45 protein-coding genes and 4 pseudogenes (1 of these 49 running past the window's edge) are annotated in these 57,671 nt (G+C 70.1%); 28 read left to right on the forward strand and 21 right to left on the reverse strand.

What is annotated here, in order from left to right:
• The first annotated feature begins 306 nt into the window (after positions 1–306).
• The 5 genes from ACGFNK_RS13930 to ACGFNK_RS13950 all read left to right on the forward strand — a co-directional run bounded on the left by ACGFNK_RS13930 (position 307) and on the right by ACGFNK_RS13950 (position 6,707).
• Positions 307–1,149: a nitrilase-related carbon-nitrogen hydrolase gene (locus ACGFNK_RS13930; protein ID WP_393415586.1), complete on the forward strand. Its 843-nt coding sequence runs from the start codon at positions 307–309 to the stop codon at positions 1,147–1,149.
• The gene (locus ACGFNK_RS13935) at positions 1,146–2,429 is read left to right on the forward strand and encodes an aspartate aminotransferase family protein (protein WP_393415588.1); all 1,284 of its coding nucleotides are present in this window, start codon (positions 1,146–1,148) and stop codon (positions 2,427–2,429) included. The genes ACGFNK_RS13930 and ACGFNK_RS13935 overlap by 4 nt, the downstream gene beginning before the upstream one ends.
• A 102-nt stretch (positions 2,430–2,531) precedes the next feature.
• Positions 2,532–3,935: a dihydropyrimidinase gene (hydA, locus tag ACGFNK_RS13940; RefSeq protein ID WP_386345034.1), complete on the forward strand. Its 1,404-nt coding sequence runs from the start codon at positions 2,532–2,534 to the stop codon at positions 3,933–3,935.
• 11 nt (positions 3,936–3,946) lie between these two features.
• Positions 3,947–4,969, forward strand: coding sequence for a TIGR03842 family LLM class F420-dependent oxidoreductase (locus ACGFNK_RS13945; RefSeq protein ID WP_386345036.1), 1,023 nt, complete (start codon positions 3,947–3,949; stop codon positions 4,967–4,969).
• A gap of 172 nt (positions 4,970–5,141) precedes the next feature.
• Positions 5,142–6,707: an NCS1 family nucleobase:cation symporter-1 gene (locus ACGFNK_RS13950; protein ID WP_393415591.1), complete on the forward strand. Its 1,566-nt coding sequence runs from the start codon at positions 5,142–5,144 to the stop codon at positions 6,705–6,707.
• A gap of 33 nt (positions 6,708–6,740) precedes the next feature.
• On the opposite strand, the gene ACGFNK_RS13955 is transcribed toward ACGFNK_RS13950, so the two are convergent.
• Both ACGFNK_RS13955 and ACGFNK_RS13960 read right to left on the reverse strand, forming a co-directional pair.
• Positions 6,741–7,409 (reverse strand): hypothetical protein, encoded by a 669-nt coding sequence (locus tag ACGFNK_RS13955; protein ID WP_393415593.1) that lies wholly within the window; start codon positions 7,407–7,409, stop codon positions 6,741–6,743.
• A gap of 135 nt (positions 7,410–7,544) precedes the next feature.
• Positions 7,545–8,555 (reverse strand): carboxymuconolactone decarboxylase family protein, encoded by a 1,011-nt coding sequence (locus ACGFNK_RS13960; RefSeq protein ID WP_393415595.1) that lies wholly within the window; start codon positions 8,553–8,555, stop codon positions 7,545–7,547.
• Positions 8,556–8,721: 166 nt separating this feature from the next.
• Between ACGFNK_RS13960 and ACGFNK_RS13965 the strand changes: the two genes are divergently transcribed.
• The 11 genes from ACGFNK_RS13965 to ACGFNK_RS14015 all read left to right on the forward strand — a co-directional run bounded on the left by ACGFNK_RS13965 (position 8,722) and on the right by ACGFNK_RS14015 (position 23,242).
• Positions 8,722–9,822 (forward strand): sensor histidine kinase, encoded by a 1,101-nt coding sequence (locus tag ACGFNK_RS13965; protein ID WP_393415597.1) that lies wholly within the window; start codon positions 8,722–8,724, stop codon positions 9,820–9,822.
• The gene (locus ACGFNK_RS13970) at positions 9,819–10,487 is read left to right on the forward strand and encodes a response regulator transcription factor (RefSeq protein ID WP_344395760.1); all 669 of its coding nucleotides are present in this window, start codon (positions 9,819–9,821) and stop codon (positions 10,485–10,487) included. The genes ACGFNK_RS13965 and ACGFNK_RS13970 overlap by 4 nt, the downstream gene beginning before the upstream one ends.
• Positions 10,488–10,522: 35 nt before the next feature.
• The gene (locus tag ACGFNK_RS13975) at positions 10,523–11,149 is read left to right on the forward strand and encodes a DUF4232 domain-containing protein (RefSeq protein WP_393415599.1); all 627 of its coding nucleotides are present in this window, start codon (positions 10,523–10,525) and stop codon (positions 11,147–11,149) included.
• A 68-nt stretch (positions 11,150–11,217) separates the two neighbouring features.
• Entirely contained in the window at positions 11,218–13,056 is a 1,839-nt protein-coding gene (locus tag ACGFNK_RS13980) for a gamma-glutamyltransferase family protein (RefSeq protein WP_393415601.1), read from the forward strand.
• A 104-nt stretch (positions 13,057–13,160) separates the two neighbouring features.
• Positions 13,161–14,006, forward strand: a complete 846-nt coding sequence (locus ACGFNK_RS13985; protein ID WP_393415603.1) for an inositol monophosphatase family protein — start codon at positions 13,161–13,163, stop codon at positions 14,004–14,006.
• 144 nt (positions 14,007–14,150) lie between these two features.
• Entirely contained in the window at positions 14,151–15,560 is a 1,410-nt protein-coding gene (locus tag ACGFNK_RS13990) for a phytoene desaturase family protein (RefSeq protein WP_393416247.1), read from the forward strand.
• 5 nt (positions 15,561–15,565) lie between these two features.
• The gene (locus tag ACGFNK_RS13995) at positions 15,566–16,075 is read left to right on the forward strand and encodes an O-acetyl-ADP-ribose deacetylase (protein ID WP_393416249.1); all 510 of its coding nucleotides are present in this window, start codon (positions 15,566–15,568) and stop codon (positions 16,073–16,075) included.
• Between the two features lie 228 nt (positions 16,076–16,303).
• Positions 16,304–19,204 carry a SpoIIE family protein phosphatase gene (locus tag ACGFNK_RS14000; RefSeq protein ID WP_393415605.1) on the forward strand — a complete coding sequence of 967 codons (2,901 nt, stop codon included), beginning with the start codon at positions 16,304–16,306 and terminating at the stop codon, positions 19,202–19,204.
• A 144-nt stretch (positions 19,205–19,348) separates the two neighbouring features.
• On the forward strand, positions 19,349–20,896 hold the full coding sequence (locus ACGFNK_RS14005; RefSeq protein WP_393415607.1) for a sugar ABC transporter ATP-binding protein: 1,548 nt from the start codon (positions 19,349–19,351) through the stop codon (positions 20,894–20,896).
• Complete coding sequence (locus ACGFNK_RS14010) at positions 20,893–22,011, forward strand: ABC transporter permease (protein ID WP_393415609.1); 1,119 nt, start codon at positions 20,893–20,895, stop codon at positions 22,009–22,011. Before ACGFNK_RS14005 ends, ACGFNK_RS14010 begins: the two co-directional genes overlap by 4 nt.
• A gap of 67 nt (positions 22,012–22,078) precedes the next feature.
• Positions 22,079–23,242, forward strand: coding sequence for a substrate-binding domain-containing protein (locus ACGFNK_RS14015; RefSeq protein ID WP_393415611.1), 1,164 nt, complete (start codon positions 22,079–22,081; stop codon positions 23,240–23,242).
• Between the two features lie 24 nt (positions 23,243–23,266).
• On the opposite strand, the gene ACGFNK_RS14020 is transcribed toward ACGFNK_RS14015, so the two are convergent.
• Positions 23,267–25,837: a SpoIIE family protein phosphatase gene (locus tag ACGFNK_RS14020; protein WP_393415613.1), complete on the reverse strand. Its 2,571-nt coding sequence runs from the start codon at positions 25,835–25,837 to the stop codon at positions 23,267–23,269.
• A 215-nt stretch (positions 25,838–26,052) separates the two neighbouring features.
• Between ACGFNK_RS14020 and ACGFNK_RS14025 the strand changes: the two genes are divergently transcribed.
• The gene (locus ACGFNK_RS14025; RefSeq protein ID WP_393415615.1) at positions 26,053–26,463 is read left to right on the forward strand and encodes a hypothetical protein; all 411 of its coding nucleotides are present in this window, start codon (positions 26,053–26,055) and stop codon (positions 26,461–26,463) included.
• Positions 26,464–26,621: 158 nt separating this feature from the next.
• On the forward strand, positions 26,622–27,296 hold the full coding sequence (locus ACGFNK_RS14030) for a DUF6766 family protein (RefSeq protein WP_393415617.1): 675 nt from the start codon (positions 26,622–26,624) through the stop codon (positions 27,294–27,296).
• Positions 27,297–27,318: 22 nt separating this feature from the next.
• On the opposite strand, the gene ACGFNK_RS14035 is transcribed toward ACGFNK_RS14030, so the two are convergent.
• Positions 27,319–28,416 (reverse strand): glycosyltransferase family 4 protein, encoded by a 1,098-nt coding sequence (locus ACGFNK_RS14035; RefSeq protein ID WP_393415619.1) that lies wholly within the window; start codon positions 28,414–28,416, stop codon positions 27,319–27,321.
• A gap of 317 nt (positions 28,417–28,733) precedes the next feature.
• Between ACGFNK_RS14035 and ACGFNK_RS14040 the strand changes: the two genes are divergently transcribed.
• The gene (locus tag ACGFNK_RS14040) at positions 28,734–29,135 is read left to right on the forward strand and encodes a ChaB family protein (protein WP_393415621.1); all 402 of its coding nucleotides are present in this window, start codon (positions 28,734–28,736) and stop codon (positions 29,133–29,135) included.
• A 65-nt stretch (positions 29,136–29,200) separates the two neighbouring features.
• On the opposite strand, the gene ACGFNK_RS14045 is transcribed toward ACGFNK_RS14040, so the two are convergent.
• The 3 genes from ACGFNK_RS14045 to ACGFNK_RS14055 all read right to left on the reverse strand — a co-directional run bounded on the left by ACGFNK_RS14045 (position 29,201) and on the right by ACGFNK_RS14055 (position 31,767).
• A complete protein-coding gene (locus tag ACGFNK_RS14045) occupies positions 29,201–29,362 on the reverse strand; it encodes a hypothetical protein (RefSeq protein ID WP_393415623.1) in 162 nt (53 codons plus the stop codon).
• 434 nt (positions 29,363–29,796) lie between these two features.
• Positions 29,797–30,411: a hemerythrin domain-containing protein gene (locus ACGFNK_RS14050; protein ID WP_393415625.1), complete on the reverse strand. Its 615-nt coding sequence runs from the start codon at positions 30,409–30,411 to the stop codon at positions 29,797–29,799.
• A 321-nt stretch (positions 30,412–30,732) separates the two neighbouring features.
• Positions 30,733–31,767 carry a medium chain dehydrogenase/reductase family protein gene (locus ACGFNK_RS14055; protein WP_393415627.1) on the reverse strand — a complete coding sequence of 345 codons (1,035 nt, stop codon included), beginning with the start codon at positions 31,765–31,767 and terminating at the stop codon, positions 30,733–30,735.
• Between the two features lie 197 nt (positions 31,768–31,964).
• On the opposite strand from ACGFNK_RS14055, the gene ACGFNK_RS14060 reads away from it, so the two are divergent.
• Positions 31,965–32,630 carry a TetR/AcrR family transcriptional regulator gene (locus tag ACGFNK_RS14060; protein WP_393415629.1) on the forward strand — a complete coding sequence of 222 codons (666 nt, stop codon included), beginning with the start codon at positions 31,965–31,967 and terminating at the stop codon, positions 32,628–32,630.
• A 116-nt stretch (positions 32,631–32,746) separates the two neighbouring features.
• Here ACGFNK_RS14060 and ACGFNK_RS14065 read toward each other — a convergent pair whose 3' ends face one another.
• Positions 32,747–33,577 carry an SDR family NAD(P)-dependent oxidoreductase gene (locus ACGFNK_RS14065; protein WP_393416251.1) on the reverse strand — a complete coding sequence of 277 codons (831 nt, stop codon included), beginning with the start codon at positions 33,575–33,577 and terminating at the stop codon, positions 32,747–32,749.
• A gap of 226 nt (positions 33,578–33,803) precedes the next feature.
• Between ACGFNK_RS14065 and ACGFNK_RS14070 the strand changes: the two genes are divergently transcribed.
• Entirely contained in the window at positions 33,804–35,189 is a 1,386-nt protein-coding gene (locus ACGFNK_RS14070; RefSeq protein WP_393415631.1) for a glycosyltransferase, read from the forward strand.
• A 50-nt stretch (positions 35,190–35,239) separates the two neighbouring features.
• On the opposite strand, the gene ACGFNK_RS14075 is transcribed toward ACGFNK_RS14070, so the two are convergent.
• The 5 genes from ACGFNK_RS14075 to ACGFNK_RS14095 form a co-directional block, all read right to left on the reverse strand.
• Positions 35,240–36,178, reverse strand: a complete 939-nt coding sequence (locus ACGFNK_RS14075; RefSeq protein ID WP_393415633.1) for a DMT family transporter — start codon at positions 36,176–36,178, stop codon at positions 35,240–35,242.
• 30 nt (positions 36,179–36,208) lie between these two features.
• Entirely contained in the window at positions 36,209–37,705 is a 1,497-nt protein-coding gene (gene hpnR, locus ACGFNK_RS14080) for a hopanoid C-3 methylase HpnR (RefSeq protein ID WP_393415635.1), read from the reverse strand.
• Between the two features lie 307 nt (positions 37,706–38,012).
• Positions 38,013–38,690 carry a response regulator gene (locus tag ACGFNK_RS14085; RefSeq protein ID WP_393415637.1) on the reverse strand — a complete coding sequence of 226 codons (678 nt, stop codon included), beginning with the start codon at positions 38,688–38,690 and terminating at the stop codon, positions 38,013–38,015.
• A complete protein-coding gene (locus ACGFNK_RS14090) occupies positions 38,687–39,946 on the reverse strand; it encodes a sensor histidine kinase (RefSeq protein ID WP_393415639.1) in 1,260 nt (419 codons plus the stop codon). The genes ACGFNK_RS14085 and ACGFNK_RS14090 overlap by 4 nt, the downstream gene beginning before the upstream one ends.
• A gap of 111 nt (positions 39,947–40,057) precedes the next feature.
• Positions 40,058–42,274, reverse strand: a complete 2,217-nt coding sequence (locus ACGFNK_RS14095; protein WP_393415641.1) for an MMPL family transporter — start codon at positions 42,272–42,274, stop codon at positions 40,058–40,060.
• Positions 42,275–42,574: 300 nt separating this feature from the next.
• On the opposite strand from ACGFNK_RS14095, the gene ACGFNK_RS14100 reads away from it, so the two are divergent.
• Positions 42,575–44,050 (forward strand): AlkA N-terminal domain-containing protein, encoded by a 1,476-nt coding sequence (locus ACGFNK_RS14100; RefSeq protein WP_393416253.1) that lies wholly within the window; start codon positions 42,575–42,577, stop codon positions 44,048–44,050.
• A 58-nt stretch (positions 44,051–44,108) separates the two neighbouring features.
• Entirely contained in the window at positions 44,109–44,591 is a 483-nt protein-coding gene (locus ACGFNK_RS14105) for a methylated-DNA--[protein]-cysteine S-methyltransferase (RefSeq protein ID WP_393415642.1), read from the forward strand.
• A 57-nt stretch (positions 44,592–44,648) separates the two neighbouring features.
• On the opposite strand, the gene ACGFNK_RS14110 is transcribed toward ACGFNK_RS14105, so the two are convergent.
• The 4 genes and pseudogenes from ACGFNK_RS14110 to ACGFNK_RS14125 form a co-directional block, all read right to left on the reverse strand.
• A complete protein-coding gene (locus tag ACGFNK_RS14110) occupies positions 44,649–45,374 on the reverse strand; it encodes an NAD-dependent deacetylase (RefSeq protein WP_393415644.1) in 726 nt (241 codons plus the stop codon).
• A 57-nt stretch (positions 45,375–45,431) separates the two neighbouring features.
• The gene (locus ACGFNK_RS14115; RefSeq protein ID WP_393415646.1) at positions 45,432–47,711 is read right to left on the reverse strand and encodes a protein kinase; all 2,280 of its coding nucleotides are present in this window, start codon (positions 47,709–47,711) and stop codon (positions 45,432–45,434) included.
• 167 nt (positions 47,712–47,878) lie between these two features.
• Positions 47,879–48,373, reverse strand: a complete 495-nt coding sequence (locus ACGFNK_RS14120; protein WP_393415648.1) for an NUDIX domain-containing protein — start codon at positions 48,371–48,373, stop codon at positions 47,879–47,881.
• 21 nt (positions 48,374–48,394) lie between these two features.
• Positions 48,395–48,898 (reverse strand): annotated as a pseudogene (locus tag ACGFNK_RS14125) (ADP-ribosylglycohydrolase family protein); the annotation flags it as partial.
• A gap of 113 nt (positions 48,899–49,011) precedes the next feature.
• On the opposite strand from ACGFNK_RS14125, the pseudogene ACGFNK_RS14130 reads away from it, so the two are divergent.
• From ACGFNK_RS14130 to ACGFNK_RS14145, 4 genes and pseudogenes are all read left to right on the forward strand, one after another.
• Positions 49,012–49,347, forward strand: a pseudogene (locus tag ACGFNK_RS14130) (transposase); the annotation flags it as partial.
• Between the two features lie 156 nt (positions 49,348–49,503).
• Positions 49,504–51,179: pseudogene (locus tag ACGFNK_RS14135) on the forward strand (IS4 family transposase).
• Positions 51,180–51,200: 21 nt separating this feature from the next.
• Positions 51,201–51,662: pseudogene (locus ACGFNK_RS14140) on the forward strand (IS5 family transposase); the annotation flags it as partial.
• Positions 51,663–51,735: 73 nt separating this feature from the next.
• The gene (locus tag ACGFNK_RS14145) at positions 51,736–52,656 is read left to right on the forward strand and encodes a DUF4238 domain-containing protein (protein WP_393415650.1); all 921 of its coding nucleotides are present in this window, start codon (positions 51,736–51,738) and stop codon (positions 52,654–52,656) included.
• Positions 52,657–53,039: 383 nt separating this feature from the next.
• On the opposite strand, the gene ACGFNK_RS14150 is transcribed toward ACGFNK_RS14145, so the two are convergent.
• Together ACGFNK_RS14150 and ACGFNK_RS14155 are read right to left on the reverse strand one after the other, a co-directional pair.
• Positions 53,040–53,534 carry a transposase gene (locus ACGFNK_RS14150; protein ID WP_393415651.1) on the reverse strand — a complete coding sequence of 165 codons (495 nt, stop codon included), beginning with the start codon at positions 53,532–53,534 and terminating at the stop codon, positions 53,040–53,042.
• On the reverse strand, positions 53,441–53,896 hold the full coding sequence (locus ACGFNK_RS14155) for a winged helix-turn-helix domain-containing protein (RefSeq protein ID WP_393415652.1): 456 nt from the start codon (positions 53,894–53,896) through the stop codon (positions 53,441–53,443). Before ACGFNK_RS14155 ends, ACGFNK_RS14150 begins: the two co-directional genes overlap by 94 nt.
• Between ACGFNK_RS14155 and ACGFNK_RS14160 the strand changes: the two genes are divergently transcribed.
• Positions 53,787–56,978 (forward strand): Tn3 family transposase, encoded by a 3,192-nt coding sequence (locus ACGFNK_RS14160; RefSeq protein ID WP_393415654.1) that lies wholly within the window; start codon positions 53,787–53,789, stop codon positions 56,976–56,978. The genes ACGFNK_RS14155 and ACGFNK_RS14160 overlap by 110 nt on opposite strands.
• Before the next feature lie 408 nt (positions 56,979–57,386).
• On the opposite strand, the gene ACGFNK_RS14165 is transcribed toward ACGFNK_RS14160, so the two are convergent.
• The gene (locus ACGFNK_RS14165; protein WP_229878594.1) at positions 57,387–57,554 is read right to left on the reverse strand and encodes a ferredoxin; all 168 of its coding nucleotides are present in this window, start codon (positions 57,552–57,554) and stop codon (positions 57,387–57,389) included.
• Positions 57,555–57,658: 104 nt separating this feature from the next.
• On the reverse strand, positions 57,659–57,671 hold the final stretch of the coding sequence (locus tag ACGFNK_RS14170; RefSeq protein WP_266841022.1) for a TetR/AcrR family transcriptional regulator. It continues 635 nt past the right edge of the window; only the last 13 of its 648 coding nucleotides appear in the window; its start codon lies off the right edge, out of view; the stop codon is at positions 57,659–57,661.

A 57,671-nucleotide genomic window follows, 5' to 3' on the forward strand; every position in this document is an offset into this window, starting at 1 on the left:
GAGCCGGAGGGCCGTATGCCCACCCTGCGACGGGCTGACGCACCGGCCCACGGCCCCGACCCACCACCCACCCAGGGGCGCGGGGAACTGCGCGAGCAACCACCCACCAACCCGCACCCGACAACGAACCCAACCGCCCACCCGCCCAACCGCCGGAGGCAACCCCACCGGAGTAAGAAACATGATCGAATCCTCCGGTTAACGACGATGGTCTTGCCCAGCGCAGCGGCTCGGCTTACTTTCGGGGCTCCAGCGTCTACGGGCGTAGAGACGTAGACGCTGACGCCCGGTCGAAGGAGCAAGCTCATGGCCAACGTCGTACGTGCCGCCCTGGTCCAGGCCACCTGGACCGGCGACTCCGCATCCATGGTCGCCAAGCACGAGGAACACGCCCGCGAAGCGGCCCGCCAGGGCGCGAAGGTCATCGGATTCCAGGAAGTCTTCAACGCCCCGTACTTCTGCCAGGTCCAGGAGCCGGAACACTACAAGTGGGCCGAGCCCGTACCGGACGGCCCGACCGTGACGCGTATGCAGGAGCTCGCGCGCGAAACCGGCATGGTCATCGTCGTCCCGGTCTTCGAGGTCGAACAGTCCGGCTTCTACTTCAACACCGCCGCCGTGATCGACGCCGACGGCACCTACCTCGGCAAGTACCGCAAGCACCACATCCCCCAGGTCAAGGGTTTCTGGGAGAAGTACTACTTCAAACCGGGCAACCTGGGCTGGCCCGTCTTCGACACGGCCGTGGGCAAGGTTGGCGTCTACATCTGCTACGACCGCCACTTCCCGGAAGGCTGGCGGCAACTCGGCCTCAACGGAGCCCAGTTGGTCTACAACCCCTCCGCCACCTCCCGTGGGCTCTCCGGCTACCTCTGGCAGCTGGAGCAGCCCGCCGCCGCCGTCGCCAACGAGTACTTCATCGCCGCGATCAACCGCGTCGGCCAGGAGGAGTACGGCGACAACGACTTCTACGGGACGAGTTACTTCGTCGACCCCCGTGGGCAGTTCGTCGGCGAGACCGCGAGCGACAAGTCCGAGGAACTCGTCGTACGCGACCTCGACTTCGACGTGATCGAAGAGGTGCGGCAGCAATGGGCCTTCTATCGGGACCGCCGCCCCGACGCCTACGAGGGACTGGTGCAGCCATGAGTGACCTGTACGCCCGCCACAAAGCAGTCCTCCCCGACTGGCTCGCCCTCTACTACGCCGACCCCCTCGAGATCACCCACGGCGAGGGCCGCCACGTCTGGGACGCCGCCGGGAAGAAGTACCTCGACTTCTTCGGCGGGATTCTGACCACCATGACCGCGCACGCGCTCCCCGAGGTGACGAAGGCCGTCAGCGAGCAGGCCGGGCGGATCATCCACACCTCGACCCTCTACCTCGACCGGCCGATGGTCGAACTCGCCGAGCGCGTCGCCCAGTTGTCCGGCATTCCGGACGCCCGCGTCTTCTTCACGACGTCCGGCACGGAGGCCAACGACACCGCGCTGCTGCTGGCGACCGCGTACCGGCAGAGCAACCAGATCCTGGCGATGCGCAACAGCTACCACGGCCGTTCGTTCAGCGCGGTCGGCATCACCGGCAACAAAGGCTGGTCACCGACCAGCCTCTCGCCCCTCCAGACGCTGTACGTCCACGGCGGCGTCCGCACCCGCGGCCCGTACGCAGACCTCGACGACGCCGGCTTCATCGCGGCCTGCGTCGCCGACCTGGAGGACCTGCTGGGCCATGTCCGCGCGCCCGCGGCCCTGATCGCCGAGCCGATTCAGGGCGTCGGCGGCTTCACCGCACCGCCGGACGGACTGTACGCGGCCTTCCGTGAGGTGCTCCAGAAGCGCGGCATCCTGTGGATCGCCGACGAGGTGCAGACCGGCTGGGGCCGGACCGGCGACCACTTCTGGGGCTGGCAGGCCCACGGCGCCTCAGGACCGCCGGACATGCTGACCTTCGCCAAGGGCATCGGCAACGGCATGTCGATCGGCGGGGTCGTCGCCCGGGCCGACGTCATGAACTGCCTTGACTCCAACTCCATTTCGACCTTCGGCGGCTCTCCGGTCACGATGGCCGCCGGGAACGCCAACCTCACGTACCTCCTCGAACACGACCTCCAGGGCAACGCCCGCCGCGTCGGCGGCATGCTCATCGAGCGGCTGCGGGCCATCGCCGCACAGCATCCGGGCGTACGCGAGATCCGTGGCCGCGGACTGATGATCGGCGTCGAGCTGGTGAAACCCGGCACCGACGAGGCCGACCCGGACGCGGCCGCCGCCGTACTCGAAGCGGCCCGCGAGGAAGGCCTGCTGATCGGCAAGGGCGGCGGTCACAACACCAGCGTCCTGCGCATCGCCCCACCGCTCTCGCTCACCGTCGCGGAGGCCGAAGAGGGCGCCGCGATCCTCGAGCGGGCGCTGAGGAGCGCCCCGTAGTACACCAGTGACCGTCGTCCCGGCGTCGTCCACCGATCCGGACGACGCCGGGCGCATCCGTACGTCAGCAGCGCCCACCACCGCAGGACCAGGAGAGGGACCATGAGCAGTCGTACCGTCATCCGCGGTGGCCTCGTCATCACCGCGTCCGACGAGATCCACGCCGACGTCCTGATCGAGGACGGCCGCATCGCCGCCCTCGCCGCCTCCGGCACCCCGGCCGCCGAGGCCTGGACCGCCGAGCGCACCATCGACGCCACCGGGAAGTACGTGATTCCGGGCGGCGTCGACGCCCATACGCACATGGAGCTGCCGTTCGGCGGCACCTTCGCCTCCGACACCTTCGAGACCGGCACCCGGGCCGCGGCCTGGGGCGGCACCACGACGATCGTCGACTTCGCCGTGCAGACCGTGGGCCGCTCGCTGCGCGAGGGCCTGGACGCCTGGAACGCCAAGGCCGACGGCAAGTGCGCCATCGACTACGGATTCCACATGATCGTCTCCGACGTCAACCAGGAGACGCTCAAGGAGATGGACCTGCTCGTGGAGGAGGGGGTCACCTCCTTCAAGCAGTTCATGGCGTACCCCGGCGTCTTCTACAGCGACGACGGCCAGATCCTGCGCGCCATGCAGCGCTCCGCCGAGAACGGCGGACTGATCATGATGCACGCCGAGAACGGCATAGCGATCGATGTCCTGGTCGAGCAGGCGCTGGCTCGCGGTGAGACCGACCCCAGGTATCACGGAGAGGTGCGGAAGGCGCTCCTTGAGGCCGAGGCCACCCACCGCGCCATCAAGCTCGCACAGGTCGCGGGCGCCCCGCTGTATGTCGTGCACGTCTCGGCGATGGAGGCAGTCGCCGAGCTGGCAAGGGCGCGTGACGAAGGTCTGAACGTCTTCGGCGAGACCTGCCCGCAGTATCTGTTCCTGTCCACGGACAACCTCGCGGAGCCGGACTTCGAGGGGTCCAAGTATGTGTGCTCCACGCCGCTGCGCCCCAAGGAGCACCAGAAGTACCTGTGGCGGGGCCTCAGGACGAACGACCTCCAGGTCGTCTCCACCGACCACTGCCCCTTCTGCTTCGTCGGCCAGAAGGAGCTCGGCCGCGGTGACTTCTCCAAGATCCCCAACGGTCTGCCGGGCGTCGAGAACCGTATGGACCTCCTCCACCAGGCCGTCGTCGACGGGCACATCACCCGCCGCCGCTGGATCGAGATCGCCTGCGCCACTCCGGCCCGGATGTTCGGCCTGTACCCGAAGAAGGGCACCATCGCTCCGGGCGCCGACGCCGACGTCGTCATCTACGACCCGGGGGCCGAGCAGGTCATGTCCGCCGACACGCACCACATGAACGTCGACTACTCGGCGTACGAGGGCAAGAGCGTCACCGGCCGCGTCGAGACGGTCCTCTCGCGGGGCGAACTCGTCATCACCGAGCGGGAGTTCACCGGACGTGCCGGGCACGGCGTCTACACCCCCCGCTCCACCTGTCAGTACCTCAACTAGGAGCGGCGCACATGGACTTCGGACTCGTCCTGCAGACCGACCCCCCAGCCTCCCGCGTCATCAGCCTGATGAAGCGGGCCGAGCGCAACGGCTTCACGTACGGCTGGACCTTCGACTCCGCCGTGCTGTGGCAGGAGCCGTTCGTGATCTACAGCCAGATCCTGTCGAACACGTCGAAGCTGAAGGTCGGCCCGATGGTCACCAACCCGGGCACCCGCACCTGGGAGGTCACCGCCTCGACCTTCGCCACGCTCAACGACATGTTCGGCAACCGCACGATCTGCGGCATCGGCCGCGGTGACTCCGCGATGCGGGTCGCGGGCCGCAAGCCCAACACCCTGGCCCGTATCAGCGAGGCCATGAAGGTGATCCGGGCACTGGGCAGCGGCGAGGAGGCGGACCTCGGCGGCGGCACCGTCATCCGGTTCCCGTGGATCAAGCCCGGAGCCGAACTCCCGGTCTGGATGGCCGCGTACGGTCCGAAGGCCCTGAAGATGACCGGCGAGGAGGCCGACGGCTTCATCCTCCAGCTGTCCGACCTGTACTTGACCGAGTACATGGTGAAGGCGGTCAAGGACGCGGCGGTCGCCGCCGGTCGTGACCCGTCCGACGTCAAGATCTGTGTGGCCGCCCCGGCGTACGTCACCGAGGACGACTCGCCCGAGGCGCTCGCTCACGCGCGTGAGCAGTGCCGCTGGTTCGGCGGGATGGTCGGCAACCATGTCGCGGACCTGGTGTCCAAGTACGGTTCCGACGGCGCCGTGGTCCCGCAGACGCTCACCGACTACATCAAGGCCCGCGAGGGATACGACTACTCGCACCACGGGCGCAGCGGCAACCCGGACACCCAGTTCGTGCCCGACGAGATCGTCGACCGGTTCTGCGTCATCGGCCCGGTCGAGAAGCACATCGAGAAGCTGAACATGCTGCGTGAGCTGGGCGTCGACCAGTTCGCCGTGTACGACATGCATGACGCGCAGGAGGCCGTGATCGACGCGTACGGCAAGAAGGTCATCCCCGCCCTGAACTCCTGATCCATCCGTACCCACCGCTCCTCGCTGCCCCCACACCTTGTCCCCCCTCCCTGCCGTCCCGGGGAGGGGTGGGCGACGCCGGGAATGGGCAGGCACGTCCCACGCCGCCCTGCCCCGGCGCCGCCCTGGCCCCGCACGGCCTTTCCGTCCCGCCTCCTTGATTGGCCTGCCCATGACCGAAACCGTCCCCACGGGTCCGCCGCCGATTCAGACCACTGACGACGCCGGCCGGATCGAACTCGCCCCCGGCGCCTTCCCCTCCGACAGTCCCTTCGCCAACGAGGACCTGCGTCCCGTTCCGGTCTCCGAGCGCAAGTGGACGACGTACAACTTCGCGGCCCTGTGGATATCCATGGCCCACTGCATCCCCAGCTGGACCCTGGCCTCCGGCCTGGTCGCCCTCGGCATGGACTGGAAGCAGGCCGTCTTCACCATCGCCCTGGCCAACGTCATCGTGCTGCTGCCGATGCTGGCCACCGGTCATGCCGGACCCAAGTACGGCATCCCGTTCCCGGTGCTCGCCCGCGCCTCGTTCGGGCTGCGCGGAGCCAACATCCCGGCGCTGATCCGCGCGGCCGTGGCCTGCGGCTGGTTCGGCATCCAGACCTGGATCGGCGGCAGCGGCATCTTCGCGCTGGGCTCCAAGCTCACCGGAGGTGAGTGGGAGAACGCGAGCAAGATCGCGGGCAATCCATGGCCGCTGTGGCTCTGCTTCCTCCTCTTCTGGGCGGTGCAGATCGCGATCATCTACCGCGGCATGGACTTCCTGCGGCACTTCGAGAACTGGGCTGCGCCTTTCGTGATCGTCGGCGCCTTCGTGCTGCTGATCTGGATCGCCGTCAAGGCGGACGGCTTCGGGCAGCTGCTGTCACAGCCCTCGCAGCTCGGCTGGGGTGCCGACTTCTGGCCGGTCTTCTTCCCGTCCCTGATGGGCATGATCGGCTTCTGGGCCACCCTGTCCCTCAACATCCCCGACTTCACCCGCTTCGGCGCCAGCCAGAAGGCGCAGACCTGGGGCCAGTCGCTCGGCCTGCCCACGACGATGACGCTGTTCGCGATCCTCGCCGTGCTGGTCACCGCCGGCTCCGAGGTCGTCTACGGCGAGGCGATCTGGGACCCGGTGGAACTCGCCGCCAAGGCGGACAACACCTTCGGCCTGCTCTTCGCCCTGATCACCGTGCTGGTCGCGACGATCTCCGTGAACATCGCGGCGAACGTGGTCTCCCCGGCGTACGACCTGGCCAACCTGGCCCCGAAGTTCATCAACTTCCGTACGGGCGCGCTGATCACGGGTGTCATCGGCATCCTGATCTTCCCGTGGAAGCTGATCTCCACGCCCGAGTTCTACATCTTCACCTGGCTCGGGGTGGTCGGCGGTCTGCTCGGCACGGTCGCGGGCATCCTGATCGCCGACTACTGGATCATCCGCCGTACGGTCCTGCATCTCGCGGACCTGTACACGCCCGGCGGGCGCTACTGGTACTCGGCCGGCTGGAACTGGAAGGCCGTGGCGGCCTTCGTGGTCGGCGGCGTGCTTGCCGTCGGCGGCTCGTACTCGACGGTGAACGCCGAGGGCCAGAAGAACGGGCCGTTCCCGGTCGACGGACTGATCCCGTTCCTGAAGCCGCTGGCCGACTACGGCTGGGCGGTGGGCCTGGCCACGTCGCTGCTGCTGTACGTGGTGCTGATGGGCGGCAGGGAGCGCGATTCCCAGTCTCAAGACGCCGCCCGACCCTGACGCGCTGGTGCGGGCCGCGCCGGAGAAATGGCTCTACTGAGCCTTCTCCAGCGCGGCCACCGCCTCCTTGGCCGCCTTGATGGCGCCCTTGTTGATCTCGTCCGTACCGGGCGCCTTCTTCGACTCGAAGTCACTGCCGTTGTACGTCACGACCACCATCGCGTTGGACACGCGGACGATCACCATGCCTTCGCGCGTCTGCTGCTTGTCCTCGGTGGTGAGGTTCACCACCGAGTACGCCTCGTCGCCGAGACCGGGGACCGCCCCTCCGCCGCTGTGCTTCGCGACGCGCTCCTTGTAGGCGGCCGTGGCGGTCTGGTCGGTCTTCTTGATCTCGTACGAGATGTCGAGCCAGCGGTAGTCGAACCCCTTGAGCGCGTTCCAGGAGCAGGTGCGGCGCACCGACTCGTCGGTCGACGGAATCTCCTTGCCGACCGCCTTGGCGCCCGGCACCAGTGAGGTCACCGTCTTCACCCCGATCCCTTGGCAGGGCTTGGGCGAGACGCGGTACGTCTGGCTCGCCGCCGCCGTGGACGGCGCGGACGGCGACGCGCTGGGCCTGTCCGAGGACGCCTTGTTGTCCGCGTCCCCGGCCGGAGACGCGGCGAACGGCCCGGACGCCAGCGCCCAGCCGGCTGAGGCGAGCACGGCGACCGGCAGTAGACGCGCGGTAAGGGCGAGCGGCAGAGGAAGAGAACGCACGGCGCACTTCTCGTGGGGGATGGGTGCGGAGGGGGCCACACTGCGGACGGGACGCCAGTGTCACATGCCTCCCTGTGAGGCGGTAGTGCGAACTCGCTCCGTGGCCGTGCGGTCACAGCGGCTAGGCGGTCCTGGTCACGCGGTCTCCTCGTGGATGCGCAGGGGCAGCGCCCGCTCGATGCGGTCGACGGCGGCGAACGCGCCGTACGCGATCAGATGGACCAGGCAGTGGTCCGTGAACGGCGGCTTCTTCCAGGCCGCCACGTCCTCGTCGGTGATGCGGTACGGCGCCAGCGCGGCCAGCAGCGCCAGACGTGCGCCCGGCCTGTCCTCGCGGTCCGGCAGGGTCGGCCAGGCGAGCGGGGGGTGCGTGCCGTCCCACGCCTCGACGGCCTCCCGTACGAGCGTCTGGTCGGCCTCGGTGAGGAGGCCGGCGCCCGCTGTGGCGGCCGTCCGGAGCGCCGCGTACGCCGGGCCGACCGTTGTCCCGGCCGTCCAGGAGGGGGCGGGACTCGTTTCGTCTTCGTCGAGGAGCGCGAGACTCGCACCCGGAACGAAGCGTCGGCGCACGGTCTTGGCCAGCGAACGGCCTCCCAGGCTGCGCACCACCCGGAAGCGCTGGACGTTGCCCGGGAGAAGGTTCTCGGTCACCAGGGACGAGACGATCCGGTTGATGAAGTGGAAGGAGAGGGCGGTACCCACGTACCCGGGAGTGTGTTCGGCAGGGAAGGGGAGCGTCGAGACGTCCGGGCTGCCAGGGGTGCGGGTCGCCTCGCCCCAGGCGAGCACGCGCGCGTGCTGCTCGTCTTCCGGCGGCTTCCCGTGCGCCAGGCGCTCGGCGAGGGCGTGGTCGCCGGTGGCGTGCAGCAGCATGGTGTGCGCGTCCACGCAGAACGGGCACTTGTTGGCGCGCGACACTCCCACGGCGGCCAACTCCTTGCCGGTGCGGCTGCCTTTGCCCGCAATCAGGGACTCACGCATCAAGGCCCAGGTGGGAGCGAGGAGTTCGGGCGCCGAGGAGAGGGCGACGAAGGGAGAGGCGTCCTCGATGCCGAAATCCGCGGCGAGCTGCTCGTAGACGGCGGCGGTGCGGCCGGTGGCGGCCTTGGGCGGGATGGGTTCGGTGTACCGGAAGGGTGAAGTCATGAGGAGAACCCTGGCTCCGGCGGGTGCCTTCGGGCGTCGTACGGGCGAAGGCAGTTGAGGCTGCGTCGACGAGGTCGCCCGGTCGGCGGACTACTGCGCCGGGAGTAGTCGCGGGGTTGTCCACAGGGCGGACGCCGTTGTCGGTGCGGCGGTTTACTGTGCGGACATGAACGGGGACCAGGTGTTACGCGCGCACGTCGTCGACGCGGTACTCGCTGTCGTGATCGGCGCGATCGTCGTGGCCGCGGCGGCCTTCGACGCGGACACGACCCCGCTCGACCATGCGTTGATCGTGACCGGTTCGCTGGTGCTGGCAGCGTACCGGCGGGCGCCGTGCGTGGTGCTCGCTGTGACCACGGTCGCGCTGACCGGCTATGTGCTGCACGCTCACCCAGGACCCGTGTCCGCCCTCCCGGTGGTGGCCGCCGTCCATGCGGCGGCTCAGGCGGGGCATCGAGGCGTGGGTGCGATCGCGAGCGCCGTGTTCCTCGGGGGGTATCTCGCAACTGACCCCACGTCCCAGGCCGCCGTCGAGCGGACCGCGCTGCTCGCGGGCTGGTTCCTGTGCGCCGTCGTCACCGGTCTCGCAGGGCGCAACTGGCAGGCGTATCTGCGCCAGACCGAACAGCGCGCGCTGGAGGCCGAACGCACCCGAGAGGAGGCCGCCCTGCGCCGGGCCGGAGAGGAACGCCTGCGTATAGCCAGGGAGTTGCACGACTCCCTCACGCACAGCATCTCGATCGTCAAGCTCCAGGCGGGCGTCGCCGTGCACCTCGCCCGTAAGCGTGGCGAGGAGGTGCCGCCCGCGCTGCTCGCCATCCAGGAGGCCGGCGGCGAGGCGATGCGCGAACTGCGCGCCACACTCGACGTGTTGCGCACCGACGAGCCCACCGGTACCCCGGCCCTGCTCGTGGAGCGCGCCCGCGCGGCAGGCCTGGCCGTCGACCTGACCGTGAGCGGCGCTGAGCGTCCGCTGACGGCGACCGTGGACCGCGCGGCGTACCGCATCGTCCAGGAGGCCCTCACCAACGCCGCCCGGCACGCGGGACCCGCCAAAGTCATGGTCCAACTGGACTACCGAGAGGGCGAATTGGAGATACGGATCGACGACGACGGCTCCGCAGACCCGGCCCGGCCGCCCACCGAGGGCATCGGCCTCACCGGCATGCGCGAACGCATCACGGCGCTGGGCGGCGCGCTGCACGCCGGCCCGCGCGCGGAGGGCGGTTTCTCCGTGCGGGCCCGACTGCCGCTGGACGCCTCGTGATCCGGGTCGCACTCATCGACGACCAGGCGCTGATGCGGGCCGGGTTCCGGGCACTCCTGGACGCCGAGGACGGCATCGAGGTGGTCGGCGAGGCCGCCGACGGGGAGCAGGGGCTGGAGCTGGTGCGCACCCATGTCCCCGACGTCGCCCTCGTCGACGTTCAGATGCCGGTGATGTCGGGCATCGAGGCCACCCGCCGCATCGCCGCCGATCCCGAACTGTCCGGTGTACGCGTGGTCATCCTCACCAACTACGGCCTGGACGAGTATGTCTTCGAGGCGCTGCGCGCCGGGGCCAGCGGGTTCCTGCTCAAGGACACCGAGCCCGCCGATCTGCTCCAGGCCATCGAGGTCGTGGCGCGCGGCGAAGCGCTGCTGTCGCCGTCGGTCACGCGCACGCTGATCGGCGAGTTCGTGTCCCGGCCACCGGACCGGGCCACCGCTCCCGGTCTGGAGTGCCTGACCCGCCGCGAGCGCGAGGTCACCGCACTCGCCGCCCGCGGGCTCACCAACGAGGAGATCGCCGCCCACATGGTCATCAGCCCCTTCACGGCCAAGACCCACATCAGCCGCGCGATGACCAAGCTCGGCGCCCGCGACCGGGCCCAACTCGTCGTCTTCGCCTATGAGTCGGGGCTGGTGGCGGCGCGCGGTCACGCGGAGTGAATCCTTCCGTCGAGGGTGCGTGCGATGATCGGCGCGTGATCGCGATACGCCGCAGGTCGTCCTCGTATGCCGTGCTCGCCTGCCTGCTGGCGCTGAGTGCGAGCGGCTGCGGGCTCTCCGCCGAACTGGAGCGTGAGCGCGATCCGGACCCCAAACTCCCGCCGTCACCGTCGGCGACGCTTCCCGTGGAGCTGCCCCCGGCCGTCACTCCCGAGGCGTCGCCGAGCGTGCCGGTCCAGCAGGACTCCGGCTGTCCGGCGTCCGGTGTGCGCCTCGGCACCGAAGTCGTCCAGGGGGCCATGGGACTGCGCGCCACGAGCCTCACGCTGGCCAACTGCGGTTCACGGCCGTACGAGTTGAACGGCTACCCGTCCATCACTGTGCTCGACGAGGCGGGCGCGCCCCTCACGGGAGTGCGCGCCGTCGAGGGCACGGACGAGGTGTCCATGGCCCCGGAGGACCCCGGCCCCGAGCCGCTGACCCTCGCTCCTGGCGAGAGCGCGTACGCGAGCCTGTACTGGCGGACGAACAACCAGAAGGGCATCTATCTGCGCGTCGCACCTGCGAAGGGACGCGAGGTCACGACCGTACGCGCCGAGGACTACCTCGACATCGGCCCCGACAACGTCTTGGGGACGTCCCCCTGGAAGCCGTTGGAGTAGCGGGTACTCGCGGCCGCGGACGGGTACGTACGATCTTCGGATGCCCGCCCGGCAGTGAGGAGTCGCCCGTGTTCACGACCCGTCCCACGCTCCAGGGCACCTTCGGCATGGTGTCCTCCACGCACTGGCTGGCCTCGCAGTCGGCGATGGCCGTGCTGGAGGACGGCGGCAACGCGTACGACGCCGCTGTCGCCGCGGGTTTCGTACTGCACGTCGTCGAGCCCCACCTGAACGGGCCCGGGGGCGAGGTGCCGATCATCCTGGCCCCGGCGGGCGGCGAGGTCCGGGTGCTGTGCGGACAGGGCGTGGCGCCGGCCGGGGCGGAAATCGCCCACTACAGGGGACTCGGTTTGGATCTCGTACCCGGTACGGGACCGCTCGCCGCCGCCGTTCCCGGTGCCTTCGACGCCTGGATGCTGCTCCTGCGGGACCACGGCACGAAGACTTTGACGGACGTCCTGAAGTACGCCATCGGATACGCGGAAGACGGGCACGCGCCCGTGGAGCGCGTCGGCGAGACCGTCGACACCGTACGGGAGCTCTTCGAGACCGAGTGGACCTCGTCGGCCGAGGTGTATCTGCCGGACGGCCGAGCCCCGCGGCCGGGCGAGCTGTTCCGGAATCCGGCGCTGGCCGCGACCTGGAGGCGGTTGATCACGGAGGCCACTCGGGCGGGCGGTGACCGGGTCGCGCAGATCGAGGCCGCGCGGCGGATCTGGCGCGAGGGCTTCATCGCCGAGGCCCTGGTGCGGCAGGCGGCGCGGCCGGCCATGGACACCAGCGGCGAACGCCACGCGGGCACGCTGACGGCAGCCGACCTGGCCTCCTGGTCGGCGTCCTACGAGGCTCCGGTGACGTACGACTGGCGCGGCTGGACCCTGTGCAAGGCGGGCTCCTGGAGCCAAGGGCCGGTCCTCCTCCAGCAGTTGGCCCTGCTGCCGCCCGAACTGCCGCGGTACGGCTCCGCGGAGTACGTCCATCTGCTGATCGAGGGCTGCAAGCTCGCGATGGCCGACCGGGAGGCCTGGTACGGGGACGCGGCCGACGTACCGGTGGGGGAGCTGCTGTCGGAGGAGTACAACGCGGGGCGGCGGGCGCTCGTCGGGGAGAAGGCCTCGTACGAGCTGCGGCCCGGGAGCCCTGGGGGACGTACTCCGCGGCTCAGTGGGCACGCGCGCGTGGTGGCCTCCGGGGAGGCGGGGTTCGATCCGCTCGCGGCGCCGGGCGCGGGCGAGCCGACCGTGGCCAAGAGCCCGAGGTCGCCGGTGCCCGGGGAGCCCGACGTCTCGGCGGACGGCGGTACTCGGGGCGACACCTGCCACCTCGATGTCGTCGACCGCTGGGGCAACATGGTCGCCGCCACGCCCAGCGGCGGCTGGCTGCAGTCCAACCCGGTCGTGCCGGAGCTGGGCTTCCCGCTCGGCACCCGGCTCCAGATGGCCTGGCTGGAGGAAGGGTTGCCCAATTCCCTTACGCCTGGGCGCCGTCCGCGTACGACACTCACCCCCTCGCTCGCGCTGCGGGGCGGGGTGCCGGTCATGGCGTTCGGCACACCCGGCGGCGACCAGCAGGACCAGTGGCAACTGCACTTCTTCCTGGCCGTCGCCCTGCGCTCCGAGGTGCGCGGCGGACTCGATCTCCAGGGCGCGATCGACGCCCCGAACTGGCACAACGACAGCTTCCCCGGCTCCTTCTACCCGCGCGGCATGCGCCCCGGCAGCGTCACCGTCGAGGCCCGCATGGACCCGGCCGTCGCCCACGAACTGCGTCGCCGGGGTCACGACGTACAGGTCGGACCGCCCTGGTCCGAAGGGCGGCTGTGCGCGGTCGCGCGGGACCCGGAGAGCGGGGTGCTGTCGGCGGCGGCTAATCCGCGGGGGATGCAGGGGTACGCGGTCGGACGCTGACTCCTGAAACTGCTGACACCCCCGGCGTGGTGAGTTCATGCCGATTCCACCCGGAGTGCACCGGCCGGGCGGGGATTGTCAGTGCCGCGTGCTCTCATGGAGTGGTGATCGAAGACAGCGAAACCATCGAAGAGTTTCTCGCGCACGGCACGTCCGACGTGGAGGAAGCGGTCCGCAAGGCGGCGGCGACAGAGATCATGCCGCGTTTCCGGCAGCTCGCCGCGCACGAGGTGGACGAGAAGACAGGCCCTCACGACCTGGTGACAGATGCCGACCGCAAGGCCGAGGAGTACCTCACGGTCACGCTCGGCGCCCTGCTGCCCGGCTCGGTCGTGGTCGGCGAGGAGGCGGTGCACGCCAACCCGCTGACGTACGAGGCGATCCGAGGCGAGGCACCGGTGTGGATCGTCGACCCGGTCGACGGGACACGGCAGTTCGTGCACGGCAACCCCGGCTTCTGCACCCTGGTCGCGCTCGCGCTGGGCGGCGAGGTGCTCGCCTCCTGGACGTACGCCCCGGCGCTCGACCTGTTCGCCACGGCGATACGGGGCGGGGGCGCGGCACTCGACGGAGTGCCCCTGCGCTCCGGTTCGCCCGCGCCGGACCGTCCGCTCGAAGTGGCCACGTCCCACCCGGACTTCACGACCGACGACGAGAAGCGCGCTCTGCTCGGCCTGCGCACGGAGGGCGTGCGGACCCGGCCGTGCGGCTCCGCCGGCCTCGAGTATCTGGCCGTCGCCCGCGGCAAGTTGGACGCCACCGGCTTCTCCTGGGAAGCGGCCTGGGACCACGCGGCCGGCCTGCTGCTGGTCGAGGAGGCGGGCGGTGCGCACCTGACCCGCGCGGGCGAGCCGTTCCGTATAACGGGCGGTAACGCCCTCCCCTTCACCGCGGCGCGGGACGCGGCCACGGCTCACCGGGTGGCGGGCCTGCTGGCGGGCGGAGCCTGACCCTCAGGCGGCTGCGCCGCACTCGGGCCGGAGGCCGCAGCGGATGGCCGGAGACGACCACCCGCGCCCGGGGACTGTCACCCGCCCGGCATATCCTGAACCCGAATGGCCACCGGCTGACAAAGGAGTCCGAAGGTGCCGTCGATGCTCGATGCGGTCGTGGTGGGTGCGGGGCCGAACGGACTGACGGCTGCCGTGGAGCTGGCCCGTCGCGGCTTCAGCGTGGCCGTCTTCGAGGCACGCGAGACGGTCGGCGGAGGCGCCCGCACCGAGGAGCTGACACTGCCCGGCTTCCGGCACGACCCGTGCTCGGCCGCGCACCCGCTGGGGGCCAACTCGCCCGCCTTCAAGGCGATGCCACTCGGGCGGTACGGCCTGGAGTGGCTGCACCACGACCTGCCCATGGCGCACCCCTTCCTGGACGGAACCGCGTCCGTGCTGTCACGGTCCGTGGCCGAGACAGCCGCGTCCTTCGGGCCGCGAGACGCGGGGGCGTACCGCAGGCTGGTCGAGCCCTTCACCGGCAGATGGGACACGCTCGCCCGGGACTTCATGTCGCTGCCGCTCACCGCGCTGCCCCGCCACCCGATCACTCTCGCCCGCTTCGGTCTCGTCGGTCTGCCGCCCTCGACCTGGCTGATGCGCAGATTCCGCGACGATCGGGCCAAGACGCTGTTCGCGGGTCTGGTCGCGCATGTCATGGCCCCGCTCGACGGCTTCGCCACGGGCGCCGTCGGCCTCGTCTTCGCGCTGGCCGCGCACGCAGGCGGCTGGCCCGTCGCACGTGGCGGCTCACAGTCGATCTCCGACGCGCTCACCGCGTATCTCAAGGACCTCGGCGGCACCGTCCACACCGACTACGAGGTCAAGCGCCTCGACGACCTGCCGCCCGCGCGCGCGTACGTCTTCGACACCTCGCCCGCCGCCCTCAGCCGGATCGCGGGCTTCGGCCGGTACTACGAGCGATACCGCTACGGGCCGGGCGTCTTCAAGATCGACTACGCCCTGGACGGACCTGTGCCCTGGGCCGCGAAGGAGGCCCGCCGCGCCGGGACGGTGCAGATCGGCGCAAACACGGCCGAGATCGGCACCGCCCTGCACGCGGCCTCGCGGGAAGGCCGGGCGCCGGACGCACCGTTCCTGATCACCGTGCAGCCCAGCGTCGTCGACCCGTCCCGTGCGCCGGACGGAAAGCAGGTCTTCTGGGCGTACGGCCATGTGCCGAACGGCTGGACCGGAGACCTCACGGACGCCATCGAGCGCCAGCTGGAGCGGTTCGCGCCGGGCTTCCGCGACCGCGTCCTGGCCCGCGCCACGGCGGGCCCGCCCGAGATGGCCGCTCGCAACGCCAACTACGTGGGTGGGGACATCGCCTGCGGCGCGGCCTCCGGACTGCAACTGATGCTGCGGCCCAAGCTGTCCCTGTTCCCGTACAGCACACCGCATCCGGCCGTGTTCATCTGCTCCTCGGCCACCCCACCGGGGCCGGGCGTGCACGGCATGTCCGGACACAACGCCGCCAAGGCCGTATGGAGGATGCTGCGCCAGTCATGACCGCCATGACCGCCATCGAACTCGTCCGGGGCGACATCACCCGGCAGAGCGTCGACGCCATCGTGAACGCCGCGAACTCCTCACTGCTCGGCGGCGGAGGCGTAGACGGAGCCATCCACCGGCGCGGCGGACCGGCCATCCTCGACGAGTGCCGCAAGCTCCGCGCCGCCCGGTACGGCAAGGGCCTGCCGACCGGGCAAGCGGTCGCCACGACCGCGGGCGAACTCGACGCCCGCTGGGTGATCCACACGGTGGGCCCGGTCTACAGCCAGAGCGAGGACCGCTCCGGCCTGCTCGCCTCCTGCTACCGGGAGTCCTTGCGGGTCGCCGCCGAACTCGGTGCCCGTACGATCGCGTTCCCCGCGATCTCCACCGGCATCTACGGCTGGCCGATCGACGACGGCGCCCGTATCGCCGTGGAGACGGTGCGGGCAGCACATGCATCGGTCGAGGAAGCCAGGTTCGTCCTCTTCGACGAGCGGGCCTACGAGGCGTTCGCCGCGCAGCTCCGCTGACGGAACCACGGTTCGGTTTACCCGTCCCGCCTGTGCCCCCAAGTCCTGGATCAGCCGCTGCTGGACGCCCTCGACCCGGTGCCGTCCGGTCACCGCGGGTGTGGAACCTCACGAAACGTGACTCGTATTCCTAATGCCCGTATTCTCGTCAATGCTGCGGTATTTCCCAATAGTGGATTGTTGAAGGCGGGAGCGAGGTGAAGCGTGGTTCCGGCCGACGGGGAATCGATGCGGACGTGGCGTGCGACAGGCGGCGCAGTGCCCGCCAGTCTCCGTGAGCGTTTTCTGCAGGGCGAGCCGGTTGAGGGAGGCGTAAGAACGCCGATCTTGCATTCATGGCAGCGCTGCAGGTCCCTGGGTCTCTCGCCGGACCAGTCCGACCTTCCCTTCCGGGAGGACTTCGACCGGGACGGTCGGCTCGTCCGCGCGTCAGATCCGGTACTCGACCGGCTGCAGTCCACGTTCGCGGGCACCAAGATGAACATCTCCGTCGCGGATGCGAGCGGGACGGTCCTTCTGCGGCGTTTCGGAGATGCGGCCCTGGCCAGAAGTCTCCCGGCGATCCAGCGCGTCCCGGGATTCGTGTTCGCCGAGCAGTTCGCCGCCACCAACGGCATCGGTCTCGCATTGGCGGAGCGGCAACTCATCCGGGTCCACGGTGCCGAGCACTTCGCCGAGCGCTCCCAGGCGAGCGCCTGCCGCGCGATTCCCGTTCGCGACCCGCTCAGCGGGCGCATCGAAGGCGTTCTGTGCCTCGGCTATCCGCGCAGCGCCGAGGATCCGGCGCTCGTCACCGTGATACGCAAGGCGGCCGAAGCCATCGAGCGTCGGCTGCTGGAGCAGAGTTCCGCGCGTGAGCGCGCTCTGTTGCGGGCGTACGTGGGCACCGGCGCCGGTGCCGCCGTCGGCCTTCACCATGGCGTCGGGGTGGACGAACTGGCCCGTGAGCTGCGCCCCCGTGACCGGGCCATCCTCCTGGAGAAGGCCACCGAGCTGATCTCCTCCGCGCAGCGGGCCGCCGTCGACGTGTCCCTGCCCGACGGCCGGAGGGTGACGCTGGTGAGCCGTCCGATGACGAGTGGCTCCGGGGTGGAAGGCATGGCGATCGAGGTCCTCCTCCCCGGCCCTTCATCGCAACAGGGCCTGCCCGTCCCGCGCCAGGTCGACGAGCTGCTCGGCTTCCCCGCCGAGCACGCCGGCCTCCCTGTCGTCCCGCCGTCCGGGTACGTTCCCGTCGCCCCGGCGCCTGGGCGTCACTCCGTCACTCCGCCGTCCGGTCTCCTTCCCGGCGCCGCATCCGGCCAGGGCGCCGCATCCGGCCAGGGCGCCACGGACGGTCAGGGCGCCATGGACGGTCAGGGCGCGACAACCGTCGGTGGCTCCGGTGCGACGGACGATCACCCCGACTCCCCGCCTCCCGCGAGAGGGCTTGTGCTGGTGGGGGAGCCGGAGGTGGGGAAGTACGCCTTGGCGGCGCGACGCCGCCTGGAGCTGTTGTCCGAGGCCAGCGCCCGTATAGGCACCACCCTGGACGTGCGCCGCACCGCCCAGGAACTCGCCGAGATGGCGGTTCCGCGACTGGCCGACTTCGCCACGATCGACCTGCCCGAGGCCGTACTGCGCGGCGAGGAGTCCGCCGACCCCAGCAGTGACCTGCGCCGTGCGGTGGTCCACGGCATCCGCGATGTCGGTCACTTCAGCCCGGTCGGCAAGCGGGTCGCCTTCGGCCCGACCGCGCCCCAGCTGCGCTGTCTGACCAGCGGGCAGGCGGTGCTGGAGCCAGACTTGACGGCTGCCGCGGGCTGGCTCGCCCAGGACCCCGAGCACACCGAGCAGCTGCTGACCCATGTCCGCTCCCTCATAGCGGTCCCTCTGGTCGCCCGCGGCGTAGTCCTGGGCGTCGCCAGCTTCTACCGCTCGCAGGACGCCGTCCCCTTCGGAGACGACGACCGCTCCCTGGCCCACGAGCTCGCCACCCGTGCCGCTCTGTCCATGGACAATGCCCGGCGCTTCACGCGTGAACGCAACATGGTCCTGGCCCTGCAGCGGAGCCTGCTCCCGCAGGGTCTGCCCGATCAGGAAGCCGTCGAGGTCGCCCATCGCTATCTGCCCGCCGAATCCGATGTGGGCGGTGACTGGTACGACGTGATCCCTCTCTCCGGCACCCGTGTCGGCCTTTTCGTCGGCGACGTCGTCGGTCACGGCATGCACTCCGCCGCCACCATGGGCCGGCTGCGCACCGCCGCACGCAGCTTCGCCGAACTCGACTTCCCTCCGGACGAAGTCCTCACCCACCTCGACAATGTCGTGGGGCGCTTGGACCGAGAGGATCCCGCCGCCGACGGCGTCGGCATCATCGGCGCGACCTGCTTGTACGCCATCTATGACCCGACCTCCCAGCAGTGCGTCATGGCTCGCGCCGGTCACCCTCCGCCCGCGCTGGTCCGTCCCGACGGCACCGTGTCATTCCTCGACCTGCCCGCCGGGCCGCCTCTCGGCCTCGGCGGTCTGCCCTTCGAAACCGCCGAGATCCACCTCCCCGAGCACAGTCAGCTGGTCCTCTACACCGACGGACTCATCGAGGACCGGCACCGCGATATCGACGTCTCCCTCGAAATCCTGCGCGGAACCCTGGCCCACCCCGAGCGCACACCCGAGGAGACCTGTGAGGCGGTCCTGGACAGGGTGGCACCCGCCCATCCCAGTGACGACCTCGCACTGCTCGTCGCCCGCACCCACGCGCTGGACCCCCGCCGGATCGCCAGCTGGGACCTGCCCGCCGACCCGGCCCTCGTCGGCGACGTCCGCGCCGCCGCTGTCCGGCAGTTGGCCGACTGGGGACTCGACGAGGCCGCGTTCGTCGCGGAACTACTGCTCAGCGAGCTGGTCACCAATGCCATCCGCCACGGTGCCGGGCCTATCCGGGTACGGCTGCTCCATGGCCCCACCCTGATCTGCGAGGTCTATGACACCAGCAACACCGCCCCGCACCTGCGCCGGGCGGCCGCCACCGACGAGGGGGGCCGTGGCCTGTTCCTCGTCGCGCAGATGGCGCAGAGCTGGGGTACCCGCTACAACACCCCGGAGGGCAAGGTCATCTGGGCCGAATGCGGGCTCGACGGCACCTGAGGGCCTGCGCACGGCGCTCTGGCGGCCCCCTGACTCGTTCGGGGGCGCAGATGCTGTCAAATGTCTAAAATGCTGCTATTTGCCCCGCTAGTATCCCTATGAAAGTCGGGAAGAACTCGCAAGGCCGACCCCCGGGAGATGTCCGTGCACGATGCTCCCGACACCTCTGCGGAGGCCATCCAGCCCTCCGGAGCGGAACCTCTGGTCCGCATCCGCGGGCTCGACAAGCGGTTCGGCGGAACCCTCGCGCTGGCCGGGGTCGACCTCGACGTCCACGCCGGCAGCGTCCTGGCCCTTCTCGGCCCCAATGGCGCCGGAAAGTCCACGCTCATCAAAGTGCTCGCCGGCGTCCACCGCGCCGATGCGGGGGAGATCACCGTGGCCGGGCACCCGCTCGGGACCCACGCGGCCTCCCGCAGCATGTCCTTCATCCACCAGGACCTCGGTCTGGTGGAGTGGATGACGGTGGCCGAGAACATCGCCCTGAGCACCGGGTATCCGCGCCGCGCCGGACTGATCTCCTGGCGGCGGACCCGGGAGCGCTGCGCCGACGCCCTGCGGATCGTCGCCGGACATCTCGACCCCGACGCGCCGATCGCCCGGCTCGCCCCCGCAGAGCGTTCGCTGGTCGCCATCGCCCGAGCCCTGGCGGGACGGGCGAAGCTCATCGTCCTCGACGAGCCGACCGCCCGCCTCCCCGCCGCGGACTGCGCCCGGCTCTTCCACGTACTGCACGCCCTGCGCGACCGGGGGCACGGCATCCTCTACGTCAGCCATCGCCTGGACGAGGTGTACGAGGTCGCCGACACCTTCGCCGTCCTGCGCGACGGTCACCTCATCAGCCATGGCGCGCTGGCCGGACACAGCCCCGCCCGTCTGGTGCACGACATCGTCGGCGAGGAACTGACCGACTACCGCCCCGCCACGGCCCTCGGGGCCGCCCCGGCCGTACTGACCCTCGACGGCGTACGGACCGCCGGCGCGGGCCCGGTCAGCCTGGAACTGGAGGCCGGGGAAGTCCTGGGTCTGGTCGGCCTCTCGGGCGCCGGGCACATGGACCTGGGCCGGGCCCTCGTCGGCTCCCGGCCCATCCTCGACGGTCGCGTACTCCTCTGCGGCCGGCGGTACAGCCCCCACAAGGTCGCCGACGCCGTCGGCCTCGGCGTGGGCTTCGTGACCGGCGACAGACAACAGGAGGGATGCGCCACCGAGCTGACCGTACGGGAGAACCTCCTGGCCAACCCCCGCGTGGGAGGCCTGCCGGCGCTGCGCTGGATCAGGCCCCGCCGCGAACGCGCCGAGGCCGCCACCCTGATCGAACGGTTCTCGGTGCGTCCCCGCGACAGCGAGGCCCCCATCGCCACCCTGTCCGGCGGAAACCAGCAGAAGGTCATGATCGGCCGGTGGCTGCGGGTGGGCCTGCGCCTGCTGGTCCTCGAGGAGCCGACGGCGAGCGTGGACATCGGCGCCAAGGCCGCGATCTACGGCCTGCTCGACGAGGCGCTGGCCGCCGGCCTCGCGGTACTGCTCATCTCCACCGATTTCGAGGAGGTCGCGGGCGTGTGCCGACGAGCCCTGGTCTTCGTCCGCGGGGCTGTGACGGCCGAGCTGAGCGGTCCGGACCTCACCATCGCCGGGCTCACCCGGGCAGCTTCGGCCATGCCCCCCTCCGGAAGCGCGACGACCCCATGACCGCCTCGCCCTCTCCCTCCTCGCCCCCGTCCCCACGGCACCGACCGGGCCCGCTGAGCCGATTGGAGAGGCAGGGCGGGCACCTCATCGGCACTTACGGCCTTCTGGCCCTCACCGCCCTGCTCTTCCTGATCTTCTCCCTCACGCTGCCGCGTACCTTTCCCACTGCGGACACCATCGACTCGATCCTGTCCACCCAGTCGATCCCGGCCATCCTCGCGCTCGCCGCCATGGTGCCGATCGTGACAGGCGCGTTCGACCTCTCCATCGGCTACGGCCTCGGCCTGGCGCACGTCATGGTGATGCAGCTCGTCGTCAACGACGGGTGGCCATGGCCTCTCGCCTGCCTCGCGGTGATCATCGGAGGGGCGGTGGTAGGCGTCCTCAACGGTGTCATTGTCGAGTTCGGCCGGATCGACTCCTTCATCGCCACTCTCGGGACCGGCAGCATGATGTACGCCGCGACCGGCTGGATCACCAACGGCGGCCGGATCGTCCCGGGCCCGCAAGGCCTCCCGGCCGCCTTCACCGACATCTACGACTCCACGTTCCTCGGCCTTCCGGTCCCCGCCTTCTACGTGCTCGCCCTCGCGGTCGTGCTCTGGCTGGTGCTGGAGCGGCTGCCGCTCGGCCGGTGCCTGTACGTCATCGGCTCCAACCCCCGCGCCGCCGACCTCGTCGGCATCCCGACCCGCAAGTACTCGGTCTATGCCTTCGCCGCATCGGGGCTGATCGTCGGCTTCGCCGGGGTGCTGCTCGCGGCCCAGCAGCAGATCGGCAATCCGAGCGTCGGCCTCGACTATTTGCTGCCCGCATTCGCCGGTGCTCTCCTCGGCTCCACCGCGATCAAACCCGGCCGCCCCAACGCCATGGGCACGGTAGTCGCCGTCGCCGTCCTCGCCGTCGGCCTCACCGGCATCGGTCAGATGGGCGCCGACTTCTGGACGATCCCGCTGTTCTACGGCGGCACCCTGCTGATCGCCGTCGGCCTGGCCGGCTACTCCGCCCGCCGCCTGCGCACCGGCGCCGTCGCGGCCCGCGATTCACCCGTCGTGCCGCCTTCACCGCCGTATCCCCCGACGCAGGACGGTGGCACAGCCGGTACCGCTCCATGACCGACGCCCGGCACCACCTCCGTGACCCCGGCCCGCGCCTCCGCTCATCCCTCCATGAGGAGCTCCCGTGCAGTGCAACCGCAAGGCCGCCTCCGGCGTCTTCACGGCTCGGTTCGCTTCCGCGGCCCTGTTGGCAGCGGTAACCGTCCTTGCAGGCTGTGAACGCGGCTCGTCGACAGGCCAGGGGGACTCCGCAACGGGCCCGAGCGGCTGCCCGGCGGCCCACGCCAGGGCCCAGGCCGCCGTCAGGCAGGCAGAGAAGACCGACGCCCCCTGGGACGGACCGACCAGCGGCCCCACAGCGGTGTCCGGCAAGACCATCGTCTACGTCGCCCAGACCATGACCAATCCCGGAGTCGCGGGCGCCGCGGACGGAGTGAGGGAAGCCGCGCGGGTCATCGGCTGGAACGTCCGGGTGATCGACGGCGGGGGCACGCCCGCCGGCATCCAGGCGGCAATGAGCGCAGCCGTGGCCCTCAGGCCCTCGGGCATCGTCATCGGCGGCTTCGACCCCGACTCGACGTCGCAGCAGGTCGCGCGGGCCGACGCGACGGGTATCCCGCTCATCGGCTGGCACGCGGTCGCTTCGCCCGGCCCCAGTCAGAGGCCGAAGCTCTTCACCAACGTCACCACCCGGGTCGAGGACGTGGCCGGAATCAGCGCTCAGTGGATCATCTCGCGTTCCAACGGCCGCGCCGGGGTCGTGCTCATCACCGACGCTTCGATTCCCTTCGCCAGGAACAAGTCCGACCTGATCAGGAAGGAGCTGGCCACCTGCTCGGGTGTGAAGCTGCTGGCGCAGGAGAACATCCCGATCCCGGACGCCAGCAGCCGCACCCCACGGGAGATTTCCTCCCTCCTCTCCCGCTTCCAGAGCAAGTGGACCTACTCCGTTGCCATCAACGACCTGTACTTCGCCGACGCCGCCCCCGCCTTCCGGGCGGCCGGCAACAAAGGCTCTGGTCCACCCTTCAACATCGGCGCCGGCGACGGCGACCCCTCCGCCTTCCAGCGCATCAACAGCGAGCAGTACCAGGCCGCTACCGTCCCCGAACCGCTGTCGCTGCAGGGCTGGCAGATCGTCGACGAGTTCAACCGGGCCTTCTCCAGCCGACCCGCCAGCGGATATGTAGCCCCCGTCCACCTCACCACGGCCGCCAACAGCGCCGGGGACACGACCTGGGACCCGTCGGGTTACCGGGAGGCGTACCGAAAGATCTGGGGCAAGTAGCAGCGGCATCGGAGTGCCGCCCACTCACCCTCCCGCCGACGGGCTCGGCTCAGCGCGCGCGGATGGTCGCTCCATGGCCGTCTGTGGGGGCGGGGGAGGGGCGTACTCGGTGAGCAGGAGCGCGATGTCGTCCGCCCTGTCGGCGGACTGGCTGGCATCTCGCAGCAGCCCGTCGGCCAGATCCTTCAGGCGCTCCCCGCCCGTGTGGGCCAGTGAGGCCCGGAGCCGCTCGATGCCGGAACCGATGTCCGAGCCGCGCCTCTCGACCAGCCCGTCGGTGTACAGGGCCAGGACCGATCCGGGCGCGAGGCGCAACTCCGACTCCGGATACTCGGCAGTGTCGACGACGCCGAGCAGTGGACCGCCCGGCACATCCAGGATTTCGGCGCGTCCGTCGGGCAGGCGCAGCAGAGGTGGGCAGTGGCCCGCGCGGACGATGGCCACGACCCCCGAGCGGGGGTGGAAGCGGGCGTAGCAGCAGCTCGCGAGCAGAGCCGGGCCGAGGTCGTCGAGGAGGAGCCGGTTGGTGTCGGCGACGACGTCGCCAGGTCGGTGGCCGGCGGTGACGAAGGCCCGTACCGCGCTGCGCAGCTGGCCCATTGCGGCCGCGGCGGGGACGTTGTGCCCCTCGACGTCCCCGACGATCAGCGCGACCTCGTCGCCGGTGGGGATGACGTCGTACCAGTCCCCGCCGATGTCCATCCCCCTGGTGCCCGGAAGATAGCGTCCGGTGACGCGAAGGTCCGGCAGCGTGGGCAGCCGGTGCGGCAGCAACGCGTTCTGCAGGCCGCGGGCGAGGGCGAATTCGGCGTCGTAGAGCCTGGCACGTTCGAGGGCCTGGGCGATCAGGCCTCCCAGCGCGGTGAGCAGTCCGCGCTCCTCGCCGGGGAACCGATGGACGTCGTCGAAGCCGAGCATGCAGGCGCCGACCGGGCGGTTGGAGGCGATCAACGGCAGGAACGCCCAGGAGTTGGAGTCGCCGAGGGGGATCCCGGGGTACGTCCCGAGGAGTTCCTGCCGAGACTCGACGAACAGCGGGGCCCCGGAGGTCAGCGCGTCCGTCATGGGCAGTCGGGCATGCAGCGGGGTGCCTTCGAACCGGGCGAGAAAGCGTTCCGGGTAGCCACGCTGTGAGAGCAGGTGCAGGCGCCGCTCCTCCACCACGCAGATCGCCAGCTTCTGGCCGCCGAAAGCGGGCAGCAACTGCTCGGCGACGGCGTCGCACACCTCGCGCGCGGTGACCGCCTCGGTGAGGGCGCTGCCCAACTGGAGTACGCGGTAGAGGGCACCCAGACGGGGGGCCGCGGGTGACAGGGAGAGGGGCGGTCCCTCCTCCGCGACGGCTGTCCCGGGCCCGGCCCCGGCCGGAACCGGCTGCCTCACGAGTGCCGCCCATCCCGTCATGCCCTGCGCGCCCGGGTGGAGGGAGAACACGAGCCACTCGTCGGGCGGTCGGCGGACCAGGAACGAGACCGGCTGCTGGGAGACCACGGCGGCCCGGTAGCGATCCTCGTAGACGGGATCGGCCAGCCAGGGCAGGACGTCCCACGGGCGTTGGCCGAGCAGTTCGTCCTGGCGGGCCCGCAGCAGCTTCTCCAGGCTGTGGTTGGCATAGGTGAGACGCCCGTCCGGAGAGAGCGCGAAGAAGCCGTCTGCGAGTCGCTCGATCGCCGCCACGGCGGCCATACCGCTCCCGGAGTCGAGTACGGCGCCGACCAGATGGGGCGACGCCTGCGAGTTGCCCCGGTTCTCGGGCACCCGCCCCCACAGCTCGACCGTCCGGCCGCCCCCGCCGCCGTCGCGGATGCGCAGGCAGTGCGCGAGCATACGCCCCTCCTGGGCCGCGGCACGGGCGGCGGACCGGAAGCCGGGCAGATCCGCGGGCTCGATCCTGGCCGCCAGGGTGGCCGCACGTCCGTCGAACTCGCGGGGAGGGATCCCGAAGATCGCGCACAGCTCGTCGTCTGCCGTAAGGGCTCCGGTGTCGAGGTTCCAGTCGAACAGGCCCACCCGTGTCGCCGGAGCGGACGGTGGGGGAACCACCACAGGATCGGCACGCTCGTCGCATTCGCCGAGCGCCTGGCGGCCGCTCAGCCTGGCGAGGGCGGTGCCCAGACGGTCGGCCGCGGAGCGCAGCTGCCGCCGCTGCACTCTCGACAGCCCGGCCCCGTCCGGTTTGGGCGTCCACAGCACGGCCATCGCTCCGAAGGTCCGCTCACCCGCTCGGACAGGCACTGAGGCAGAGCCGAAGGGGTAGGGCATGGCGACCGAGAGCTGGGGGAAGCGCCGCATCGTCTCCTCGGCGTCGGCCAGGTGGACGCATTGCCCGGAGCGGTAGGCCTCCGCCACCGGGATACGGCTGTTCACCGGGATCCGGCGCCACCCGCCCAGCAGGGACGGCGGTGCCCCGCACGCCGCCGTCAGTACGAGCGAGCGATGGTCGCCGGAAAGCAGGAACACACTTCCGGCATGCGCTCCGGTCGCCTTCGTGGCGCTGAGGACGGCACTGACCAGGGCGTCGTCGCGCTCGAGCGCTTCGCCGACACTCGCGGCGCCGAACGGGTTCGAACTCGATGCCTCACCACTGGCCGACACGCTACCTCGATTATTTTGAGTATTTGTTCCATTTTAGAGCGAATTTCGGTTTTTGATGGGCATACGTCTGGCCGGAAGCTAGGGCGGAAGCGCCGTGGAGACGGTGCCAGCATCCCCGGTGCGCCTCGGCCGGTGTTCTGCCTGTTGCGTGTGGTGCTCCTGGGTCGGGGTACTCGACGCAGACCCACCCGTTCCAGAGCGGGGCAGGGGGCGTGATGCTGAACAGAAGACGTCCGTCGTGCGGCGTGCTACTGATCGCCCTGATCTCGGTCGGCGGTTGCGCCACCACCGGTGAGCGCAGCGACGGCGCCTCCGCTGCCGCGATCGCCTTCACGGACGCGCTGCGCCGGGGCGATGCGCGGGAGGCGTGTTCGCTCCTGGCGCCGCGGACGCGCATGGAGCTCGCGGAGTCCGAGAAGGCTCCGTGCGGTCAGGCGATGACCAAGCAGCACCTGCCTGCTGACGGACGTGTGAAGGAGACGGATGTCTACGGCCGGCAGGCCATGGTCACCCTCACCGACGACACGTTGTTCCTGGCGCGCTTCTCCTCGGGCTGGAGGGTGATCGCCGCCGGTTGCCTCCCCCGTCCGGGACAGCCCTATCAATGCCAGGTCAAAGGCGAGTGACCAGCGATGAAGACCTTGTTCGCGCTGTGCCTGCTGCTCGTCCTGAGTGGTACGGCCTACGTCATCACCGTGGGGCTGATGCACCGATGAAGCCCGGTTGCCGTAGAGCGCGCGGCCACGGAGCGCGCCCCCGATGCAAACGGGGGAGGTGAGGACGTATGCGTCGCTTCCTGCGGGAGAACGGGCTCTCCCTGGCCTTCGGCGTCGGTTTCCTGCTCGCTCTGGTCGGGCAAGCGATCGCCGGCCACGCGGACTTCAACAACCAGCTCGTCAGTGACGGCTTGGAGCCGGTCGGCTTCGGCTCCTACGTGTCGTCCTCGGACTTCGGCGTCGACGTCATGGAGAACTGGCAGTCGGAGTACTTGCAGTTCTTCCTCTACGTCTTCGTCACCGTGTGGCTGCTGCAGCGCGGATCGCCGGAGTCCAAGGAACTGCACAAGGCCGGTCCCGAATCCGACCGGGACCAACTGGTCGGTGAACACGCACCGGCCGGCGCACCGGCCTGGGTGAGGGCAGGCGGGTGGCGCCGGGCGGTCTACTCCCGCTCCTTGGGCCTGGTCATGGGCGCCCTGTTCCTCTTGTCGTGGCTGGCCCAGTCCGTCGCCGGTGCGGCCGCCTACAACGAACAGCAACTGCGTCGGCTTCAGGCCCCGATCAGCTACGGCCAGTACCTGGGTTCCGCCGACTTCTGGAGCCGTTCCCTGCAGAACTGGCAGTCCGAGCTGCTCGCGGTGGCCTCGATGGTCATCCTGTCGATCTTCCTGCGCCAGCGCGGCTCCCCGGAATCCAAGCCCGTCGGCGCATCCCACACCGCGACCGGTGTCGAAGGCTGAGACCAGGCCGCCGGTTCGGCGGCTACCGCACGCCCATCTGCTGATAGGCGGTGAGACACCGCTGTGCGCACGCGTCCCAGGTGAACCGCTCCAGCACCAGCTGCCGGGCGTTCTCTCCGAGCCGCCGGGCCAGCGGCCGGTCGGCAACGAGTGTGCGGATGCGGTCCCGCAGCTGGGCCACGTCGCCGGGATCGACCAGGAAGCCCGTCTCCCCGTCCCGTACCACCTCCGGCAGACCGCCGACCCGGCTGCACACCACGGCTGTGCCGCTGGCCATGGCCTCGATCACCGCCAGACCCAGCAGCTCGCTGATGGCGACTCGGCGGCCGTAACAGGTCTCGGGCACCGAAGGCAGGCAGAAGACTGCGGCCCGGCGATACAGTGCGGCGACTTCGGCGTCGTCCGCCTGATGGACGAAGCGGACCTGTTTGCCACTGGCGAGGCGGGACAGCAGTTGCGGGTAGCCCGATTCGGGCGGCCGCGGATCGTGGCCGGTGGTGCCCACCACCGTGAGCGGTACATCCGGCGACAGTGCACGCAGCAGCCGGTCGACGCCCTTGTGAGGCGTCAGCCGTCCGACGAACAGCACACCCGCACAATCCTCCGCGGCCCCGGCGCCGGGGAAGTACCGTGCCGGGTCTGCACCCCCGTAGACCACCGTCGTCCGGTCGGGCGGCGCCTCGAGGGTTTGCGCCGAGAAACGGGAGACCGTCAGGAAGCGATCGAACAGCCCGGGCAGCAGCCCGGCCCAGCCGCCGCCGCCCAGGCCGTGATCGGTCACGGCCAGCGCCTGCCCGCGGGCTGTCCCGACCAGTGCCGCCGTCCGGCCGGGGGCGCTGCGCATGTGGTGGACGTGGACCGCGTCGGCGCCGGACACCGCCGACGGCAGCAGGGGACTGACCGGGTGGGCGGGATGGCCGTGCAGCCGCACCCAAGGCCGGAGTACCCGGACCCGTAGCCCGCCCTGCTCCCGCACGCGACGCGGATGCCGTCCGAACGTCACCAGCTCGCAGTCGACCTCGCGGGCCAGTGCCCGGGCCAGCTCGACCGGGTAGCGCTCACCGCCGCCGAACAGACCGTCCACTCCGAAACAGGTCGGAGCAACGTGGGTGATCCGCACTGACGCGAACCCCCTGTTCCTCTCGGTTCCTCTCGCTGGTCACGTCCCGATCCGCCGTTCCCTCTCCCGGCCGGGCTACACATCCTCAGCTGTACGGTCTGTTCGTCGGCCACGACACCGATGCCGATTTCGTGCCGCTGAAGACGGCGGACGACTGGCTGCACTTGGCTGCACTCCGTCCCGGGCGTCGGCATGATCGCCTTGGGCGTCCTGCGGTCACCGCTGGCCACCGAGGCGCAGGGGCTGCCGTTTCTTCCAAGGTGAGCCGGGCACTCGTTTCTCTCTCCGCCCGCACCGGAGAAGGGGAGGTGAGTCCCGTGCCGGGACAGCAGGAACTGCCGTCGACTCTGGATCGGTCGCCCAAGGACGCGCAGCGCACCTGGGTCAAGGCGCATGATTCCGCCGTCGAGCAGTACGGCGAGGGGGAGCGGGCGCACCGGGTTGCCTACTCAGCACTCAAGCACAAGTACGAGAAGGTCGGCGATCACTGGGAGCGCAAGGAGAAGCGGCGCAAAGGCCCGTCCGATCCGCTGGCCGCACGCCCGCGGCAGCGGGGCGGGCGCAGCGGCGAAGGGGTGGACGAGCAGGCCTCCAAGCAGCATCTCTACGACGTGGCCAAGCGACTCGGTGTCGAGGGACGGTCCCGTATGACGAAGTCCGAGTTGCTGGACGCCGTACGCAAGGCAAATCGTTCCAAGACCCGCAAGGCCCGAAGCTGAACCGGCCCGCGGCCCCTGAGGCGGTCGGCAGCGAGCGCCGGAACGTCGAAGGAGCCGGCGCCGGTTTACGACTTCGTGTCGGGCTCATTCCGGCGGGACTCGAAGCCGGTATGGCCGTTCGGGCAACGGGGAATCTTGTCCCCTTGCTTCACGTGGACCTTCTCGCTGCACTTGGCGCAGTAGAAGTCCCCGGTCTTCTGGGCCTTCTCCCCGGCGTGAGCTGTCACCGTCTCCACCTCCTCCACAGAGCAGGGATACGGACCGGACTGACCGAGATCCACGCAGCAGCGCCATCGTTGTCACGCCGCCTCACCGGCCGTGGTCCGGGGGCCGGGGAACGGGATTCGGCTTGGGCGAAGGGCCGGGCGGAGGCTCAGGCACGGGACGCGGCGGCGGAGGGCCGGGCGGCGGGTCGGGGCGGCCGGGCCCCGGCGGGGACGGCGTCGGCCGGGGAGGCACAGGAACGGGCGGCTCGACCACAGTCGCCTCCTCCCCGCACGGAAAACATCGAACCCGCAGCGATGCTGGGGGCGGCACTGCCTTCTGCGGAGTTCTGAACGCCGGGACCCGGCAGACTCCACACGCCGAACGTCCGCAAGGATCGATGGCAGCAAGCCCGCCGATGCTCCACCATGCCGTGCGGCGCCCTGCGGCGGCGCTGTCAGCCGCTCCCGCTGTTCTCGGCCTCGTGTACCGCCCGGGACAGTTCTTCCTTGTTCATCGTGGACCGGCCCTCGATGTCGAGTTCCCGGGCCTTCTCGTACAGCTCCGTCCGGGTCTCGCCTTCGGTCTCCTGCTGGCGCCCGGTGTCGGTGCCGCCGCCGACTGCCGCGAGAGGCTGCCCCGCCAGTTTCCGGGATCGCCGTTCTGCGAACTCCAGGCCCAGTTCGTGCAGCCGGTCGGAGCCGACGGCCTCGCTCAGCGCGGGCAGGATTTCGTTCTCCTCCTCCTCGACGTGCTGGAGCACAGCGCCGACCCAGTCCTCCAGAGCTCGGTCGAACTCCTTGCTCTCCCAGTCCATCTCCAGCAGGTGCTTGCCGAGGCTCTCGGCCTGGTGGTGCTCCTCGGCGGCATGCTCGGCCTCTGCTCTCTCGTCGGCCTCCCGGGCCACAACCGGATACACCCGGTCCTCCTCGGCCTCGCTGTGAGCCTCCAGCATGGCCACGGCCAGGGGGAGCGCCAGCGGCCGGGAGTTCCTGTCCGTCTTCATCATGTCGAACAGGCGCTTCAGCTCCCGGTGGTCGGTGGTGAGCATGGTGATGATGTCGTCAGCCATGGCAGCCCCTTCGTCTCTGACCTGAGCGTTCCGCTGGCGCCCTTCTTCCGCCCACGGGTTTCCCTGCCGGGTGGCCTTATGCGTAGAAAGGCACTTGAAGACCGGTATCGGTGCATATGGTCGAGCTCCGTCAGGCGGTAGCCCCGGCTGTATGAGCATGGGTGAACCGTTCAACACCGTGGGCCCGGTTTTCAGCCAGAACGTCGGCGTCGGGGAAGGCGGTTATGGTTCCGGCCGGTTCAGGTCACCGGGCGGCGACTCCGCGGATGGAGCTGCCGTCGCCGCCGTCGAGGAGGGCGACGTGCACGGGCTCGGTACGAGTCACGGCGCCACCAGCACCACCTTTCCTGTGACGGTGCCGGACTCCGCCAGCCGCATGGCCTCGGCGACACGGGTCAGCGGCAGCTCCGCCGCTATCTGGGCCGTGACCTCGCCGCGTTCCAGAGCGGCGAACACCTGGCTGAGATCGGCGCGCAGGCGGGCGCGGAAGCGGTCCTTGGCGAAGGCCCGCCCGGCCCAGACGTTGAAGAAGTACGCGCGACGGCCGTTGGGCAGGCCGTTCCACAGCCACACCCGGCAAAGGATCTTCAGTACGGGCCACTGCTTGGATCCCGAGTCGTCCCGGGTCGCGGCGCTGCCGTACGAGACGAGCGTGCCGCCGGGCGCGAGCAGCCGCCACGAGTCGATCACGCTGCGCCCGCCGATGTGGTCGAACACGGCATCCACCCCGCCGGGGACGAGTTCCCGGACGCGTGCGGGTACGTCCTCGGACCGGTAGTCGACCGGGACCACGTCCAGCTTCCGCAGCGCGCCGTGGTGGCGCGCGGACGCCGTACCGATCACTCGTACTCCCGCGATGCGTGCCAGCTGGACCAGTAGCGAGCCGACACCGCCGTTGGCGCCGTGGACGAGGATGGTCTGCCCGGCGCGCACCCGTGCCTTGCGGTGCAGCATCTGCCAGGCGGTGATGCCGTTGACCACTGCGGTCTCCGCCTCCGCCGCGCCCACACCGGCGGGCACCTCCACGACGTCCGCCGCGTCGAGGGCGACGTGGCTCGCCCAGCCGCCGACCTTCGTCAGCGCGGCGACCCGCTTGCCGACCAGGCTGGGCTGCACACCCGCGCCGGCCGCCAGAACCGTCCCGACGAGGTCGTAGCCGGGCACGAAGGGGAATGGCGGCTGGTCGTAGTACCGGCCGCGGCGCATCTGTTGCTCGGCGAAGGACACTCCGGTCGCCTCCATGCGGATCAGGACCTGTCCCGCGCCCGCCGTCGGCACGGATCCGTGCCGGATTTCGAGCCCGTCCGGCTCGACCTTGCCCGGCAGGACCACCTCGACGAGTTCTCCGACGCTCATGACGACCTCCGTTGAATGCGGTGGGATGTGATGTGGGTGTTAGAAGCTGTTATCTACGTTAGAAGCTGTAACTAGCTTGCGAGAGGTGTGCCGGGTCCGTCAAGGCCTGGCGTGAAATTTAATTAGAGGCCATGGCGGCAGTGATAGGTTCTAACTCCAGAAGGGGCTGCAAGCATGCAAGCAACAGAGAGGCGGCCATGACGGGAACCTCGAAGACCCCCCGCGAGCGGTACCGGACGCAGGTGCGCGAGGAAGTGAAGGAGCGGGCGTGGGAGCAGATCGCCACCGCTGGGGCGTCCGCGCTGTCCCTCAACGCGATCGCCAAGAGGATGGGCATGAGCGGCCCGGCGCTCTACCGGTACTTCGGCAGTCGCGACGAACTGATCACCGAGCTCATCAGGGACGCGTACCGCAGCCAGGCCACGGCGTTCCGCGCCGCCGGCGAGGAGGGCGCCGACCTGGCCGGACTCGCGCACACGCTGCGCCGGTGGGCCCTCGAAGATCCCCAGAGGTACTTCCTGATCTACGGCACGCCCGTCCCCGGCTATCACGCTCCCGACGACGTGACCGCGCTCGCGTCGGAGATCATGTCGACCCTGCTCGACGCATGCGCGGCAGCGTCCGCGGACTCGGAGGACTCGGCGGGCACGGGCACGGCGACGGCTTTCGGCGACCACCTCGAGCACCACCGCCAGTGGGCACGCGGGCACTCCGCCCCGCCCGCCGCACTGCACCGGGCCCTCTCCTTCTGGACCCGGCTGCACGGCGTGCTGTCCCTGGAACTCGCCGGCCACTTCACGGGGATGGGCTTCGACCCCTCCCTGCTGTTCACGGCCGAGCTGGACGGCCTGCTGCCCCGCTGACCGAACCCGGCACGCGCGCGGTGCACAGTCCCGCGATGCTTGCGCCGATCACACAGCCGGTCCGGTTCAGGGTGCCGACTTTGGTGACGTCCATCCCTGCTCGCCGCGCAGCAGCGTCAGCCGAACCGGGCCGCGAGACGCCGGTACAGCGCCGGTGCCGCGCCGTGCAGCCGGCCGGGCAGACGGAGCCAGCCAGGCACGTACACCTCGTCGCGGTTGTGGGTGATGGCCTGCCAGACGGCCTCGGCGACTCGTTCGGCCGGTACCGGTCTGGGGCGCGAGCGTATGTACGGAACGCCGCGTCGTTCGAAGAACGGGGTGTCCACGACCCCGGGCATGACATGGCTGATGCCCACGCCTGTGCCGCGCAACTCGTAGCGGAGCGCCTCGGCGAAGGTGCCGAGGGCGGCCTTGGCGGCGGAGTAGACGGCCTCGTCACGGACCCCGAGGCAGCCGGCGACGGAGCCGATGAGCACCACCCGGCCGGTGCCCTGGCTGACCATGCCCGGCAGCAGGAGCCGTACCAGGTGCACCGGCGCCAGGACGTCGACGGAGAACACCTCGTCGATGGCCCCCGGCGGCATGGTGTCGAACGGCCCCGCCCAGCCGATGCCGGCCCCGGCCACCAGCAGATCAACCCGGCCTGCGGAGTCCAGGACATACTCGGCGAGCCGTCGGTCCGCCCCTGGCTCGGCCAGATCCGTGGGGAAGGCGGCGGCCGAGGTGTCGTTGGCGCTCTGGTCGAGGTCCTGGGCGACTCGCTCGAGCCGCGCCCGGTCGCGCCCGTTGAGTACGAGGTGCCAGTTGCCCTCCGCCGCCAGGCGCCGTGCGACGGCGGCGCCGATGCCCGAGGAGGCGCCCGTCACCAGGGCCACGCTCGTTCTGGGTGCCGCCGCATCGGCCAGGTGCGGGTGGGTGTCCGGGTCCGTCCCGGCCGTGGTGCCGATGGGCGCGGTGGCTTCGGAGTCGGTGGGGGATGAGTTGTGGGGCACGGTAGTCGTCCTCTGCAACCGGTGAAGCCATATGTCGGTTGGTGACGGGGTACTCCGGGCTCAGTGTACGAAGAGACCGCCCTGCCCGCCCGGCCCGTGCACGGGCAGTCGTACGTCGCCGCTCGCGCCCCCTGCCCCAATCCCTGGTAGGAAGCGCAGGCCGAGGGGTACTACGAGTGCCATGGGTGATTCACTTTCCGGGCTTTCGGGACCTTCCGGACTTTCCTTCGCCGAGGCGTACGGGCTTCCGGGTACCGGCCGGGCGCACCACCCTGTCCCCTCCGTCGCTGTCCTCGTGGAACTGCTCAGGAACGGCGCGTCCGGTGGTCACGTCAAGTGCTGGGAGCACTTCGCCGAAGCCGCGGCCGGGCACACCGGGCCCGGCGCCGGTATCGACCTGACCGTGTACGTCCTCGGCGAGCGGGAGGGCGTGGAGCCGCTGTCGCCCCGCGTACGGTTCGTCAGCCTGCGGCCGGTGCTCAGCACGGCGGCCCTGATGCCCGCGATCGGCGGAGTCGACATCGTCGATCTCGCGCCCTTCCACCCCGGGCTGTCCAGGCTGCTGCCCCGTCACGACGTCTGGCACCTCACGCACACCTTCGCCTTCGCCTCGACGGCGGCCCTCCTGGTCCGTCGCGCGGACCGGGGCAGGACACCGGCACGACCGGGTGTGGTGGGGTCGCTCCACACGGACGTCCCTGCCCTGGCGTCCGTGTACCTGAAGCAGATGCTCGGCAGGACCCCGGCCCTGGCCTGGATGGACGGGCGGTTCCCCGGCGGGGGCGCGCCGGAGGCGGTCGCCTGGCTGGCCCGGCGGCGGCGCGACCGGCTGATCCGGATGTGCGACCGGGTGCTGGTCGCCTCGCCGAACGACCGCGCCGAGATCACCGCGCTGACGGACCCCGACCGGGTCTCCCAGCTGCGGCGCGGCATCGACCGCGAGCGGTTCCGGCCCGATCCCTGGGCCCGCGGCGCCCTCGCCCGGGCCCACGGCGTACCCGTGGACCGGCCGCTCATCCTGTTCGTGGGCCGCGTGGACGCCTCCAAGCGTGCCCCGCTGCTCGCCGAGGCGGTGGACCGGCTGAGACGTCAGGGGCATGCCGTACATCTGCTGATGGTCGGCACGGGTGCCGACCGGGGCCGGGTCGCGGAACTGCTCGGCCCCGACGTGACGCTGCTCGGGCCGCAGCCCCAGGAGTGGCTGGCCCGGGTGTACGCCGGATGCGATGTGTTCGCCTTCCCGTCCCGGACGGAGACCGTCGGCAATGTCGTCGCCGAGGCGATGGCCTGCCGCCTCCCCGTGGTGCTGCCCGCGGGTGCCCGGACCACGCAGTGGCTGGCCGGGCCGGGGCGGGACGGCCTGGTCGTACGGCACGACGACGCGGAGGGCTGGGCGCAGGTGCTGACCGAGCTGGTGACGCGACCGGAGCTGCGCGGTGTGGTGGGGGAGCGGGCGGTCGCCACGGCCCGGCACCGGCACCCCACCTGGGCTCAGGTGTTCGCCGAGGACCTGCTGCCGGTCTGGCACGAGGCGGCGGCCATCGGATCGGCCACACGCCGCATGTGAGCCCGACCTGGTGGCCGTCGACGCCCACCACGACGGGAGGAGGGTGCGCGCTACGGCCGGAAGTCCGTCGTGTGCTCGGCAGCGGCGCGCCCGCCGCCGGAACCGTCAGCAGGCGAGGAACGGTGCGTCCCGCGTGGATGCAGCGCGGCGATCAAGGGCGACGAGTTGAGCCGTACGATCCCGAAGACCGTGAGGCACACACCCAGGACCGTAAAAGCTGACGTGGGCCATCCGTGGTTCAGTGACTCCCCGAACAACGTCGTGCCGGTCGCGATGGCCACGGCCGGTTCCGTCGCGTCGATCACCGTCATCGTGGCGGCCAGCGGCCCCGCCTGGAAAGCGCTCTGGATCAGCAGCAGCCCGGTGAAACTGGCGATGACCAGCAGATACGTCTGCCAGGCCGTGAACAGCGCGAGCAGGCCCCGTTCCACGTGCGCGACGGTGATGGTCAGCAGCACGGACTGGAAACCCATCACCGCTCCGCCGGCCAGGGCCACGAGAGACGCCCGCCACGTACCGCTCACGAACCGGCGCGCCACCAGCGCGCAGATCGTCACCCCGCAGACCGAGCCCAGCGTCATCAGCCAGGGGCCGAGATCCGCGTCCGTCGAGCTGCCGCCGTGCGGCCGTGCGGTGGACAGGGCGAGCGCCAGACCGGCCGCCACCGCGAATGTGCCGATCCACTCCCGAACGCCCAGCCGCTTGCGGCTGAGCCGCGCGGACAGCGGCACCGCGAAGATCAGCTCGCAGACGATCAGCGGCTGCACCAGGCTGAGCGGTGCCGAGGACAGGGCCAGGGCCTGGAACCCGTAGGCGATGAAGGCGAAGGCGATCCCGGACAGCCACAGCGGCCGCCGGACCAGATGGCTGAGCAGGGTCCAGGAGAGCGCCTCCTCGGCGGGCCGGGCGCTGGCCGCCCGCTGCTGGAGCACTCCTGCCAGGGCGAAGCAGGCGCCCGCGGCGAGTGAGGCGAGGACGGCGACCGGCATACCGGACCCTGTTCCGGGACTCGCGGCCGGTCAGTGCTGCGGCCCGGGCGGCTTGGCGTGGGCGGCAGGCCGGGTGTGGACGTACAGCTGGCGGCGGTCGCCGAGGGCGGTGTGCGGGGGCAGGGGCAGTTCGTAGCGGACCGGGCGGGCGTGGTCGGCGAGTTGTCGCTGCGGGTTGTAGACCCGGTTGAACTTCCACAGCATGCGGGCGAAGTTCGTCTGGCCGTGGGCGAGGTTGCGGCCGAGGACGCGTGCCGCGCCGAAGGCGGTGCGCAGACCGAGGTGCTTCTGGTGCAGTACGGCCTGGGTGCGGACCAGCTCCCGGTAGAAGACGTCGAGCGGCAGTGCCGTGGGCACGACGGCGTGCTGGATGTCGAAGAGCCGGTAGTCGCGGGTGGTCAGCCGGCGCGACTCGGTGTGCCAGATCTCCGTACCCGGATACGGCGTCATCACGGTGAGGTGGACGATCTCCGGTACGGACAGCGCGAACTCGCGGACGACCCGGAAGCGTTCCTCGTCCCAGGCCGGGTCCACGATCAGGTTGATGGCGACGCTGATGCCGAGTTTGCGGGCGGTCTCCAGGGCGTGGAAGTTCTCGTCCGGGCTGACCCGTTTGCGATACAGCTCAAGGCCCTCCTCGTCGAGCGCCTCCATGCCGAGGAACATGTAGCTCAGCCCCAGCCGGGCCCAGCGCTCGAAGACCTCCGTGTGGCGCAGCAGCACGTCGCTACGGGTCTCCAGGTAGTAGCGCTTACGGATCCCCCGGCGTTCCACCTGCGCGGCGATGGCATCGCCGTGCTCGGGGCGGATGAAGGCGACGTCGTCGACGATGAACACGTTCGGCTCCTTGATGGAGGCGAGCTCGTCGGCCGCCGCTTCCGGGGACGCCTTGCGGTAGCTGCGGCCGTAGAAGGTCCACGCCGAGCAGAACGAGCAGTCCCAGGGGCAGCCGCGGGTGAACTCGATGGAGGCGCACGGGTCGAGTTCCCCGATGAAGTACCGGCGGCGGTGACGCATGAGGTCGCGGGCCGGTCGCGGCGTGTCGATGCCGTGCAGAAGCTGCGGGGCGGGCCCGTGGCCGTCCGCGGTGACCACGCCCGGGACGCCGTCCACACCGCCGTCACGGACCGCTTCGAGCAGCGGGGCCACGGCCGGTTCGCCCTCCCCGCGGACCACCGCGTCGACAGCGCCCTCCGCCTGGGCGAGCACGTCCTCGGCGACGAAGGAGACGCTGTGGCCGCCGAAGAAGACGAAACAGCCGGGCACGGCCCGTTTCGTCCACTCGGCGATCTCGATGGCCTCCGGAATGTTGGCGAGGTAGTTCAGCGAGATGCCGAGCGCTTCCGGCTGGAAGGACGCCAGTTCCGACCGCAGATCCGCGTGGTCGAGCACCTGGAGGTCCACCACTCGTACCTGATGACCTGCGTCGCGGGCGGCGCCGGCCACTCGTTCAAGACCGAGTGGTTCCAGCCTCAGGAAGATCTCCGAGTACAGCAGGGCGCTGGGGTGGACGAGCAGTAGGCGCATGGGTCACCTCGGGACGAGACGGCTGCCGCTGTTCAAACAATGCCAGCGCCTCCGGCTTTCGGCTTCTTGGGCGGGTTGCCTCCGGCGGTTGAGCGGGGCGCCTACAGGGGTGGTGGATTGCGGTTCGTTTGCGGGTGCGGGTTCCTCGTGGCTTGTCGCGCAGTTCCCCGCGCCCCTAAAAACCTGCGCCTTGGCCACAACCCGGACTACGACGCACCTAAGGGGCGCGGGGCGTGACACTGTGCGGCTCCGCCGCGTGGGCGCGAGCAACCACAATGCACCCGCACCCGACAACGAACCCACCCGCTCAACCGCCGGAGGCAGGGCGCACGAGCCCGGACTGGTAGGCGATGACGACCAGTTGGGCGCGATCTCGGGCATCCAGCTTCGTCATGGCGCGCTGCACGTGGGTGCGGACGGTCAGCGGGCTGAGGACGAGGACGTCGGCGATCTCCGCGTTCGACTTGCCCTCGGCGGCCAGAGCCATCACCTCGCGTTCGCGGACGGTCAGTGCGGCGAGGCGTTCGGGCGGAGCCAGATGGGGGCCGGCCTCCGGGGTGGTGAGGAAACGCGTGATGAGGCTGCGGGTGGCCACGGGCGACAGGAGTGACTCGCCGGCGGCCACGGTGCGGATGCCGTCGAGGAGCGCGTCCGCCGTGACGTCCTTGCCGAGAAAACCGCTCGCTCCGGCGCGCAGGGCCTGGGCGACGTACTTGTCGGTCTCGAAGGTGGTGAGGATGAGCACGCGGGTCGCGGACAGGTCCGGGTCGGCGCAGAGGGCGGCTGTCGCGGCCAGACCGTCCATGCCGGGCATACGGATGTCCATGAGGACGACGTCGGGGCGGTGGACGCGGGTGAGGTCGAGGGCTTCGCTGCCGTCGGTGGCCTCGGCGGCCACCTCCATGTCCTCGCAGGAGTCGATCAGGATCCTGAACGTCGCCCGCAGCAGGGCCTGGTCGTCGGCGAGCAGTACGCGGATGGTCATGTGGTCTGTTCCTTCGGTGCTGCGTCGCGGGTGTCCCGGGCGTTCTGGGCGTTCTGGGCGTCCTGGGGATGCAGGGGCAGTGTGGTGGTGACCTCGAAACCGCCTTCGGGGCGAGGGCCGGCACAGAGCTCGCCCCCGACGGACTGGGCCCGCTCTCGCATGCCGACGAGGCCGAAGCCGCGCCCGGCGGCCGGGGCGTCGGCGGCTGCGGGAGCCGTGGCCGTTCCGTTGTCGGTGACGGTGAGGGTCAGCCGGTCCCGGGCGTACTCGAGCTGTATGGACGCCGCTTTCGCGGAGGCGTGTTTCGTGACGTTGGTGAGAGCTTCCTGCACGATGCGGAAGGCAGTCAGGTCCACTCCCGGTGACAGCGGCCGGGGAATGCCCTCGGTGGTGACCGTGACCTTGATGCCGGCGGTCTGGCAGGCGGCGGTCAGTTCGGGGAGCCGGGCGAGTCCGGGGGCCGGTTCCAGCGAACCATCGGAGTCGTTGGCCTGGCGCAGCAGGCCGACGGTCGCCTTGAGTTCGCGCAGGGCCGAGGACGTCGTACCGGCAAGGTCGTCGAGGATCTTCTGGACCTGGTCGGGGTGGCTGCGCGCGAGGTGGGCGGCGGTCCCGGCCTGGGCGTTGGCCAGCGCCATGTGGTGGGCGACGACGTCATGCAGCTCACGCGCGATACGCATGCGCTCCTCTGCGACCCTCAGGCGGGCCTCCTCCTCGCGGCTGCGTTCGGCGTAGTCGGCACGGGCCTGCACGGCATCCAGATAGGCACGGCGGATCCGGGCCCCGCTGCCGGCCGCCACCGGCAGCAGCACCCAGATGGTGGGGGCGAGCGTCTGCAGGACCAGCGGCATGTCGGCGCGGTTGGCGACCACCACCGTGATCTGCAGCAGTGCGATGGCGACGAAAAGGTAGACGCGTGTGGTCCTGCGGTCGGTGAGGGCGGCCAGCCAGTAGAGCGCCGCCATCACCGGTGCCATCAAGAGGGGGTTGAGCATGTAGCCAAGACCACCGGCGGTCATGACACAGACCATGGCGACGACGACGGCGGTGCGGGGGTGAGAGCGATGCCACAGCAGGACGACACAGGTCACGACCGCGAGCAGTGCGACGGGCGTCAGCTCGTCCGGCTGGTCGTGCTCCGGAAGGCTGAGCGTGCCGCCGAGGACGGTGAAGCAGAACAGCGCGGTGGATGCCACCAGGTCGGCGGCACGCGGATGGCGCTCGATGTACCGCTCCAGGTCCAAGTCGATGCTCATCGGATCTCCGGTCAGAGGGTTGGGGACCATCGTGGACGATGTCGCGTCGGAGCGGCCGGCGAGGGCCGCGCGCGTCCACTGCGGGCGGCCCTCGGGCGCGGGTCCGGGGGATCAGACGCGCGCCGCTTCCCGGTCGGCCGGTTCGGCCGGGACCGAAGTGAGGGCGGGGGACCGGAGGGTGAGGGCCTCGCCCTCCACGTCGATGTCGGGCAGCAGCCGGTCCAGCCGGCGGGGCAGGTACCAGGCCTTGTCCTCGAGAAGGGCAAGGACGGCGGGGACGAAGGCCATGCGGACGACGAACGCGTCGAACAGGACGGCGATGGCCAGCCCGAACCCGATCATCTTGATCATGGATTCGCCGGCCCCGATGAATCCGGAGAACACCGCGATCATGATCAGCGCGGCGGCCACGACCACACGGGCGCTGTAGCGGAATCCGGAGACGACCGCCTGCGCGGGCCGGTCCCCGTGGACGTACGCCTCTCGCATCCGGGAGACCAGGAAGACCTCGTAGTCCATGGCGAGACCGAAGACGATGCCCACCAGGAAGATCGGCATCAGGCTCATGATCGGACCCGTCTCGGTGACCCCGAGGAGCTCGGCACCCCAGCCCCACTGGAAGACCGCGACGACTGCGCCGAGAGCCGCGAGAACCGACAACAGAAAGCCCAGGGCCGCCTTGAGGGGCACCAGGATGGACCGGAAGACCACCAGCAGCAGCACGATGGCCAGGCCCACCACGACCACGAGGTACGGGATCAGCGCGTCCTGCACCTTCTGGGCGACGTCGATGTTCACCGCGGTGGTGCCGGTGACCTGGAAGGAAGCCCCGTCGCCCGCGGTCTCGATACCAGGGCGCTCGTCGCGCAGCGACTGGACGAGATCCTTGGTCGCCTTGTCGCTGGGCCCGGTGCTCGGGACGGCGGAGAAAACCGCGGTGTCGCCCGCGGGGTTGAACTGGGCCGGCGAGATGGAGACGACCCCCTTCGTGGCACCGACCCGCTCGGAGATCGTCGTCACCGCGGCCTTGGGATCATCGGCCCCCTTGGCGTCCACGACGAAGGTCAGCGGCCCGTTGAAGCCGGGACCGAAGCCGTCGGCGAGGGCGTCATACGCGCGGCGCTCGGTGGTCGACGTGGACTTGACCTCGGCTCCGGGCATACCCAGCTGCAGCCCCGTCACCGGTATCGCGACCGCACCGAGGCCCACGACGCTCAGGAGCAGCACCGTGACGGGACGGCGCAGGACGAAGCGGGCCCAGCGGCTGCCTCCGTTGTGCTCGCCACCCTCCTTGGTCTTTCCGCTCTTGCGGGTGCCACGCGAGAGCACGGCGTTCGGCCAGAAGCCGAGCAGCGTGGGGACGATGGTCAGCGAGATCAGTACGGCGACGACGACGGCGCCCGCCGCGGCCAGGCCCATCTTGGTGAGCATCGGGATACCGACCACGGACAGCCCGGCCAGCGCGATCACCACGGTGAGGCCGGCGAAGACGACCGCCGAACCCGCGGTGCCGGTGGCAAGGCCCGTCGCCTCCTGCGGCGCATGGCCCTTGGCGCGCTCCTCGCGATAGCGGGAGACGACGAACATGGCGTAGTCGATGCCGACCGCGAGCCCCAGCATCATCGCCAGCGTGCCGGTCGTCCCGGACAGACCGAAGGTGCCGGCCAGGGCCGTGATCGCGGCCATGCTGACGCCGACCCCGAGCACCGCCGTCAGCAGCGGAAGCCCGGCGGCGGCCATCGAGGCGAAGGTCAGCATCAGTACGAGGGCCGCGATGGCGATACCGATCGCCTCGGCCGCCGCGCCCGCTGCCGGCTGGCCGGCCAGCGCGTCGCCGCCGACCTCGACGGTCAGGCCCGCGTCCCGGACCTCGTCGATCGCGTCCTCGACGGACTTCTTGTCGGCGTCACCGAGTTTGTCGGCGCTCACCTTGAAGTTGACGGTCGAGTACGCCGTCGTGGCGTCCTTGCTGACCGCCTGCGCCTTGAAGGGGTTCGCCGCGCTCGCGACCTCGCGGCCGGCGGACGCCTCGTCCACGAACTCCTCGATCGCGGACCGGTTCTCGGCCGCGGTGACCTTCTGCCCGTCCGGGGCGACGAAGACGATCCGGGCCGTCGCACCGTCGGCGGTGGAGCCGGGGAACCTCTCCTCCATCAAGTCGAACGCCTGCTGGGACTCGATGCCGGGCATCGACATGCCCTCGTCGGGAGCGGCGGGTGCCTTGGCAGCACCGAGGCCGAGGGCGCCCAGGACCGCCACCCACAGCAGGGCGACGTACCAGCGTCGCCGGAAGGCCATGCGGCCCAGTCGATAGAGGAAGGTAGCCATGGGGTCAGGGGTCTCCACATCTGGTCTCGGGAACGTCCCCAAGACTCCTGGGATACGGCCCTTCCTGTCGTCGTGCGCCTGCCGACAATGCCGTGTACTGAGAACGCAGTACGCGCTCACCTGCCCGTAGTCCTGGATGAGGAGGAGGCCTGGGGGACGGCCGCCATGGCGCAGGCACCGCGGACGCGTCGAGCCTGGCGGCAGCCCCAACCACATGTCGCATTCTCGCCAGCCACCGCCATGACCATGGCCGATGCTGGAGGCATGCAGAACGGGACGTACAACGGGACACGGAACGCCATGCACACCGACACCGAGCGCTGCGTACGGGCCGTCCAGTCGAAGGACGCCCGCTTCGACGGCTGGTTCTACACCGCGGTGCTGACGACCCGGATCTACTGCCGGCCCAGCTGCCCGGTCGTGCCGCCGAAGCCGGAGAACATGACGTTCTACCCGAGCGCGGCAGCCTGCCAGCAGGCGGGATTCCGGGCCTGCAAGCGCTGCCGCCCCGACACCAGCCCCGGCTCGCCCGAATGGAACCAGCGCGCCGACCTGGTCGCCCGCGCGATGCGGCTGATCGGTGACGGAGTCGTGGACCGCGAGGGCGTCCCAGGTCTCGCGACGCGGCTCGGCTACAGCACCCGGCAGATCGAACGCCAGCTCCTCGCCGAACTGGGCGCAGGCCCGCTCGCCCTCGCCCGAGCCCAGCGCGCCCACACAGCCCGCCTCCTCATCGAGACGACCCCGGTCCCGATGGCCGAGATCGCCTTCGCGGCGGGCTTCTCCTCCATCCGCACCTTCAACGACACGGTCCGCGAGGTCTTCGCCCTCGCACCGAGCGAACTGCGCGCCCGGGTACCCAAGAACCGCGCCAACTCGCCCGGTACGCCAGGGGTATTGGCACTACGCCTCCCCTTCCGGGCCCCGCTCAACCCCGACAACCTCTTCGGTCATCTCGTCGCCACCGCCGTACCCGGCGTCGAGGAATGGCGCGACGGCGCATACCGCCGCACCCTGCGCCTGCCCTACGGCCACGGCGTCGTCGCGCTCACCCCCAAGTCCGACCACATCGGCTGCCGGCTCAGCCTCAGCGACATGCGCGACCTGACCGTCGCCATCAGCCGCTGCCGCCGCATGCTCGACCTCGACGCCGACCCGGTCGCGGTCGACGACCAGTTGCGTACGGATCCACTGCTCGCTCCGCTCGTCGACAAGGCGCCGGGCCGCCGGGTGCCGCGTACGGTCGACGAGGCCGAGTTCGCGATCCGCGCGGTGCTCGGCCAGCAGGTGTCCACAGCCGCCGCCCGTACGCACGCCGCACGCCTGGTCACGGCGCACGGAGAGGCGGTCGACGACCCCGAAGGCGGCCTCACCCACCTCTTCCCCTCCGCCGAGGCACTGGCCGCGCTCGACCCCGCCTCGCTCGCGATGCCGGCCACACGGCGCACCACCTTCACCACGCTCGTACGCCAACTCGCCGACGAATCCCTCCACTTGGGTGTCGAGAGCGATTGGGAGGAGACCCGCGCCCGGCTGCTCGCCCTGCCCGGCTTCGGCCCGTGGACCGTCGACGTCATCGCGATGCGCGCCCTCGGTGATCCCGACGCCTTCCTGCCCACCGACCTCGGAGTCCGGCGCGCGGCCGAGGAGTTGGGCCTGCCGTCCACGCCCGCCGCACTCACGGCCCGCGCCGCGGCCTGGCAGCCCTGGCGGGCGTACGCCGTCCAGTATCTCTGGGCGACCGGCGACCACCCGATCAACTTCCTTCCCGTATAAGCCATTACAGACCAGCAGAAGCCACTACAAGCATGCATAAGTCACCAAAGGACATTCAGTGAAACAGCACACTGTGATCGACAGCCCCTACGGCGCCCTCACCCTCGTCGCCACCGACGGCGTCCTGTCCGGCCTCTACATGACCGACCAGCGCCACCGCCCACCGGAGGAGACCTTCGGCGCACCCGACGACACGCCCTTCGGCGAGACGACCGACCAGTTGAAGGCCTATTTCGCGGGCGAGTTGAAGGAATTCGACCTGCCCCTGCGCCTCGACGGCACACCGTTCCAGCGCACGGTCTGGGAACAGCTCCGCCGCATCCCCTACGGCGAGACCCGCTCGTACGGCGAACTCGCCGACGCCCTCGGCAACGCCAAGGCCTCCCGCGCGGTGGGCCTCGCCAACGGCAGGAACCCGGTCGGCATCATCGTGCCCTGCCACCGGGTGGTCGGCGCGAACGGCAGCCTCACGGGCTACGGCGGCGGCCTGGACCGCAAGAAGCGACTGCTGGACTTCGAACGGGGCGCCGGGCTTTTCTAGTCGGCCGGCCGCTACGCCCGCCCTGACCGCTTCGTCAACCAGAGGTCAGGGCGGCAATCAAGCGGAGATCTTGCGCAGCAGCTCCGGCAGGGCCGTCCCGATCGGCTCCCGTACGACTTCGTCGGCCTGGTCGTCGTACGGCGTCGGCTCGGCGTTGACGATGATCAGCCGCGCCCCGTGCTCGGCGGCGAGACCGGCGAGCCCCGCCGCGGGCTGGACCTGGAGGCTGGTCCCGACCGCGATGAACACCTGGCAGGCCTTGGTGATGGCGACCGCCTCACCGAGGACCACGGGGTCGAGCCGCTCGCCGAACATCACCGTCGCCGACTTCAGGACCCCGCCGCACTCCAGGCACGGCGGATCGTCCTCACCCGCCGCGACCCGCGCCAGGGCGTCCTCCATCGGGGCTTTCGCCTGACAGCCCGTGCACACCACGGTCCGTGCGGTTCCGTGCAGTTCGAGCACCTTGCGGGCGGGCAGGCCGGCCAGCTGATGCAACCCGTCCACGTTCTGCGTGATCACCCGCACCGGCACTCCTGCCTGCTCCAGCTCGGCCACCGCCCGGTGTGCGGCGTTCGGCTCGGCCTGGAGCGTCCGGTTCTTCCGCCGCATCTGCCACGACCGCCGCCGGATCTCCGGATCGCCCATGTAGTACTCGTACGTCACGAGCTTCTGGGCCTCCGGGTCCCGCTGCCACAGTCCGTTCGGGCCGCGGTAGTCGGGGATGCCGGAGTCGGTGCTGATTCCGGCCCCGCTGAGAATCGCGACGAGAGGCTTGTCCATAAGTCGAGGGTAGGCAGCCCCGTCCGAGCGGAGCCAACGGATATCGCCATGGCGCCGTCAGGGAGTCGGCACGCCGTACGTCCGGTCGTAATGGTGGGCCACCAGGTGCCCGGCGCCGTCGCTGGCGAGTTGCCAGTCGTGGACGCCGGTCTCCACGCCGTCGGTGAAGTTCCACAGGAGCGTGCCCCGAGCGGCGTCGATCGCATAGAAGCCGTTGCCGTTCCGGAAGGCCGGGACGTAGACCTCACGGGGGCCCGCGACGATCGGGTGGTCGGTGTTGAGGCGCGGGGTCGGGCAGAACCAGCGCTTGGAGCCGTTCGCCGCGTTGAAGGCGTACACCCCGGAGGGGGCCGTGCCGGTTGCGTAGACCGTGTTGCCGGCGACGCCGAGGGAGGCGAACTGGCCGCGTTCGGCGCGCACATTCCAGCGGAGCCGGCCGGTGGCGAGGTGGAGTGCCATGAGTTCCCGGCCGACGGCGAAGACCGTTCGGCCCAGCACCGCCAGACCCGGCCGGAGTTCGTAGCCGACGGGATGCCTCCACCGAACACCGCTGTCGTCGGTGTTCCGGGCCGTCACGTTGCGAAACCCGTCGGCATAGATGAAATTGTCGGGAAACACGACCGGTTCCAACGGGATACCGACGTCCTCGGGGCTGATGGGCGTGATTTCGGCCCGGCCGGCCTCGAGGTCGATGCCGAAGACCGTGTTCGTGGACGTCGCGACACCCTGCTCATCGGACTGGCGCTGGAGTCGGAGACCGAAGACGGTGATGACACGGTCACTGATCTTGCCGAACAGCGTGTCGAACCGGAAATCCGCTCCGAAGTCGTACGTGAAGCGCTCCGTGCCCTTGTCCGGATCGACACCGATCACCGTCGCGCCCTCGCCCAGCGCGACCGCGGCGCCGAGGGCCTTGACGACCGGGGTGGGCGACTGGCTGATGCCCCGGTAGACCCACTTGGGCCGCGTTCCGTCCTTGAGATCGAGGCAGACCATGTTCCCCGGGCGGGTCTTCAGCAAAGCCGACCCGCCCTGAAACACGGCCGGTGCCTGAACCAGCGGATCGCTGCGGTACGTCCAGAGCGGCCGCGGAGCCGGGCCGAGCGGTTCCGCGGCTTTTTGCCCGTCCGCCTCGTCCTTCCGCGTGATCAGCAGGGCGGTGCTGACGACGGCGGCGGTGGTGGTGGCCGCCGACGCGGTGAGAATCGTGCGCCGGGAGAGGCGGCGTCGCGCAGGGGTCTGGCGATGGGCGGGGGAGGCGGCGGGTTCTGGTTCCCGGGGCCGGGGGATGGCGGGAGCCTCGGCCACGTGGCCGGAGTCGTAGGTGTGGTGTGGAGGCGGAGTGGACGGGGTGGAGGGCGCCCCATACCGGTCGTACGCGCGCGGCGCAGGGCCGTTGCGGTGGGCGGAGACCGGGATCCGGTTGCGCGATGGAGTGCGCGACGGGGTGTCGAGAACCCTCAAGGCTGCCGTACGTCGGGCGATCGACGACGCCACCGGCGCGGGCAGCCAGCCGCGCCCCACTATCTGCTCCACTCCGCCGGGCGCACAGCCCGCGTACAGCTGGTCGGCAGTGATCCGGTGACGTGGATCTTTGGCGAGACACAGGCTGATGATCTCGTCCAGCGGCTTGGGTACGCCCGTCAGGTCGGGCGCGTCGTGCACCACCTGGTAGAGAAGGGTGGCCGCCGCGGAGCCGATGAACGGGGCGTGACCGGACGCGGCGTACGTGAGCACCGATCCGAGGGAGAAGATGTCCCCGGCCGGCCCGGTCGGAGCACCGGTGGCCTGCTCGGGACACATGTACTCGAGGGACCCGAAAATGGTTCCGGCGCTGGTGAGGTCATAGCCGTCGTTCGCCCGGACGATACCGAAGTCGATGACGCGCGGACCGTCGGCAGCAAGCAGCACGTTGGACGGCTTGAGGTCGCGGTGCACAAGTCCCGCCGAGTGCACGTCGAGCAGTGCCTCCGCGGCGCAGGCTCCCAGCGCGAGCACCGATGGCACCGGTAACGGCCCGTGCTCGGCGACCGCCTCTTCCAGGGTCGGCCCGGGTATGTAGGGGGTGGCCAGCCAGGGCGTCGCGGCATCCGGATCGGCGTCCACCAAGGGCACCGTGTATCTGCCGCCGACTGCCTGCGCGGCCGCCACCTCACGACGGAAACGGATACGGAAGGTCCGGTCCGCAAGCTTCTCGGGGCGGATGACCTTGACCGCGACCGCCCGTCCGTACGAGGACGTGGCCAGATAGACCTGTCCCATGCCCCCCGCGCCGAGCCGCGCCAGAAGGTGGTAGGGACCTAGCTCCTCGGGATCGTCTGGGCCGAGTGGTTCCATGACCTCAGCTGCCTGTTCTCGGGGCATGCGCAGGGGTGCCCCAGCTCTGGGACGAGGTGTGCGGGGCAGGATCACCCGGGCGCACTTGAAAGTTAGAATAGGTGCCTGAGTGACAACTGGGGACCATTTTCAGGAAGTTGTTTGGCCGAAACGGTCAACACCCGTCGTCAGGCCACCCGGTGGCCGTTCTCCAGCTCGGCCGTTCCCGCTCCCTCCGCGAGTGCGTCGAGGGCGACCAGGACCCGCCGCCCCGTGGCGCTCGGCAGGTACTCGCCGACCTGGTCGCGCGCCACGAGACGCCAGGACAGCAGTTCCTCCTCCTGGAGGCGGATCGCCTTGAACTGGTCCTCGCGCAGAACACCGCCGTCGTACAGGTACGCGACGATCGGCGGACGTCCGGCACCCGGCACCCAGTCCACTGCGAGCAGCCGGCCGATCTCCAGATCCAGGCCGATCTCCTCCGCGGTCTCCCGGCGGGCGCCCTGCCGAGGAGTCTCCCCGTCGTCGGACTCGACGGTCCCGCCGGGCAGCGCCCACCCCTCGCGGTAGTTGGGCTCCACGAGCAGCACACGGCCCTCGGCGTCGCGGATGAGCGCGGCGGCACCGACGAGGACACGGGGGAGACCGGCGATGTACGTGGCGTAGTCAGGAGGAAGGGTCATTGGGGCAGCGTAACGAGGTGCTCACGCGCCCAGCTCCGCCAACCGCACCGTCCGCTCGGCCAGTTCACTGATCCGTACGCCGTCGAAGCCGAACACCGCGCTGCGGACCCTGTTCTCCAGGGGGTCCTTCCACTGCGGGGGGATCGCGGTGGCGCCGCCCAGGACGCCCGTGACGGAGCCCGCGGTGGCGCCGTTCGAGTCGGTGTCGAGGCCGCCTCGTACGGTCAGGGTGATCGTGCGGGTGAAGTCGCCGTCTCCGTACAGCAGTCCGGCGGTCAGCACCGCGGCGTTCGGGATGGTGTGGATCCAGCCGAGGCCGGAGGTCTCCTCGGCGAGGGTGGTGAGTGTGTCCTCCCAGGACAGCTGGGACTCGTGGAGCGAAAGCACGCGGCGTACGGTCCGGGACAGGCGGCTGCTCGCCGGGATCACCGTCAGCGCGGTGTCCAGGGCCGACCGTACGGTCGGCGCGGTGAACGCGGCGGCCACCAGCGCCGCCGCCCACATCGCGCCGTACACGCTAAAACCCCGTTCTTGTCGCTACCCTGGAAGGGGTCAGGAAGTGACCGATGACCACAGCCACAGCGACGCTCACCACCCGCGAGTACCTGCGCGTCAGCGTCGACAAGTCGGGGTCGAGCATTGAGCGGCTGGTGCCGGACGAGTTGTGGGAGTTGTTCCAGCGGGTCGTGCCGGAGGCTCCGTCGCGTCCCCAGGGTGGCGGCCGGCGCCGGCACGGCGACCGTGAAGTGCTGGCCGCGATCGTGTTCGTGGCGACATCGGGCTGCACGTGGCAGCAACTGCCCGCAGCATCCTTCGGACCGTCCGGGGCAACGGCTCACCGCCGGTTCACCGAATAAACGAAGGCACGGGTGTGGGCCAAGCTGCACCGCCTGGTCCTGGACGAACTCGGTTCCCGCGGTGACCTGGACTGGTCTCGTTGCGCGATCGACTCGGTGAACGTGCGGGCCCTGAAAACAATGCCACGTAGTTAAGCCCTGGTCGGGTTCGTCAACTCCTGTCGCCATGGCTGGGGATGGGCGGCGATGAACAAACGGGGCCTCTGGTAGAGCAGGGAGACCGACCAAGATCTTCCGCTTACGAGAGGCCCCGTGTCCTGTCAGTCTGCCACCATGGTGCTCACCCGTACCGTCACAGTCGCCGCAGGCGTCTACGCTCCCGGCCATCTCGGCGAGTTGACTCCGTACATCCCCTTCGAGCTCGTCGATGACGTGCTGGCGCGGACGCGTAGGGTCCAGCAACGGCTGCGGCAGCTCTCCCCTCGCGGGTCGGGGTGTACTTCCTCCTGGCCCTGGGCTTGTTCCCCACCCTTGGATACGCCCGGGTGTGGGACAAGCTCACCGCCGGTCTGCACGGACTCCCTCTGCGACGCCCGTCGGAAAAGAGCCTTCGGGACCTGCGCCGCCGTCTGGGACCTGCGCCGATGAAAGAGCTGTTCGAGGTGCTGGCCGGCCCCCTGGCCCAGCCCACGACACCCGGCGTGTGCTACCGGCGGTGGCGGACCGTCGCCTTCGACGGCTGCAGCTCCCTCAAGGCCCCCGACCAGCCCCAGATCCGTGGCCTTCTGGACAAGGTCCGCCGTCACCGAGGTACGGCTGGTTACCCGGCCCTGCGCCTGATGGCCCTGTGCGAAACAGGGACCCGCGGCCTGCTCGGCGCGGTCTTCGGCCCGGCTGTCACCGGCGAGATGGCTTACGCCACGAGGCTGATGCCACTGCTGACGCCCAAGATGCTGTTGCTGGCCGACCGCGGCTTCGACGCCGACGCGTTCCTCGCCTCCGTCTCCGACACCGGCGCCCAACTCCTGGTCCGTCTCAACCCCCGCCGCCGCCCAGCCGTGCTGGCCACCCTGCCCGACGGGTCGTTCCTGACCCGATTCAACGGACTCAAGCTCCGCATCATCGAAGCCCACATCACCGTCACCACCAGCGACGGACAGCACATCGGCGACCACTACTGGCTGGCCACCACCCTGCTCGACCACCGCACCGACCCCGCCGAGGCCCTGGCGCGCCTCTACCACGAACGCTGGGAAGTCGAATCGGCCTTCTACGCCCTACGCCACACCCTGCTCACCGGCCGAGTACTGCGTTCTTGCGACCCATCCGGACTCGAACAGGAGGTCTGGGCACTCCTCACGCTCTACCAGGTACTGCGCAGGGCCATGGTGGACGCCACGGAATCCGCCCCGGGCACGGACCCGGACCGGGCAAGTTTCACCGTTGCCCTCCAAACCGCCCGCGATCAGGTGATCACCGCTGCCGGCGTCCTGCCCGCCGACGAGACTGCCGACACGGCCGGCGTCCTCGCGAGCGCCGTCCTGACCGCCTTGCTCCCCAGGCGCCGCCCGCGCATGAGCGCCCGCAGGGTGAAGTGCCCGCTGTCTCGCTACCCCCTCAGCCCAACCGAATGCCGACCGTTGAACAGCCAGAGCATCACGCATCTGGCGATCAGCATCCACCGCCCCCACGACACGCACACCGCTTCCGGAGGCGGGGACACAGCTTCGCGGGCTCCCAGCGCCGCACTGGCCAGGACCGGCACCAAAGACCGCACGCTCCAGCTCTTGCGCACCGACCCATACCGGACCTGGCGCGTGCGCGAGATCGCCCACGCCCTTCAATACCCCAACTTCCACAGCCTCTGCGCTCAGTTGAGCCGGTGGGCTCGAGAAGGGCTCCTCCATAAACCGGATCACGGCACCTACATGCTCACAGCCTCGTGGATCCACCACGACCAGCCCCAACCGCCAGCGCCAACACTGTTGACGAACCCGACCAGGGCTTAACTACGTGGCATTGGCCCTGAAAAGGGGGAGCTGACAGGTCCGAATCCTGCCGACCGGGGCAAGTACGGCTCGAAGATCCACTTGATCACCGAGCGGACCGGTCTGCCCCTGTCCGTCGGAATCTCGGGCGCCAACCTCCACGACAGTCAGGCGCTGGTCCTTCTCGTGAAGGGCATACCTCCGGTCCGCTCGCGCCGAGGTCCCCGTCGGCGCAAGCCCGGCAAACTCCACGCCGACAAGGGTTACGACTACACCCACCTGCGGCGATGGTTATCCAATCGGGGCATCCGACACCGCATCGCCCGCAAGGGCATCGAGACCTCGCAGCGTCTGGGACGCCACCGCTGGACCATTGAACGCACGATGGCCTGGCTCGCAGGCTGCCGCCGCCTCCACCGCCGCTACGAGCGCAAAGCCGAGCACTTCCTCGCCTTCACGAGCATTGCCTGCACCCTCATCTGCTACCGCAGACTCACCAATTGAGATGAACTCTCAGAGCTGCTCGGAGCCCAGGTCACGGACACCACGGGACAAAATCGCTGACGGATACCGAGCGGTGTGCTGTTCACTGGCCGCACGTCGGCAGTACGAACTGCGCGTACGCCGCCTCGACGACCCCGACAAGGCATTCCCGGCGATGACGACCGCGATCGGCGCCGAACGCGGCTTCTACTGGGGTACGACCATCGACGGCGTGCCCCATCACGAATGCGAGGAGTTGTTCACCGCTCTGGAGGGCAATGCCGAGGCCGTCCTCAAGGTGATCCTCGACGACAAGGACTGGGCCCTGACACCGAACTGGCCGCTCACGCCCGAGCAACGCGGCGCTCTTTCCTGGTGGATGGCCGCGCAGATCCTTCGCACGACGCGCCAGCGCAAGCGCCTCGCCCATACTCAGCCGCCGTCCGTGCAAGAGGCGGATGTCCCTGACAACATCGCCTGGATCACCGCGAACAACCCCCACCTTCGCTACATCGTCGAGAACATCGCCATCCTGGCGCTCGTGCTGTACAACCGCCCCTGGGGGCTGGGCTTCAGCGACATGTGCTTGCTCACCAGCGACGTCCCTGTGGTCGTATGGAACCGTCCCGACGCGGACGATCAGGTTCTCGCCGTGGCCCAGAGCGACATCATGCTGCCCCTGGACCCGCACCGGCTCCTGTTCCTTCCCAGCCCGGCCGAGCAGTTGACCGACCCGCGCAAGCGCACGGACCACCTCCTGCATGTCGAGGGAGCCGTCGGCATGGCCCTGGTTGAGGTCGCCTATGACGTGGCGGACCAGTTCGTCATCCACCATCCCCGCCACGACCCGTGGCTGCACTGGAAGCCGAACAGCCCTCGCCAGCCGAGGCCTTGGGCCGGAGAAGAGCACTCGGCCCCCCAGTACGCGCTTCAGTACCCGGTGTTCCCGCCGGACCGGAACATCGAGCGCCGGTGGACGATTGAGCATCCGCCGCCCCGCGCTGCGGCTTCGTGACCGGGCTCAGTCCCGTCAGGGGCGTGCGTCCGTGGTCTCAGCGCGGACACATCCAACAGTTCCTGACCATGCCCAAGGGCGCCGAGTGCTGCGGCCCCATCATCACGCGAGATCGGGTCTTGATCGCGCCGCAGCACCCGGGCGAGATGAGCGGGGCCACCGCCGAGAACCCGGGCTCCGCAAGCCGGACGGGGCGGGCAACGTGCCGTGGCCGTCGGTTGTGACGGCGTGGAAAAACGAGCGCCACTAAACCCCGTTGAACGCAATGCGGCGCTGCCTGGGCTGTGGTCGACAGCCCGGGCAGCGCCCTATCCAGCCTGGGACTCGGTAAAACGCCTGGTGGAGGGTCGAGGCGCTTCTGAGGCTTTCGCTTCGGGGTGACGTTATGGCGGTGTACAGGTGAGGCCGGTCTCGGCGATGAAGCCGTCGAGGAGTTCGGGCCGGTACTGCATCTTCTTCAGCCGGGTGCGGGTGAGGTCGGCGAGGGCGTCGACGGTGCAGGCGGCGAGGTTGCCCAGGTCGTTCTTCAGGTTCGCCCACACGCCTTCGGCCGGGTTCAGCTCCGGGGCGTAGGCCGGCAGGCGGAAGACGGTCAGCCACCGTTGCCGGGCGGCCAGTAACTCGCGCATCAGCGCGTTCTTGTGCTGGGTGGAGTTGTCCCAGACCAGCACGATCTTCCCGCCGAGCTGCCGGTGGGCGGCGTCCAGCAGTTCGGCGAAGTCCTGCTCCCTGAAGCCGTTCTTCTCACCGCGCCGGCCGGAGTGATGGACGAGCATCCGGTAGATCAGGCGGGTCCGCTCGCCCGGCTTCGCGCAGACCATCCCGGCGACCGACACCCGCCCCGATCCCTTCCCCGAGACTTTGACCTGCGGCGGCACTCCGATGCGGGACCAGGTGCGGGCCTTGGGCGGGCGCAGCGCCTTGGCCCGACTCGTCCTCGAACACCAGCCATGCGTCCTGCTCCCTCACCCCTTCTTTCCACGCGCGCCCAGGTCTCCTCCCGCCACTGCCGCACCTGCTCCTCGTCCCGTTCGGCGGCCCGGTGCACCGGAACCTGGACGGAAAAGCCCATCTGCCGCAGGATCCTGGACAGTTGCGGCTGGCTGAAGCGCACGTGGAAGCGGCGGGCGATGAGCACCGAGATCCTCGCCAGCGTCCACCGCTGGTCTTCCGTCCAGCCATGCGCGGCCGGGCCCTGCTCCAGCGCACGCGCCAGCCAGGCCCGCCAGCCCGGCTGCATCCGCGACGCCACCCCCGAGGGCCCTCTGGAGCGCAGGGCGTCCCTAGCCCGGTACGGGCGCTTCGCCGGGGAGCCGTCGGTCCAGGAGCTGGAGGAGTTCTTCCGGCTGGACGCGACCGCGCTGGAGCAGGCAGCGTCCAAGCGGCGGGCCCACAACCGGCTTGGCTGGGCGGTGCAGTGGGGCACGGTGCGCATGCTCGGCACCTTCTTGTCGACGCCGGCCGATGTACCGCCGGGGGTGGCCGCGTTCGTCGCCGAACAGCTGGGGATCGACGACGCGTCCAGTCTGAAGCTGTATCCGGAACGACTGCCGACCCAGCACGAGCATGCCCGCGAGATCCGCAAGCTGCTGAAGATCCCAGATTTCGACGACGGAGACCTGCAGCTGCGCGAGCACATAGCCGGGCGGGTGTGGGTGTCGAACGACGGGCCGCGGGCCCTGTTCGACCGGGCGGTGACGTGGCTGCTGCGAAACCGGGTACTGCTACCGGGGCTCACGTCGCTGGGCTACCTGGTCGCCGAGGTCCGCAAGGGCGAACAGGCGTTGATCTACTCGGTGGTGGACGCCCCGGTGGAGCCGGAATTCCGGCGCGAGCTGCTGGAGATCCTCGACGTCCCCGAGAGGGCCTTCCGCTCGGCGCTGGAACGGTGGCGCAAGGGGCCGCGGGATGTGTCGGGCCAGGGGCAGAAGGAGGCGCTGGAGCGTACCCGGGACATTCGCGGGGTGAAGGCGGGTGAGGTGGATCTGTGGCGGGTGCCGCCGGTGAAGCTGGCGGAGCTGGCCCGGTACGGGATGGGCACGCACGCCCCGACCCTGCGGCGGCTGGCGGAGCCGCGCAGGACGGCGACGGTGCTGGCCACGATGCGGCACCTTGAGGGGGCGTCGGTCGACGACGCGCTCACCCTCTTCGACGTGCTGATGGCCACGAAGCTGCTGGCCCGCGCGGAGCGCCAGGACGTCAAGGAGAAGCTGAAGGGGCTGCCGAAGCTGCGCAAGGCCGCGGCAAAAGTGAGGAACGCGGTCGCCGTGTTCCTCGATGTTCCCATCGAGCACCAGGCCGACGGCGATGAGGAGACGGGTGCGGAGCCGCTGAGCGTGGCCGTGGAGATGGCCGAGGCGTGGGAGATCGTCGAGAAGATCGTCACCCGCGAGGAGCTCGTGAAGGCGGTCGTGGAGCTCGGCGAGTTACTGCCAGAGGGCTCGGATGAGGACGCGGACACCGCCTGGCGCAAGCAGCTGATCGACCGGTACGCGACGGCCCGCAGGTTCACGTCGCTGCTGGCCGAGGTGATCCCGTGGGGTGCGACCCAGGCCGGCACCCCCGTCATCGAGGCACTTGTCGAGCTGCCGAAGGTCCAGGCGCGGCGCAAGCCCGGCGTCGAGCACATCGACACACGTCTGCTGGACGGCAGCTGGCGGCGCCTGGTGCTCGGTGACCCGCTGCTCGCGGTGAACGGGATCATCGACAAGAAGGCGTGGACGTTCTGTGTCCTGGAGGCCCTGCACACCGCGCTCAAGCGCCGGGATGTGTACGCGAAGGGCGCCGACAACTGGGGTGATCCGCGCGCCCGTTTGCTGTCCGGGCCGGACTGGCAGGTCAACCGGCCCCGGGTGCTGACCGCTCTGGAGCTCTCAGGCAGCGCGAACGAGCACCTGGGTGAGCTGGAGGTGCTGCTGGACGAGATGTACGGGCACGTCGCCGACAACCTGCCCGGCAACGCGGCCGTCGACATCGTGGACGGCAAAATCCGCCTGGACCGCCTGGAGGCGGAGCCGGAACCGGCCGGGTACAAGCCGGTCCACGACGCGGTGCAGGCTATGCTGCCCAGGATCGACTATCCGGAACTGCTGCTGGAAGTCCACGCCCGGACCGGCATGTTCGACTGCTTCGAGCACATCGGTGGCAAGGTCGCCCGCCCCGAGGATCTGGACCTCACGCTCACCGCGCTGCTGGTGCACAAGTCGACGAACATCGGGCTGGAGCCGGTCATCAAGCCCGACTCGAAGGCGCTGAGCCGCTCACGGCTGGCGGCCGCGGACTCCGGCTACTTCCACCTGCCCGGCATCAGCGCCGGCTCCGGGCTCCTGGTGGGCAGCCAGGGCGACATCGACATCGCCTCCGACTGGGGCGGCGGACACGTCGCCTCCGCCGACGGGATGCGCTTCACCGTCCCCGTCAGATCCATACATTCCCGGCCGAACCGGAAGTACTTTTCGACCGGTCGCGGAGCGACCTGGCTCAACGTCGTCTCGGACCGCGTGATGGGCCTGGGCGGCATCGTCACGCCCGGCACCCTGCGCGACTCGCTCGGCATCCTGGACGCGATGTTCAACCTCGACGGCCCGGTGCGTCCGGAGATCGTGATCACCGACACCGGTTCGTACAGTGACCTGGTCTTCGGGCTGTTCGCGATCTGCGGCTATCAGTTCTCCCCGCGGATCGCGGACATCTCCGATGCCCGGCTGTGGCGCTTCGACCTGGACAAGGACTACGGGCCGCTGCAGCCCGTCTCGCGCCAGCGCGTCCAGGTCGAGCGGATCCGGCAGAACTGGGAGGACATGCTCCGCGTCGCCGGGTCCCTGCAGACCGGCAAGGTCCGCGCGTACGACCTGTTGCGGATGATGACCTCCGGCGACCGCATGACCGGCCTCGGCGACGCGTTCGCGCACTATGGCCGGATCTTCAAGACCCTGCACCTGCTGCAGTTCATCGACTCCGAGGCATACCGGCGCATGATCGGTGTCCAGCTCAACATCGGCGAGGGCCGCCACGCACTCGGGCGGCGGATCTTCTTCGGGCGCCTCGGCGAGCTCCGGCACGGCTACCGGGACGGGATGGAGGATCAGCTCGGAGCACTGGGTATGGCGATGAATTCGGTCGTGTGGTGGAACACCCTCTACATCGACGCCGCGGTCAAAGAGTTGGAGGCCGGCGGGCTGACCATCTCACCCGAGATCCGCTCCCGGCTCTCTCCGCTGGTCCACGAGCACATCAACTTCCACGGGCGCTACCCGATCGTCCGCAGCCACGGCGACGGGGCCCTTAGGGCGCTGCGGGACCCGAACGCCACCGAGGAATAGACGCAAGCGGCCCCGGTGCCGCCCCACGGAGGGAGGGGCGGCACCAAGGCCGTGCGTCTCTGAACCCGGGGTGGTGGGCGCCATGCCCACGAGCACGAAGGTCGGGAGCGGCCTGCCCGGCGGGATGCGCCCGCTGCGGGACAAGGACGCCACCGACGACGAGTAGGGCGGTCACCGGCCCGTCGTGGTCGCCACCACCTTGACCAAGGCGTCCGCGCTGGCCAGAGCCCCGGAAGGGGGATACGGGAGCCGTCACATCGGCCGGGGCCGTTACGGCTTCGCGGACCCGCTCGGCGGAGGTGGGGCTCGTCACCGATAACGGTGACGGCCCCGTCGAAGCCTGGCGGCGCAGGGCCTCGGCGGTCGCCAGTCCGCCCGCGGAGGCACCGACGACCACGACACGTGCGGTCACTTCTCCTCCAGCCGGATGGCCGCGGCGGGGCAGACGGCGGCGGACTCGCGTACCCCGTCGTGGAGTTCGGGCGCGGGGTGCTCGCCGAGGAGGACGGCCATGCCGTCCTCGTCCCGCTGGTCGAAGACCTCCGGAGCGATCAGGACACACTGACCCGAGGCCACACACTTAGGCGCCCTTGGCCTCCAGGGCCTTGGCCGTCGAAAAGTCGGCGTCAACAGGTCAGCGCACCGTGCGCCGCTGGATGGCCGCATCCAACGTCCGGCGGTCAGTCGGACGGC

The sequence above is a fragment of the Streptomyces sp. NPDC048825 genome (assembly GCF_043198355.1).
Classification (GTDB): domain Bacteria; phylum Actinomycetota; class Actinomycetes; order Streptomycetales; family Streptomycetaceae; genus Streptomyces; species Streptomyces xiangluensis.

Excerpts from the sequence above, each read along its gene's own strand:
- ACGFNK_RS14085 (WP_393415637.1), bottom strand. The coding sequence starts at position 38,690 with ATGACCATCCGCGTACTGCTCGCCGACGACCAGGCCCTGCTGCGGGCG.
- ACGFNK_RS14120 (WP_393415648.1), bottom strand. The coding sequence starts at position 48,373 with ATGACCCTTCCTCCTGACTACGCCACGTACATCGCCGGTCTCCCCCGT.
- ACGFNK_RS14095 (WP_393415641.1), bottom strand. The coding sequence starts at position 42,274 with ATGGCTACCTTCCTCTATCGACTGGGCCGCATGGCCTTCCGGCGACGC.
- ACGFNK_RS14055 (WP_393415627.1), bottom strand. The coding sequence starts at position 31,767 with ATGAGCGTCGGAGAACTCGTCGAGGTGGTCCTGCCGGGCAAGGTCGAG.
- ACGFNK_RS14160 (WP_393415654.1), top strand. The coding sequence starts at position 53,787 with ATGAGCACCGAGATCCTCGCCAGCGTCCACCGCTGGTCTTCCGTCCAG.
- hydA (WP_386345034.1), top strand. The coding sequence starts at position 2,532 with ATGAGCAGTCGTACCGTCATCCGCGGTGGCCTCGTCATCACCGCGTCC.
- ACGFNK_RS13930 (WP_393415586.1), top strand. The coding sequence starts at position 307 with ATGGCCAACGTCGTACGTGCCGCCCTGGTCCAGGCCACCTGGACCGGC.
- ACGFNK_RS14070 (WP_393415631.1), top strand. The coding sequence starts at position 33,804 with ATGGGTGATTCACTTTCCGGGCTTTCGGGACCTTCCGGACTTTCCTTC.
- ACGFNK_RS13935 (WP_393415588.1), top strand. The coding sequence starts at position 1,146 with ATGAGTGACCTGTACGCCCGCCACAAAGCAGTCCTCCCCGACTGGCTC.
- ACGFNK_RS14025 (WP_393415615.1), top strand. The coding sequence starts at position 26,053 with ATGCTGAACAGAAGACGTCCGTCGTGCGGCGTGCTACTGATCGCCCTG.
- ACGFNK_RS14110 (WP_393415644.1), bottom strand. The coding sequence starts at position 45,374 with ATGGACAAGCCTCTCGTCGCGATTCTCAGCGGGGCCGGAATCAGCACC.
- ACGFNK_RS14100 (WP_393416253.1), top strand. The coding sequence starts at position 42,575 with ATGCACACCGACACCGAGCGCTGCGTACGGGCCGTCCAGTCGAAGGAC.
- ACGFNK_RS13960 (WP_393415595.1), bottom strand. The coding sequence starts at position 8,555 with ATGACTTCACCCTTCCGGTACACCGAACCCATCCCGCCCAAGGCCGCC.
- ACGFNK_RS14075 (WP_393415633.1), bottom strand. The coding sequence starts at position 36,178 with ATGCCGGTCGCCGTCCTCGCCTCACTCGCCGCGGGCGCCTGCTTCGCC.
- ACGFNK_RS14010 (WP_393415609.1), top strand. The coding sequence starts at position 20,893 with ATGACCGCCTCGCCCTCTCCCTCCTCGCCCCCGTCCCCACGGCACCGA.
- ACGFNK_RS13950 (WP_393415591.1), top strand. The coding sequence starts at position 5,142 with ATGACCGAAACCGTCCCCACGGGTCCGCCGCCGATTCAGACCACTGAC.
- ACGFNK_RS14050 (WP_393415625.1), bottom strand. The coding sequence starts at position 30,411 with ATGGCTGACGACATCATCACCATGCTCACCACCGACCACCGGGAGCTG.
- ACGFNK_RS13995 (WP_393416249.1), top strand. The coding sequence starts at position 15,566 with ATGACCGCCATCGAACTCGTCCGGGGCGACATCACCCGGCAGAGCGTC.
- ACGFNK_RS13990 (WP_393416247.1), top strand. The coding sequence starts at position 14,151 with ATGCTCGATGCGGTCGTGGTGGGTGCGGGGCCGAACGGACTGACGGCT.
- hpnR (WP_393415635.1), bottom strand. The coding sequence starts at position 37,705 with ATGCGCCTACTGCTCGTCCACCCCAGCGCCCTGCTGTACTCGGAGATC.
- ACGFNK_RS14030 (WP_393415617.1), top strand. The coding sequence starts at position 26,622 with ATGCGTCGCTTCCTGCGGGAGAACGGGCTCTCCCTGGCCTTCGGCGTC.
- ACGFNK_RS14155 (WP_393415652.1), bottom strand. The coding sequence starts at position 53,896 with ATGCAGCCGGGCTGGCGGGCCTGGCTGGCGCGTGCGCTGGAGCAGGGC.
- ACGFNK_RS13965 (WP_393415597.1), top strand. The coding sequence starts at position 8,722 with ATGAACGGGGACCAGGTGTTACGCGCGCACGTCGTCGACGCGGTACTC.
- ACGFNK_RS14060 (WP_393415629.1), top strand. The coding sequence starts at position 31,965 with ATGACGGGAACCTCGAAGACCCCCCGCGAGCGGTACCGGACGCAGGTG.
- ACGFNK_RS13945 (WP_386345036.1), top strand. The coding sequence starts at position 3,947 with ATGGACTTCGGACTCGTCCTGCAGACCGACCCCCCAGCCTCCCGCGTC.
- ACGFNK_RS14000 (WP_393415605.1), top strand. The coding sequence starts at position 16,304 with ATGCGGACGTGGCGTGCGACAGGCGGCGCAGTGCCCGCCAGTCTCCGT.
- ACGFNK_RS14090 (WP_393415639.1), bottom strand. The coding sequence starts at position 39,946 with ATGAGCATCGACTTGGACCTGGAGCGGTACATCGAGCGCCATCCGCGT.
- ACGFNK_RS14115 (WP_393415646.1), bottom strand. The coding sequence starts at position 47,711 with ATGGAACCACTCGGCCCAGACGATCCCGAGGAGCTAGGTCCCTACCAC.